We start from the raw sequence: 55413 nt of genomic DNA on the forward strand, positions 1-55413 counted from the left end.
GAGGTAGTCCAGCGGCGACGCCGCCGACGCGAAGTGCAGGACGAGGTCCACCGGCTCGGGGATGTGCACGAACTCGGTGAGGTCGCACTCCACGATCCGGAACCCGGGCCGCCCGATGAGGTGGGCGACGTTGCCGGGGTCGCCGGTGAGGAAGTTGTCCATGCAGACGACGGCGTCGCCGCGCTCCACCAGCCGTTCGCACAGGTGCGAGCCGAGGAACCCCGCGCCGCCGGTGACGACGACGCGGCGCCCCGGCTCCGGCGCGCTCACCGGACCGCCCGCTGCCCGGCGGCCCGCGACGCGGCGCGCTCCACCAGCCGCGTCGTGGAGTGCCCGGCCAGGTAGGGCAGCAGCACGGTCTCACCGCCGCGTTCGCGGACAACGGCGGTCTCGGGCAGGTCGGCGGCGGAGTAGTCGCCGCCCTTGACCCACAGGTCCGGCCGGAGCCGGGCGATGAGGTCCATCGGGGTCTCCTCCTCGAAGATCAGTACGGCGTCGACGCCGTCCAGCGCCGACAGCACGCGGGCGCGGTCGTCCTGCGCGACGACGGGACGGCCCGGCCCCTTCAGCGCCCGCACGGACGCGTCGGAGTTGAGGCAGACGACCAGGCAGTCGCCGAGCGCCCGCGCCTGCCGCAGCAGGTCGACGTGCCCGGCGTGCAGCAGGTCGAAGCAGCCGCCGGTGGCGACGATCCGGCCGCCGCGCTCGCGGACGCGGGCGACGACGTCCCAGGCGTCGGTGCCGGCGGGGTCGCCGGCGGGGACGGCGCCGGTCGCGACGTACGCCGACGCGCACCGCACCCCCTCCGCGACGGCCTCCGACAGCAGCCGCCCGTCCCGCAGCGCCACCGCGATCGCCACGGCGAGGCAGTCCCCGGCGCCGCACGGGTCGGTGCCGGGACCGGCGCCGGGCGGCGCGGGCACGAGCCGGGCGACGTCGTCACCGACCGACAGCACCGCGCCGCGGGCGCCGAGCGTCACCGCGACGCCGCCCGCCGCCCAGGCGGCGACGAGCGCGGAGCCGTCCTCGGCGGCGCGGTCCAGGTCGCCGCCCGGCCGGTCGTCGCCGCCGGGCAGCGCGGCGGCGAAGTCGCGGGCCTCGCCGTGGTTGGGCGTGGCGACGCGGACGCCGGGCACGGGCGGTTCACCCCTCGGGTGCGGGTCCCACACGACGGGGACCGATCCGGCGAGGCCGCCGACGAGCCGCCGCAGCTCCGGATGCCCGGTGGTGCCGCGCCCGTAGTCGGAGACGAGGACGGCGCCCGCGCCGCGCAGCGCGGCGGCGGCCTCGGCGGGCAGCGGGCCGTCCCCGGCGCGCGCGTCGCCGTAGTCGATCCGCACGATGGGCCGTCCGCCCGCCAGCACCCGCACCTTGCGGACGGTCTCCCCCTCGGCGGGCAGCGCGACGACGGCGACCTCGGGCGGCAGCGCCGCGCGCAGCCGGTCGGCGTGCTCGTCGCCGGTGAGCGGCGCGAGCAGCGTCACCGGGCCGCGCCGCAGCTCGGCCGCGAGGGTGGCGGCCAGCCCGGCGCCGCCCGCGCGGGCGCGCTCGGTGACGCCGTGCACGACGGGGACGGGCGCGTCGGGCGTGAGCCGGTCGGCGGTGCCGGCCAGGTCGACGTCGAGCAGCGCGTCACCGACGACGACGAGCGGGCGGTCGTTGCGGGCGGCGCTCACGACGCCACCGCCGGGGTCCGGGCGGCGCGGACGATCACCTCGTCCAGCGCCTCGCACAGCAGGTGGACGGCGGCCAGGTGCAGTTCCTGCACGGTGCAGGTCTGCGGCGCGTCCACGGTGACGGCCTCGTCGCACGCCGCCGCGAGCGGGTTGGGCGACGGGCCGGTCAGCGCCCACGTGGTGATGCCGATCTCGGCGGCGGCGCGGGCGGCGGCGAGGACGTTACCGCTGGAGCCGCTGGTGGACAGGCACATCAGCACGTCGCCGGGGCGGCCGTGCGCGCGCACCTGGCGGGCGAAGACCTCCTCGGCGCCGTAGTCGTTGACGATCGCGGTGACGGCGGAGGTGTCGGTGTGCAGCGACACGGCCGCGAACGGTCGCCGCTCGTCGCGGTAGCGGCCGACGAGTTCGGCGGTGAGGTGCTGGGCCTGCGCGGCGCTGCCGCCGTTGCCGCAGGCCAGCAGCCGTCCGCCGCCGGACAGGACGCGGGCGAGCCGCGCGCCCCAGCGCCGCACCGTCGGGGACTGGGCGTCCAGGCTCCGCAGGCCCGTCTCCAGGCGGCGCAGGTGGGTCTCGGTCAGCGTCTGCATGGTCCTCACCCCTTCTGGGCCAGCGCGTAGGCGGGACGGGCCGCGCGGGACGCGGCGAGTTCGGCGTAGGCGGCCTCGGTCCGCTCGGCGACGCGCGACCAGGCGTAGTGCTCGCGGGCGCGTTCGGCGCCGCGCCGGGCGAGGGCCTCGCGGCGGCGCCGGTCGTCCAGCAGGACCCGCAGCTTGGCGGCGAGCACGGCCGGTTCGCGCGGCGGGACGTGCAGGCCGGTGCGCCCGTCGCGGACGGTGTCCAGGTGCCCGCCGACGGCCGAGGCGACGACGGCGGTGCCGCACGCCATGGCCTCCAGCGGGACGATGCCGAACGGCTCGTACCAGGGCACGCTGACGACGATGTCGGCCGAGCGCATCAGCGCGGGGGCGTCGTCGTGCGGGACGCGGCCGAGGAACCGGACGCGGTCGTCGATGCCGAGCCGCGCCGCGAGGTCGCGCAGGCGGCGCGCCTCGGGGTCGTCGTCCAGCGCCTCGGCGGCCGGGCCGCCCGCGATGAGCAGTTCGGCGCCGGGCAGGTGCGCCAGCGCCTCGATGACGGTGTCGACGCCCTTGCGCGGCACGAGCCGCCCGATGCTGACGATCCGGTCGAGGCCGTCGCGGCTCCGGGCGGGGCCGTCCGGGGTGAAGCGCGCCACGTCCACGCCGCAGGGCACGACGCGGACGTCGCCGCGGGCGACGCCGAAGTCCCGCAGGTCGGCGGTCTCGGCGGTGGACGTGGCCAGGATCAGCGCCGCCTCGCGGGCGACGCGCGGTTCCAGGTGGGCGCGTTCGGCGGGGCTGGTGTCGGCCTCGGGCTGGTGGCGGCGCTTGAGGACGCCGAGCGCGTGGAAGGTCTGCGCGACGGGCAGGCCGAGCGGGCGGGCGGCGTCCAGCGCGGCCAGGCCGCTCATCCAGAAGTGGGCGTGCACGACGTCGGGCGGGTCGCGCTCCCAGCGGCGGCGCAGCCACCGCCCGAACTCCGGCATGTGCGGCAGCAGCTCGTCCTTGGGCACCGTGCGCGCCGGACCGGCGGGGACGTGCTCCACGACGACGCCGGGCCTGACCCACACCCGGGGCGGCGCCACGGCGTCGTCGCGGCGGGTGAAGACCCGGACGTCGTGCCCCCGGTCGGCGAGCGCGTCCGCGAGGGCGGCGACATGGACGTTCTGGCCGCCGGCGTCCGCGCCGCCGAGCGGGGCGAGCGGGCTGGCGTGCTCGGACACCATGTGAATGATCACATCGTCCTCCGTCCTGGTGTGGCCTGGGGCCCACCGGGCGCCAGACCGGCCCCACCTAGCCGCGCGGCCCGCGCTGAAACACGCTCAGCCGAGGGACTGCTTGCTCAGCGTGCGCAGCAGCGCGTCCACCAGCGGGTTCACCGTCGCGGAGCCGGACGCCTGCACGGCCGTGAACTGGCCCTGGGCGGACAGGCACCAATCGAGCTGGCGGGCGAGGCGTTCCTCGGCGAAGGGCCCGAGCAGGTCCTCGGCCGACAGCACGGCGGGCCACTTCCATGCCTTGGCCTGCGCGGTGACCTTGCCGCCGCCCGCGACGGGGTCGACGGCCAGGACGGGCACGCCGTTGCGCAGGCCGAGGACGAGCCCGTGCAGGCGCGTGCTGACGAGCACGTCGAGCCGCCGCACGATGGAGGAGAACTGGGCGGCGGTGGCGGGCAGCCGCCAGTCGCGGCCGTCCAGCCGGGTGTCCAGCGGGAGCCGGGCGCAGTCCAGGCCGCCGAGCCAGCCGGTGAGCCGGTCCGCGACCTGGTCGTGGCGGCGCCGGTCGCCGTACTCGCCCTGGCCGAGGGCGAGGACGACGCCCGCGACGGGCACGCCCGGCGGGTCGGGCACGGCGGCCAGGTCGCGTTGCGGCAGGTCGTGGCCGTCGCGGGCGAGGACTTCGTCGAATCCGGCGGCGGCCGGGTCGCCCGGGTCGAGGACCGAGACGCCGACGGCGATGCGGCGGGCGTCGGGGAAGCGCTTGTGCAGATCGGCGATCTGGGGGCCGTGCAGCGGGCCGCAGACGAAGATCAGGTGCGTGTAGCGGGCGGGGTCGGCGTCGTCGAGGGCGAGCCCGTCGGGGCGGAACACCGGGCTCCAGGCGACGTCGTAGGGGCAGCCGCCCGCGTCCAGCGCGTCCTGGACGGCCTGGAGGGCCAGCACGTCACCCGCCGTGGCCTCGCCGTGGAGAAAGCTGAACCAGCCGGTCATCAGGACTCGCATTCCGTCCCGCTACCCGATCTCGGCCCCGCCACGCGCGATGTTTCACCGATCCGTGTCCGGGGAGGTGGCGCGCCTGTTCCGTCGAGGGGAGCGAGTCAGGTGCGCGTACTCGGGATCAACGCCGTGTTCCACGACCCGGCCGCCGCGCTCGTGGTGGACGGGCAGGTGGTCGCGGCCGCCGAGGAGGAGCGGTTCAGCCGCCGCAAGCACGGCAAGCGGCCGGTGCCGTTCGCCGCGTGGGAGCAGCCCGTCCAGGCGGCGCGCTGGTGCCTGGAGGCGGGCGGGCTGAGCGCGGCCGACGTCGACGCGGTCGGGTTCTCCTACGACCCCGGCCTGGTGCTGCCGGTGGCCGACATGGGACTGGACGACCCCTACGACCACCTCCGCACGACCTACGCCGAGATGGCGCCCGGGTTCCTCGCGGACGCGCTGCCCGGCCTGGACGCGGAGAAGGTGCGGTTCGTCCCGCACCACGTGGCGCACGCCGCGTCGGCGGGGCTGGCGGCGCCGACGCGCAGCAGCGCCGTGCTGGTGTGTGACGGGCGCGGCGAGCGGCACTCGCACCTGGGCGGCCACTACCGCGACGGGGCGCTGGAGGTGCTGGCGAGCCAGCCGCTCCCCCACTCGCTCGGCCTGTTCTACGAGGACCTGACCGAGCACCTGGGCTTCCTGCGGTCGTCGGACGAGTACAAGGTCATGGCGCTGGCGTCCTACGGCAAGCCGCGCCATCTGGACCTGCTGCGGCGGACAGTCCGCACGACCGGCGAGGGCGGGTTCGTCACCGAGCCGCTGGACTGGTCGTCGCTGGCGCCGCCGCTGGGCGCGGGCGACCAGTGGACCGACGCGCACGCCGACCTGGCCGCAAGCGTGCAGCGGCGGCTGGAGGAGGTGCTGCTGGAGCTGGCGCGCGGCCTGCACGAGCGGACCGGCGAGCGGACGCTGACGATGGCGGGCGGCACCGCGCTCAACTGCGTCGCGAACTCGGTACTGGCCCGGGAGGGGCCGTTCGAGCAGGTGTGGGTGCAGCCCGCCGCCGGGGACGCGGGCACCGCGCTCGGCGCCGCGCTGCACCTGGCGCAGGCGGGCGGGGAGCCGTCCTGGTCGATGGGCGGCGCCGACCTCGGCCGCGGGTTCACCGACGCCGAGATCGAGGCGGCGCTGCGCACGGCGCGCGTCCCGTTCGAGCGGCCCGCCGACATCGCCGAGGCCGCCGCCGACGTGCTGGCCGGGGACGGCGTCGTCGCCTGGATGCAGGGCCGCGCCGAGTTCGGTCCGCGCGCGCTCGGGCACCGGTCGCTGCTCGCCCACCCGGGCCGCCGCGCCAACCTGGAGCGGCTGAACGACGTGAAGGGCCGCGAGCAGTTCCGGCCGGTCGCGCCGATGGTGCTGCTGGAACGCGCGGCGGAGATCTTCACGCGGGGCCCGGTGCCGAGCCCGTACATGCTGTTCGTGCACGACGTCGCCGCCGCCTGGCAGGACCGCGTCCCGGCCGTCGTGCACGTGGACGGGACGGCCCGCGTGCAGACCGTCGACCCCGCGCAGGACCCGCTGACGGCGCGGATGCTGGCCGCGTTCGAGAGCCGCACGGGCCTGCCGGTCGTCGTCAACACGAGCCTGAACACGGCGGGCCGCCCCATGGTGGACGACCTGCGCGACGCGCTGGAGTGCTTCGGCTCGACCCCGATCGACCTGCTGGCGGTCGGGCCGTTCGCGGTACGGCGGCCGTGACCGGGTACGCGGTCGTCATGCCGACGCTGGGGCGGCCGTGCCTCACCCGGGCGCTGGCGTCGCTGGCCGCCACGTCCGGGCCGCCGCCCGCGCGGATCGTGCTCGTGGACGACCGCCGCGACGGCGGCGCGCCGCTGCCCGTCCCGGCCGCGCTCGACGGCCGGGTCACGGTCGTCGTCGCGGGCGGGCTAGGCCCGGCGGGCGCGCGCAACCTCGGCTGGCGGTGCACGGCGACGCCGTGGGTGGTGTTCCTGGACGACGACGTCCTGGTGGGGGCGGCGTGGCGGGACGAGCTGGCCGCCGACCTGGCCGGGGCGCCCGCCGACGTCGCCGGCGTCCAGGGCCGGGTCGCGGTGCCGCTGCCGGGCGACCGGCGGCCGACCGACTGGGAGCGCAACACCGCCGGGCTCGCCCGCGCCCGCTGGATCACCGCCGACATGGCCTACCGGCGCGCCGCGCTGGTCGAGGCGGGCGGGTTCGACGAGCGGTTCCCGCGCGCGTTCCGCGAGGACGCCGACCTGGCGCTGCGCGTCCTGGCCGACGGCTGGCGGCTGACGCGGGGACGGCGGCGCACCGAGCATCCGGTGCGTCCGGCCGGGCCGTGGGTGAGCGTGCGGGTGCAGGCGGGCAACGCCGACGACGTGCTGATGCGCCGCCTGCATGGCCGCGACTGGTACGAGCGGGCCGGGGAGGTCAGGGGCCGCCGGGGGCGGCACCTGGCGATCGTCGGGGCCGGGGCCGCCGCGCTCGCGCTCGGCGCGGCCGGGCGGCGCCGCGCCGCCGCCGTCGCGGCCGGGCTCGCGGTCGCGGGCGTCGCGGAGTTCGCGGTCGCGCGCGTCCGGCCGGGGCCGCGCACGCCGCGCGAGATCGCGACGATGCTCGTCACGAGCGTCGCGATCCCGCCCGCCGCGACGTGGCACCGGCTGCGCGGGCTCGTCCGGCACCGGGCGGCGGCGCCGTGGCCGCCGCCGCCCCGGGCGGTGCTGTTCGACCGGGACGGCACGCTGGTGCGGGACGTCCCGTACAACTGCGACCCGGCGAAGGTGGAGCCGATGCCCGGTGCGCGCGAGGCGCTGGACGCGGCCCGCGCGCTCGGGCTGCGGACCGGCGTGGTCAGCAACCAGTCGGGCATCGCGCGCGGCCTGCTCACCCGTGCCCAGGCCGAGGCCGTGAACCGCCGCGTCGAGGAGCTGCTCGGCCCGTTCGACGTGTGGGAGATGTGCCCGCACGGCCCCGGCGACGGCTGCGCGTGCCGCAAGCCCGCGCCGGGCATGGTGCTGACGGCCGCGTCCCGGCTCGGCGCAGCCCCGCACGAGTGCGCTGTCCTCGGCGACATCGCCGCCGACGTGGCCGCCGCCCACGCCGCCGGAGCCCGCGCCGTCCTGATCCCGACCCCCGAGACCCTGCCGGGCGAGCGGTCCGGCACCCGCCGCGCCACCGACCTACGACACGCGATCCGCCTACTCCTGAACAGCACGTCCACCCCCATCTGGCCCATCGAATGAACGGGCGCACGAGCATCACCCCCCGGAGCGATCACCGGTGGAACGAACGTGGCACGCCCGCACTCCAGCCGACCCCGCTCCCGCCACCGGCGTGCGCCAATGAGGTACGGCAGACGAACGACCACACGGGCACCACCACCCGGCGCGGTAACCGGCACGACAGACGCGGGGTACCCGCCCCCCGGCCCGGCGTGCTCGCGGCGCTGGGATGCGACCGCGCGGGCATCGCCACCCGGCGCGGTGGTCAGGACGGCGGACGCAGGGTGCCCGCGCTCCGGCCCGGCGTGCTCGCGGCGCCGGGGTGCGGCGGCAGGGGGTGCGGATGAGCGGGCGGAGGGCGCTTGCGGTGCGGCTGGACAATGCCGGGGACGTGCTGTTGGCCGGGCCCGCGATCCGGGCGATGGCCGGGCACTGCGGGCCGGTGACGTTGCTCGCCGGGCCGTCCGGGGCGGGGGCGGGGCGGCTGCTGCCGGACGTCGCCGAGGTGATCACCTGGGACGCGCCGTGGGTCGGGTTCGCGCCGCCGCCGGTGGGCCGCGCGGACGTGCTGGCGCTCGTGGACCGGATCGCGGCGGGCGGGTTCACCGACGCCGTCGTGTTCACCTCGTTCCACCAGTCGCCGCTTCCGGCGGCGCTGCTGCTGCGGATGGCCGGGGTGGGGCGGATCTCCGGGTTCAGCGTCGACTATCCCGGGGCGCTGCTGGACGTCCGCGCCCGCCTGGACGCCGACGTCCCCGAGGCCGAACGGGCGCTGGCGCTGGCCGCCGAGGCCGGGTTCGCGCCGCGCCCCGGCGACGACGGGCGGCTCGCCGTCCGGCGGCCCCTGCCGGACGTCACCGCGCTCACCGGCGGCGAACCGTACGTGATCGTGCATCCCGGCGCGTCGGTGCCAGCGCGGCGGTGGCCGCCGGAGCGGTGCGCCGAGGCCGTCCGGGCACTCGGTGCGCGGGGGCGGCGCGCCGTCGTGACGGGCGGGCCGGACGAGCGGGAGCTGACCGCGCGCGTCGCGGGCACGGCCGCGCTCGACCTGGGCGGGCGGACGGCGTGGCCGGAGCTGGCGGCGGTGTTCGCGAACGCGTCGGCCGTCATCACCGGCAACACCGGGCCCGCGCACCTCGCCGCCGCCGTCGGCACGCCCGTGGTGTCGCTGTTTTCCCCCGTCGTCCCCGCCGAACGGTGGGCGCCCCACGGCGTCCCGCACGTGCTGCTCGGCGACCAGGGCGCCGCGTGCCGGGGCACCCGGGCGCGGGAGTGCCCGGTCCCGGGACATCCCTGCCTGTCGGACGTCAGCGGCGAGGCCGCGGCGGACGCGGTCGAGAAGCTGCTCGCGGAGGTCAGCTCGTGAACATCCTCATCTGGCACGTGCACGGCTCGTGGACGACGGCGTTCGTGCAGGGGCCGCACCGCTACCTGGTGCCGACGCTGCCGGGCCGCACCCCGGACGGGCTCGGCCGCGCCCGCACCTGGAACTGGCCCGACAGCGTCGAGGAGGTGGCGCCCGCCGACCTGCGCGACCGCGACATCGACCTCGTCATCGTGCAGCGCCCGCACGAACCGAAGCTCGTCCGCGACTGGGCGGGCCGCGACCTGCCGATGCTGTGCCTGGAGCACAACGCCCCGGACGGGGACGTTCCCGACACCCGGCATCCGATGGCCGACCGGCCGGACGTGACGATCGTGCACGTCACGCACTTCAACGACCTCATGTGGGACTGCGGGAGCACGCCGACGCGGGTCGTCGAGCACGGCGTCCTCGACCCCGGCCCGCTCTACACCGGCGAACTGCCGCACACCGCCGTCGTCACCAACGAGCCGCTGCGGCGCGGCCGGTACGTCGGCGCCGACCTGCTGCGCGGGTTCGCCGGGGCGGGGCCGATGGACGTGTTCGGCATGGGCGTCACCGGCGTCCCCGATCACGTGGGGTTGCCGGGCGTGCAGGCGTTCGAGGACCTGCCGCAGGACGAGATGCACGCCGAGCTGGCCCGCCGCCGCGTCTACCTGCACCCGGTGCGCTGGACGTCGCTGGGCCTGTCGCTGCTGGAGGCGATGCACCTGGGCATGCCGGTGGTGGCCCTCGGCACGACCGAGGTCGCGGAAGCCGTCCCGCCCGGCTGCGGCGTGGTCTCCACGAACGTCGAGGTGTTGCGCGAGGGCCTGGCCCGGCTGCTGAACGACCCGGACGAGGCCGCCGAGCTGGGCGCCGCCGCCCGCCGCGCCGCCGTCGCGCGCTTCTCGGCGGACCGGTTCCTCCGCGACTGGGAGGCCACCCTCGCCGAGGTGGCGCGGTGACGCGCCCGTCGGTGCTGCTGCTGCGGGCGCTCGGGCTCGGGGACTTCCTCACCGGCGTGCCCGCCTACCGCGCGGTCCGGGCCGCGTTCCCCGGGCACGAGATCGTGCTGGCCGCGCCGCCGGTGCTGACGCCGCTGGCGCGGCTGACCGGGGCCGTGGACGTCGTCGTGCCCACCGTGGAGCTGGGGCCGGTGGCGCTGCCCCGTCCCCCGGAGCTGGCCGTCGACCTGCACGGCGACGGCCCCGCCAGCCACCGGGTCGTCGAGGGGGTCGGGGCGGGGCGGGTGCTGGAGTTCGCGTCGGCGGCGGCGCCGGACGTCGCCGGGCCGTGGTGGGACGACGGCGAGCACGAGGTGACGCGGTGGTGCCGGCTGCTGGCGTGGGGCGGGATCGCGGCCGACCCGGCCGCGCTGCGCATCGACCCGCCGCGCGACCCGGGCGCCTCGCACGTCCTGGTCCATCCCGGGGCCGCCTACGGCAGCCGCCGCTGGCCGCCGGACCGGTTCGCGCGGGTCGCCCGCGCGCTGCGCGACCGGGGGCACCGGGTGCTCGTCAGCGGCGGTGGCGGCGAACGGGCGCTGGCCGCCGAGGTCGCCGAACGGGCCGGGCTGCCGTACACGTCGGTGCTCGCCGGGCGGACCGGGCTGATGGAGCTGGCCGGGTACGTCGCCGCCGCCGAGCTGGTCGTCTGCGGCGACACCGGCGTCTCGCATCTGGCGACGGCCTGCGGCACACCGTCGGTGACGCTGTTCGGGCCGGTCTCCCCCGCGCTGTGGGGGCCGCCCGCCGGGTCGGCGCGGCACCTGGTGCTGTGGAAGGGCGGGGACGCGGGCCGTCCCGGCGACGCGCACGGCGACGCCCCCGACCCGCGCCTGCTCGCCGTCACGCCGGACGAGGTGCTGGACCGCTGCGACCGGCTCGTCTCAGCCGACGTACCGGCGCGCGGCTGACGTCCGCTGCGGTTCCTCCAGGAGCCGCAGCCCCGCCGCGACGCGCTCGGGCACCGGGCGCCGCTCGCGCAGCACCCACGGCAGCCCGGCCAGGGCGGCGGCGACCGCGCCCGCGCTGGTGCGGTCGCGCGGCAGCGAGCGCAGCACGGCGGCGGTGCGGCGGGCCGCGTCGCGCCACGGGCGGCGCAGCCACGTCGTCCACAGCGTGTTGCGGATGCCGAGGCGGCGGCGCTCGGTCGGGTCGCGCAGCGCGGACGCCCGGTGGTGCACGACGACGTCCTCGGCCCAGCACAGCCACCACCCGTCCGCCGCCAGGTCGAGGCTCAGCAGTTCCTCCTCGCCGCCGAACCGCAGCCGCGCGGAGAAGCCGCCGACGTCGCGGAACGCCGCCGCCCGCAGCATCGAGGCCCCCGCCAGGATGCCCAGCAGCGCCGGTCCGGGCAGGCCGGGCGGGGCCGGGACGGGCGAGTGCCGCAGCTCGGGGGTGATCGGGTCTTCGGCGCCGCCGGGCTCGACGAGGATGCGTCCCGTCACCGACGCCACGTCGGGGTGCGCGTCCAGCAGGTCGGCGGCGCGCGCCAGCGCGCCGGAGTCCCACCAGGTGTCGTCGTCGCAGAACGCCACGTAGGGCGTCGTGACGCGTTCGACGGCCAGGTTGCGGCCGAGCGCGCCCAGGTTCTCGCGCGCGCGGATCAGCTCGACGGCCGGGAAGTCGCGCGCGACCGCGTCGGCCGATCCGTCCGCCGACCCGTTGTCGACCACGATGATCCGCGGACGCTCCGCGACGCCCGTCATCAGGCCGAGCACGCGCAGCAGCTCGTCCCGCCGGTCGCGCGTGATGACGACCAGCGTGACCCGCGAATCACCCCCACCACCGGAGCGCACCTCCCGCCCGGCCGCACCCGCCACGCACGCATCGCCCCCACCACGGGCGCGCACCTCCCGACCGGGCGGGGCGGCGTCGTCGTGTGGGGCGGTCATGCCGGGCCCGGGACGTGGGTCTCAAGGAGGCGGGCCGCGCGTTCGACCGGGCGGGGCAGGGGGCGGCGTTCGGCGAGCGCCGCCGGGAGCCTGCGGGCGGCGCCCGCCAGGGCCGGGAGGGCCGCGCGGTCGGTGCCCGCGCGGGCCGTCAGGCGGACGGTCTCGCGGACGGCGACGCGAGCGGGGCGGCGCAGCCACGCCGTCAGCAGCGTGTTGCGGAGTTCGGCGCGGCGCCGGGCCGAGCCGCCCGCGCGGCGCGGCGACGGGTCGTGGATCGCGACGACCTCCGGCACGTGGCACAGGTCCCACCCGGCGGCCGCCAGGTCGTAGGCGAGCAGGCGTTCCTCACCGACGAAGAACAGCACCTCGCTGAACCCGCCGACGTCCAGGAACGCGCCGCGCCGGACCACGGCCGCGCAGGCGAGGAAGCCGAGCACGGGCGGGCCGGGCAGCGCCGGTCCGGCGGGCAGCGGGGTCTTCGCCATCGCCGCGTTGATCGGGTCGGACGCGCGCCAGCGCCCGACGAGCGTCCGGGCCGCGAGCAGCCCCAGCCGCGGGTTGCGGTCGAGGACGTCGGCGGCGCGGGCGAGCGCGCCCGGCTCCCACCACGAGTCGTCGTCGCTGAACGCGACGTACGGGGTGCGGGCCGCGGCGGCGCCCACGTTGCGTGCGGGGGCGCCGAGGTTGCGGCCGAGCCGCAGCGCGAGGACGCCCGCGTCGGCCAGGCCGCGCACCGCCGCCGACGTCCCGTCGGTGGACCCGTTGTCCACCACGATGACCTCGGGGCGCTCGGGCAGCGCCCGGAGCCGCCGGACGGTCGCCAGCAACTCCGCGCGCCGGTTCCGGGTCGCGACGACGACGGTCACGCGCCCGGACGCGCCGTTCCCCGGCCGCACCCCCGCTAGCCGTTCGGCTCGGCGGCGCTGATGTCGGCCAGCGCGGAGTGCTCGTCGCGCTCCATCGCCAGATCGCCCAGCGACACGATGCCGACCGGCACGCCGTCCTGGACGACCGGCAGCCGCCGCACGGCGTTGTCCCGCATGAGCGCGACGGCGCCGTCCAGGTCGTCGCCGGGATCGACGGTGAACTCGGCGGGCGTCGCCACCGCCTCGGCGGTGACCGCGTCCGGGTCGCCGCCGTCGGCGAGGAAGCGGGTGACCAGGTCGCGGTCGGTGACGACGCCGACGAGCCGGTCGTCGTCGGTCACCAGGACCGCGCCGATGTCCTGGTCGCGCATCCGCCCGGCGATCTCGGTCACCGAGGCGTCGGCGGCGACGGCCACCGGCTCGCCCGACATCACGTCGCGCACGTACTGGACCATGCTCGTTCCTTCCCTCGGGAGCGGAGACCCGCGCCTACCCGGCGCGCCGGGCGCTCACGCGTGCTCGGGCACCCGGTTCTCCGCCGGTTCGCCCTCGGCGGCGGCGCGCAGGAACGCCAGGCTGTCGCGGATCAGCCGCGACACGTGCATCTGCGACAGGCCGACGATCTCCGCGATCTCCCGCTGGGTCTTGTTGCCGTAGAAGCGCAGCAGCAGGATGTGCCGCTCGCGCGGCGCGAGCCGCTTCAGCGCCGGTTTCACCGACTCGCGCGAGTCGATGAACTCGGGGCCGGGGTCGATCGTGGCGATGGTCTCGGCGACGGTCGGGCTCTCCGGGTCGTCGTCGATGCCCCGGTCGAGCGAGCACAGGTGGTACTCGTCGCCCGCCTGGATCGCCTCGATGACCTCCTCCTGCGTGACGCCGAGGTCGTCGGCGACGTTGGCGACCGTCGGCGACCGGCCGAGCTGCTGGCTGAGCCTGCTCATCGCCTCGTTGACCTGCGCCCACCGCTCCTGGACGCCGCGCGGCGGGCGCACGGCCCACCCCCGGTCGCGGAAGTGCCGTTTGATCTCACCGACGACGGTCGGCGTGGCGTAGGCGTAGAAGCGGGTGCCGCGCCCCGGCTCGAACCGGTCGACGGCGGAGATGAGGCCGACCATGCCGACCTGGAACAGGTCGTCGGCGGTCTCGCCGCGCCGCGCGAACCGGCGCGCGATCCGCTGGACCTCCGGGACGCAGGAGACGATGATCTCCTCCCGGACCCGGCCCCGGCGCGGATCGCCCGGCGCCAGCCCGGCCAGTTCGGCGAGTCTCTCCTCGATCCCCTGGACGTCCCCGCTCCGTCCCGGTGCGATCCCGGGAGCGGGCTTGCGGATGGTGCTATCACTCTGAGTCGTCATAGCCGAGCTTCCTGGGTCCGAAGTCCGCTGGGCACCCCTCCAGCATGTGCGGAGCGGAGTCGAGCGAACAACCACGGGAGTTTTCGTCTCGGTCAAGGGTGGGTCGAGGAATCTCCGGCTCACTTCACTCGGCCGGACGTTTGCTGTACGGCGGGCGTGGTACCCGATCGCGTCGCCCCGGCGTTTACCGGCGAGTACGCGTGGTAGGGGGCGGCCATGCTGCTGCTGAGGCCGCCGGGCGTGTACCGGCCGCAGGGGGACACCTCTCTGCTGTGCGAGGCGCTGACCGGGGCGGGAGTCCTGCGCGGGGCGAGCGTCCTCGACGTCGGCACCGGGACGGGAATGGTCGCGCTGACGGCCGCGCGGGGCGGCGCCCGGCGGGTGACGGCGGTGGACGTGTCGCGGCGGGCGCTGCTCGCCGTGCGCGTCAACGCGCTCGCGCGCGGCCTGCGGGTGCGGACCCGGCGCGGCGACCTGTTCTCCGCCGTGGCGGGCGAGCGGTTCGACGTGATCGTCTCCAACCCGCCGTACGTGGCGGGCGAGCCCGCGTGCGCGCACGGCGCCGCCCGCGCGTGGGACGCGGGCCTGGACGGCCGCCGCCACCTGGACCGCATCTGCGCGCAGGCGCCGGAGTACCTGCATCCCGGCGGGACGCTGCTGATGGTGCACTCCGCGCTGTGCGGCGTCCGGTCGACGCTGGGCGCGCTGCACGAGGCGGGGCTGCGCGCGAGCGTCGTCGCCCGCCGCCGCGAGCCGTTCGGCCCGGTGATGAACGCCCGCGCGGGACGGCTGGCCTCCCTCGGCCTGATCACCCGGGGCCAGTACGAGGAGGAACTGGTCGTCATCCGCGCCGACCGCGCCGCCGCCGGTACCGCCGCCGTCCGTCCCGGTCACCGCCATGCCGGCTGACCCCCGGCCCCGCCGCGTCTCGATGCCCGAGAAGGGCGGTCCCGTGCTCGTCGAGGGGCCGGTCGAGGTGGAACTCGACGACGGCACGCTCGTGCGGTCCGACCGCTTCCTCGTCGCGCTGTGCACCTGCCGCCGCAGCGCCGACTACCCGTTCTGCGACACCAGCCACCGGCGCCGCGTCCGTTCCTAGAGCGGCGCGCGCAGCGACGTGCGCGGCTCGTCGGCGGTCCAGCGGGCGAGCAGGTGGTCTTCGAGGCGCTGTTCGAGGAGCACGGTGGACTGGACGCCGAGAACGACGTCGGCGGCCAGGTGGGGGGCGTCCTCCAGGAGGCCGCCGAGGACGTCGCGCCGCATGACCTGCTCGTGCACGGCGTCGGCGGCGATGTGCTCGGTGTAGAAGAGGGTGGCGCGGTCACCGAGGCCGAGGCGGGTCAGCGCGCGCGTCATGCGCTGGGCGCTGGGCGGGGTGGTGATCTCGGCGGCGGTGAAGTGGCCCGCCATCATGGCGCGGCGGGCGCGGTGCAGGCCGAACAGCGACATCATGCCGGTGATGGCGAGCATCGGCGCCGGGACGACGTCCACGTACGCGCCGTAGGAGCAGTCCAGCCCGGCCTCCTCCATGAGGTCGGCGAACAGCCGCGAGTGCATCCGGTCGGCGTGGCCGCCGCCGTACTCGTCGAACTCCACGCCGACCAGGGCGGCCTTGGCCCGGCCGCGCAGGCGCGGGATCAGCAGGGCGTGCGGGTCGGCCTCCTTCAGGTGGTAGACCGAGCGGTGCGCCAGGTACTCGCGGAGCTGTCCCAGGGTGCCGTGGTCGCGCAGGAAGTGCGACGCGCCGCGCGCGTCCAGGTGCTCGACCAGCAGCGCGCCGACGGCCTCGTCCACGTCGTCGCCGCCGGGGACCGCGGCGCGCAGCCCGTCCAGGAAGACGCGCTCCAGCCGGGCGCGGAACGCCAGCAGCTCCGGGTTCCACTCCCAGTCGGCGGAGACGCCGCGCAGGCCGTGGTAGTGCAGCTCGTAGCAGAGGTACAGGGCGAGCTGGAGGTCGTCGCCGAACGGCTCGGCGCCCTCGGCGGGCAGCAGCGCGGGCGCGCCGCCGGTGAGCAGGGCGAGGACGGCCTCCGACAGCGGGCCGCGCGCCGACGGCAGCGGCGCGAGGCCGTCCCCGGTGACGGGCAGCGTGGGCGTGGTCATGGGTCCTCCAGGATGGGCGGTACGGCGGTGGTCTGCGCGGCGAGGGCGGCGATGATCGCGGGCGGGCCGCCGGACGCGGCGCGGCGCTGCCGCTCGGCGCCCGTGCCGCCGCCGCGCAGCGCGGCGATCAGCACGGTGACGGCGGCCAGCTCCCCCGCCTCCTCCAGCGCGGGCGCGACGCGTGCCAGCAGGGCGGCGAGCAGGCCCGCCGCCGGGACGCGCCGCTCCGCGACGGGATCGACGCCCGGTCCGGCCAGCCCGTACCGGGCGGCCGTCCACAGCGCGGCGGCGCACACGTCCGGGTCGACTCGGGGCGCCTCGCGGCCCCGGTCCAGGTCGTCCAGCGCGGTGCGGACGAGCGCCCGCGTCAGCGCGGCCTGGACGAGCGCGTCGGCGGCGGACGCGGCGGCGTCCGCGACCCGGACCTCGACGGTCGGCAGGCGCGGGGACGGGCGGGCGAGCCAGAACGTCATCGCGCGGTCGACCAGGACTCCGCAGTCGACGAGCCGGGCCAGGGCCCGGTCGTACTCGGCGGCCGACCCGAACCACGGCGGCACGCCCGACGTCGGGAAGCGGGCCTGCTCGACCATGCGCCAGCTCGCGTGCCCGGTGTCGCGGCCCCGGTCGAACGGCGAGTTCGCCGACGCCGCGAGCAGCGTCGGCAGCCAGGGCCGCAGGTGGTTGACGACGGCGACGGCCGTGTCGGGGCCGGGCACGCCGACGTGCACGTGGCAGCCGGACACCTGGTAGTCGTCGGCGATGCCCGCGTACCGGCGGGAGATCTCGGCGAAGCGGGCGTTCCCGGCGGGGACGCGTACGGGGCCGGGCAGCACGGCGGTGCCGGTTCCGACGGCGACGAGGCCGTGCGCGCGGGCGGCGCGGTCGAGCGCGGTGCGGGCGGCGGCGAGCTGGCGGGCCAGGTCCGGCAGGCGGGTGCAGACCCCGGTGACGGCCTCGACCTGGTTGTCGAGGAGTTCGCGGTGGTACGCGGCGCCGGACGTCTCCCAGGGGTGCGGGCCCGCCGCGCCCAAAACGTCGGAGGCGCGGGCCGTGCTGCGTCCGCTCGCCGGTTCGGCCAGCAGGAACTCCTCCTCGACGCCCACGGTGAGCGGGGCGCGCCGCGGCGCCGGGACGGTTCCGGCCACGCGGTCACTCGTCTCGATCATCGCTCCTCCCCCTGGTCCCGTCCGGGCCCCCTACCCCGTTTCGCCCCGTATGCGCCACGGGCAGGCGGGTCTTCCCCCGGCGCGGCATTCTCCGCACCTTCTCCGGCGATCGACCTGCACCTCTTCCCTTTTCCGTAGTCGAATGACTACTTTCTGTGGCGAAGCGTGGCCGCCCGGTCACGCTCGACCCTCGGGAGGAAGAGATGATGATCCGCAGGACGCTCGCCGTCGCGGCGGCGGCGCTCGGCGCCGGGCTGGCGACGAGCGCGCCCGCCACGGCGGCCGACGATCCGGTCGTGACGAGCACGTCCCCGGGCAAGCCCGCGCGGACCGACGGGCTGACCGGCACCCGCGTCACCAAGGACGACCGGGGCGCCGTGCAGGCGACCCGCGCCAAGGCCGCGCCGTCCGGCGCGGACGCCGCGGCCGTCCGCTGCTGGAACGGCCGCCGCAGCGGCCGCAACTTCTATGAGACGTGCCGGGGCACGGGCTACCGGCCCTTCGTGGACTGCTCGAACGGCATCCGCTACGTCTCGCGCGCGTCGTTCACCGGCACGTGGAACCACCGGCTGACCTGTCCCGTCCGGACGGTCGCGCGCTGGGGCGGCGCCTACGCCTGATCCGCCCCCACCCCGCTTCGAGCGGCCGACCCCCGGGGCCGGCCGCTCGTCCCCGCATGGTGCTGCGGACGGCTTCCGTCAACTCAGGTTGACACCCGGCGAGGTGTCAACCTACATTGACATCATGAACGACGGAGAGACGCTGGCCCGTGAGGCGGGCAGCCAGGACCCGGAGGTCGGCCTGCGGGCCGTCCGGGCCCTGCGCGAGCTGGCGGACCGGCTGGAGGCCCACCAGGTCGCCGCCGCCCGCGCGCGCGGCTGGTCCTGGCAGGACATCGCGACGCGCCTGGGCGTCAGCCGCCAGGCCGTCCACAAGAAGCACGGCGCGGGGCGCCGCATCCTCGGCAAGGAGCGATGATGTTCGAACGGTTCACCTCGGGCGCCCGCACGGTGGTCACCGGCGCGCAGGCGCACGCCCGCGACCTCGGCGCCGCACGCGTCGGCGCCGAGCACCTGCTGCTCGCGCTGGCGGACGGCACCGGCGACGCCGCCGCCGCGCTCGCGGCCGTGGGCGCCGACGCGGGCACGCTCCGCCGGGCCGCCCGCCGCGACGACGACCCCCTCGACCCCGACGCCCTGCGCGCCGTCGGCATCGACCTGGACGCCGTCCGCGCGGCGGCCGAGGCCACGTTCGGCACCGGCGCCCTGGAACCGCCCGCCCGCCGCTCCGGCGGCCACCTCCCGTTCACCGCCGAGGCCAAGAAGGCACTGGAACTCTCCCTCCGGCACGCCGTGCGCCTCAAGCAGAAGCGCATCGAGACCGGCCACATCCTCCTCGGCGTCCTGCACGACGACCACTCCCCCGCCACACGAGCCCTGACAGGTTCAGGCGTGGACATCACCGCCCTACGAGCCGACATGACCACCCGCCTAACCAACAAAGCGGCCTGACCCCACCCCGCAGCCGATCAGACCGGTCCGGCGTCAGCGGCGGGTCAGGATGCGGATGCAGGCGGCGCGGCGGGGGTCGGGTGGGAAGCGGCGGGCGCATTCGCGTTGGGCCCAGGACGCGTGGTGGGGGCGCTTCGTCTTCGTGGGGCGTTCCGGGCGGGGGGCCGCCTTCGGGCGCGGGGCCGGGCGGGCGGAGGGACGCGCGGGAAGGGGATGCCGCGTGCGGAGGCTGCGGTCGCGGGCGGGCGGCGGCGCGCGGTACTCGGCCGCCGCCGGAACCGACCGGGGATGCGGCGGCTCCGGCGCCGGGTCTCGCGGGGCGGTGACCGGCGGCGCCGGAGCGGCCGCGTCGCGGGCCTCGCCGCCGGACGGCCACGTCGCGGTCGTCCCCGCCGCGAGCACGAGCGCCGCCGCGCCCGCCGCGACGAGGCGCCTCCGGCGCGGACCGGCCCGCCGCCGGGGACGGGCCAGCCAGTCGGGATCGGGCGGGGGTACGTAAGGGGGCACGCACCCGATCGTGCACGCGGCCGGGCGGCCCGGTCCGGGGAACCGGCGAGTTACCCCGCGTTCCCCCGGGTGAGCATCGCCTTACCCGGCCCTCGACGGACGCTCCGCACACGTACGCTTACGTTGAGTGGCCGAGCCGTCCCCGGCGGCGCGGCCGAAGTCCCGCGGACCAGGAGGTCAGCCCGTGGCCCGAACCGCAGCCGTCCCGGACGAGATCGTCAGCGCGCTCGTCCTGGAACCCGAGTCCCCCGTCGCCGATCCCCCGCTCGCCGCACCGCCCCCGCCCGACGCCCCGCTCCTCCCGCCCGCCCCGGCGGACGCGTAGGAGCACGCGGATGACCCGCGCCGACCCCGCCCTGCGCGCGGCGGTGGAACGTGCGGCGGGCGACCTCGCCGTACGGGCCGCCCGCGCCCTGCGCGACCCGGGCGGCCCGTACGCGGTGGGCGATCCCGCCGAGGACGAGCCGATCACGCTGGCCGCCGTCCGCGTCCTCGGCCCCGACGCGCTCGCCCCCTTCCTGCTCGCCGGGGCGCGTCCGGCCGCCCGCGACGTCGATCTCGTCGAGCGCGGCCACGCGGACCCCCTCGCGGTCGCCGCGCCGGGGTCGCGGGACGCGCTCGTCCACGACCTGCGCGACGCCGCCGCCCGGCACGCCCTCACCCTGCTGCACGGGCCGCCGCGCGCCGTCCCGGCCCGGCTCCCGGTCACCGGCTCGGCGGCGCCGCTGGAGGACGCGCGGCGGCAGGGCCGCCGGCCGTGGGCGGCGCTGATGGTGCTGCTGGCGCCGCTGACGGCGTGCCCGGCCGCGTCGCCCGCGCACGACCAGGCCCGCCGCCACGCCACCGACCTCGGCCGCGCCGCCGTCCGGGCCGTGCTGCGCCGCGACCCGGCCACGGCGGCCCGCCTCGTCCGCTGGCTGGCGCTGCCGGACGTCTCCTGCCCCCAGCTCGACCTGGCGCCGCTCGTCCGCCACCTCGCCCTGACCACCGCGCCGACGGCGCGCGCCGCGCTGGACGTCGCCATCGCCGAGCGCCTCCTGCACGCGGCGGGGACGGCGCGGTGAGCGGCCCGGACGTCCGCGCCATGTGCGCCGCCGCCGTGGCCTGGCTCGACGTCGCCACCGCCCACCTGGAGTGCGACGGCCCGGCGCGCGGCACCGGCGCCTGGTACCGGACGGTCGGCGGGCTGGCCCCGGCGGGCGCGGTCCTGGCCCGGATCGCGCCCGACTTCGCCACGGCGCGGACGGCGGCGGGGCTCGTCGGGTTCGCCTGGCGGCAGTTCGGCGAGGGCGCGGTGCTGTACGAGCGGCTGCTGCGCGACGTGTCCCGCACCGATCCGGTGGAGACCTACGGGCACTTCCGCCGCGCGGGATACCGGCACGCCGACCTCGACGTCCTGCTCCCGCACGCGCGCGGCCTGCGCCAGGCCGCCGTGCCCGAGCTGGCGCCGAACCGGGTGCTCGCCGTCCGCAACGCCGAACGGCTCGCCCGGCTGCCCGTCCGCCCCGACGACGACGCCGTCCGCCGCACCTGGCTCGGGGGCCTGCCCGAGCCGTGGACGCTGACCCACGCGCAGGCGTACGCGGCGTTCCACACGGTCCTGCACCTGTGCGACTGGGGCCTGGCGCGCGGCGCGCTGCCGCTCGACATCGACACCTACCTGACCCGCTGGCTGCCCGCCTGGACCGACGTCTACACCGAGGCCGCCCAGTGGGACCTGGTCACCGCCCTGCTGCTCACCGACACCTGCCTGCGCGCTCCCGCGCGTCCGGCCGGGCCCTGGCACGCCCTCGCGGAGGCGCAGCACCCGAGCGGCATGCTCCCCGGCGCCGGCCGCCCGGCGAGGACCGCCGCCTTCCGCGATCTCTCCCCCACGGTCACCCTCGCGCTGGCCTCGGCCCTCGCCGCCCGCACCGGGCGGTGACGCCGCCGGGGTCAGAGGCGGTTGACGCCGAGGACCCGCAGGACGGCCTCGCCCTCCTGGTCGGAGCCCGCCAGGTCGACCTCGGCGTCGATGCCCCAGTCGCGGTCGCCCGCCGGGTCGTCGAAGACCTGCCGGACGCGCCACAGACCGTCCTCGGGGACCTCCTCGATCTGGAGGAGCTTCGGGCCGCGCGCGTCGGGGCCGGTGCGCAGTTCGTCGTGGTCGGTGAAGTAGGCGTCCATCGCGGCGCGCCAGCCGTCGGCGCCGAACTCGGGGTCGAGCCGGTCGAGTTCGGGGTAGTCCTCGCGGGCGGCCAGCTCGACGCGCCGGAACAGCGCGTTGCGGACCAGGACGCGGAACGCCCGCGCGTTCGCCGTGACCCGCGTGACGCGTTCCTCCACGACCGCGTCCGGCTCGGCGGCCGGGTTGGCGAGCTGTTCCCACTCGTCCAGCAGCGAGGAGTCGACCTGGCGGACCAGCTCGCCCAGCCACTCGATGAGGTCGATGAGGTCGTCGTTCTTGATCGACTCGGGGACGGTCTGCTGGAGCGCCTTGTACGCGCCCGACAGGTACCGCAGGACGAGCCCCTCGGTGCGGGCCAGCTCGTAGTAGCCGATGTAGTCGGTGAACGTCATCGCCCGCTCGTACATGTCGCGGACGATCGACTTGGGGCTGAGCCGGTGGTCACCGACCCACGGGTGCCCCGCCCGGTACACCTCGAACGCCGCCTCCAGCTCGTCCTCCAGCGGACGCGGGTAGGTGACGTCCATGAGGAGTTCCATGCGCTCCTCGTACTCGATGCCCTCGGACTTCATCTCCTGGACGGCGATGCCCCGCGCCTTGTTCTCCTGGGCGGCGAGGATCTGCCGGGGGTCGTCCAGGGTGGCCTCCAGCACCGACAGCACGTCGAGCGCGTAGCCGGGCGAGGACGGGTCGAGGATCTCGAACGCGGCCAGCGCGAACGTGGACAGCGGCTGGTTGAGCGCGAAATCTTCCTGGAGGTTCACGGTGATCCGCGCCCAGCGGCCCTGTTCGTCGGGTTCGGTCAGCGACTCGACGACGCCGCCCGCCAGCAGCGACCGGTAGATGGCGATGGCGCGGGAGATGTGCCGCCGCTGCGCCGGGCGTTCCTCGTGGTTGTCGGTGAGGAGCCGCCGCATGGCCTGGAACGCGTTGCCGGGCCGGGCGATGACCGACAGCAGCATCGCGTGGCTGACCTGGAACCGCGAGGTCAGCAGCTCGGGCGGCGCGGACTGGAGCTTGGCGAACGTCTCCTCGTCCCAGCCGACGAACCCCTCCGGCGGCTTCTTGCGCTGGACCTTGCGCCGCTTCTTGGGGTCGTCGCCGGCCTTGGCGAGCGCCTTCTCGTTCTCCACGACGTGCTCGGGGGCCTGCGCGACGACGAACCCGACGGTGTCGAACCCGGCGCGCCCGGCCCGCCCGGCGATCTGGTGGAACTCGCGGGCGCGCAGCCGCCGCACGCGGTACCCGTCGTACTTGGACAGCGCGGTGAACACGACGGTGCGGATCGGCACGTTGACGCCGACGCCGAGCGTGTCGGTGCCGCAGATCACCTTGAGCAGCCCGGCCTGCGCGAGCCGTTCGACGAGCCGCCGGTACTTGGGCAGCATCCCGGCGTGGTGGACGCCGATGCCGTGCCGCACGAACCGCGACAGGTTCCGGCCGAACCGGGTGGTGAAGCGGAACCCGCCGATCAGCTCGGCGATGCGGGCCTTCTCCTCCTTCGTGCAGACGTTGATGCTCATCAGCGACTGCGCCCGCTCGATCGCGGCGGCCTGCGTGAAGTGGACGAGGTAGATCGGGGCCTTGCGCTCGGCGAGCAGTTCCTCGATGGTCTCGTGCAGCGGGGTGAGCCGGTAGTCGTAGATCAGCGGGACGGGCCGCTCAGCGGACTCGACCAGCGCCGTCGGCCGCCCGGTGCGGCGGGTGAGGTCGTTCTGGAAGAAGGCGACGTCGCCCAGCGTGGCCGACATCAGCACGAACTGGGCCTGCGGCAGCTCCAGCAGCGGGACCTGCCAGGCCCAGCCGCGTTCGGGCTCGGCGTAGAAGTGGAACTCGTCCATGACGACGAGGCCGATGTCTGCGTCGGCGCCGTCGCGCAGGGCGATGTTGGCCAGCACCTCGGCGGTGCAGCAGATGATGGGGGCGTCGGCGTTGACGGACGCGTCGCCGGTCATCATGCCGACGTTCTCGCGGCCGAACATCTCGCACAGGTCGAAGAACTTCTCCGACACCAGCGCCTTGATGGGAGCGGTGTAGAAGCCGACGCGGTCCTGGCCGAGGGCGGCGAAGAGCGCACCGGCGGCCACCAGGCTCTTGCCCGATCCGGTCGGTGTGGCAAGGATCACATTCGCGCCGGAGACGGCCTCGATCAGCGCTTCCTCCTGCGCGGGGTACAGCGTGATCCCGCGCCCGGACACCCACGACTCGAACGCCTCGTACAGGGAGTCGGGGCCGAGGTCGTCACCGGAGGGAAGCTGATCGAGAAGGCTCACCCTCCCATCCTGCCGCGCCGCGTCCACTGCCCGGACCGCCACCCGCCCGCGTGCGGGCGCCGGTGGCGCGGCGCGCGCCACCGGCGGCCCGGCCGGACGCCGGTGCCGGGCGTCGGCTAGAGCTTCTCCAGCTTGGAGAACGGCGGGCCGATCCGGGCCTTCTGTTCGCCGAAGTCGACGACCAGCTCACCGGTCGGGCCGACGGCGATGACCTGGCCGAGGCCGTACTTGTCGTGGCTGACCCGGTCGCCCTCGACGAAGGTCTCCAGGGGCGGCGGTTCGGCCGGCGGGCTGAACGGGCTGGTGGGCAGATGACGTTTCGGGGTACTTCGTCGCGCTTTCATCACCTCTAGCATCCTCCTTCCCAGGCCGTCTGCCATCCAGATCGCAGGTAAAGATTCGGGGTGTCGCAGATTTTCGGTCGCCGGGGGTGGCGGTCCGTCGCGGAGCGTGTAGTCTGGACCCAGTTGCGGTTCCCATGAATGATCTGTGCGCCCGGGCTGTTTCGGGCGCTTTTTTCATTGTTCCGGCCCTCCGGGTGGCGACCGCGGCGCCAGGCTCGCACGGAGCGGGTCCGGCATACACATCAGGGAGAAATACCATCGCTACTGGCACCGTGAAGTGGTTCAACTCTGAAAAGGGTTTCGGCTTCATCGAGCAGGACGGCGGCGGCGCCGACGTCTTCGCCCACTACTCCGCCATCGCCACCTCGGGCTTCCGTGAGCTCCAGGAGGGCCAGAAGGTGAGCTTCGAGATCACCCAGGGCCAGAAGGGCCCGCAGGCCGCGAACATCGTTCCCGCCTGACCTGTGCTTCAGGGCCGATCCGCGCGGGCGGGCGTTCGCCGTCCGTCCGCGCGGGTCACCCGCCCGCAGCACTGTGATAGACTTGTGGTTGGTCGCGGTTCCCAACGATGTTCTCGATGTGCGCCTGAGCTGGCTCGGGCGCTTTTTCTGTTTCGAGGCGTCGCACGAACCCGCCACCGTGTCCGCACGGAGCGGATACGGGCAATTCAGTCAAGGAGATTCATCATCGCTACCGGCACCGTGAAGTGGTTCAACTCGGAAAAGGGCTTCGGCTTCATCGAGCAGGACGGCGGCGGCCCCGACGTCTTCGCCCACTACTCCGCCATCGCCACCTCGGGCTTCCGTGAGCTCCAGGAGGGCCAGAAGGTGACCTTCGACGTCACGCAGGGCCAGAAGGGCCTGCAGGCGGAGAACATCGTCCCCTCCTGACGCTCGCTCACGATCAGAGCAAGCAGCAAGCAGGACGTGACAGGTCAGGTCGTTCACCCGGCCTGACCGGCCGCGCGCGAGCGCGGCAGAGCAAGATCAGGGCCCGCCCGGATGCCGGACGGGCCCTTTTCGCTGCCCGCGAACGCCTCGGCGGGGTCTACCCGGTCACCTCGGAGCGGTCGCCCGACCACAGCGTGTGGTAGACGGCGTCGCCGGTGAGGTGGCGGTAGGTGTGGGCGCCGAAGAAGTCGCGCTGCGCCTGGATGAGCGCGGCCGGCAGCCGCTCGGCGCGCAGCGCGTCGTAGTAGGCCAGCGCCGAGGAGAAGCCCGGCGTCGGGATGCCCAGCGCCGCGGCCTTGCCGACGACGTGCCGCCAGGCGTCCTGGGCGTCGCCGAGCGCGGCGGCGAAGTGGTCGTCGGTGAGCAGCGTCGGGGTCGCCGGGTCGGCCTCGTAGGCGCGGCGGATGTCGTCCAGGAAGCGGGCGCGGATGATGCAGCCGCCGCGCCAGATCCGCGCCATCGCCGCGGAGTCGATGTCCCAGCCGTACTCGGCGGCGCCGGCCTGGATCTGGTGGAAGCCCTGCGCGTAGGCGACGATCTTCGACGCGTACAGCGCCTGCTCGACCGCGTCGGCGATCCCCGAGTCGGCGCCCGTGCGGTGCACCGGCCCCGGCAGCCCGCGCGCCGCCGCCCGCACGTCGGCCGCGCCCGACAGCGACCGGGCGAACACCGCCTCGCCGATGCCCGGCACCGGGACGCCCAGCTCCAGCGCCGTCTGCACGGTCCACCGGCCGGTGCCCTTCTGCTCGGCCTGGTCCAGGACGACGTCCACGAACGGCTCGCCCGACGCGGCGTCCACGTGCGCCAGCACCTCGGCGGTGATCTCGATCAGGTACGACTCCAGCCGCCCGGTGTTCCAGGTGCGGAACACCTCCGCGACGGCGACGGGTTCGAGCCCGGCGGCGTGCCGCAGCAGGTCGTAGGACTCCGCGATGAGCTGCATGTCGGCGTACTCGATGCCGTTGTGCACCATCTTCACGAAGTGCCCGGCGCCGTCCGCGCCGACGTGCGCGCAGCACGGCGAGCCGTCCACCTTGGCGGAGATGTCCTCCAGCAGGGGCCCGAGCGCCGCGTACGACTCGCGCGACCCGCCCGGCATGATGCTCGGTCCCTCCAGCGCGCCCTCCTCGCCGCCGGAGATGCCGGTCCCGACGAAGTGGACGCCCCGTTCCCGCAGTTCCGCCTCGCGGCGCCGGGTGTCGAGGAAGTGCGCGTTGCCGCCGTCCACGATCATGTCGCCGGGCTCCAGCAGCGGCGCGAACTCCTCGATGACGGCGTCGGTCGGCCGGCCCGCCTTCACCATGATGATCAGCTTGCGGGGGCGTTCCAGCGCGTCGACGAACTCCTGCGCCGTGCGCGCGGGCAGGAACGTGCCCTCGTCGCCGAACTCGGCGACGAGCGCGTCGGTCTTGGCCGTGGTCCGGTTGTGCACGGCGACGGCGTGCCCGTGCCGGGCGAGGTTGCGCGCCAGGTTGCGGCCCATCACCGCGAGCCCGGTGACGCCGATGGGTGCTCGGTCCATGTCGTTGCTCCTTCTGTCCTGGTCCGCCCGTTCCCTACCCTCCTACGGCCCGGCCTCGTCACCGCTACGCTCGCATGTCCCGGTACGGGTGGGGAAAGAGCCGGGCGACGACGCTGGAGAGACGGGGTTCGATGCTGGGGTTGCCGGAGACGATCGAGTGCTGCCTGTTCGACCTGGACGGGGTCATCACGCAGACCGCCGCGGTGCACGCCGCCGCGTGGAAGAAGATGTTCGACGCCTATCTGCGCGAACGCGACGGGGAGGGCTACGCGCCGTTCACCATGGACGACTACGCCGCCTACGTGGACGGCAAGCGCCGCGAGGACGGCACCCGCTCGTTCCTGGAGTCGCGCGGCATCGACCTGCCGCAGGGCTCGCCGGACGACGGTCCCGGCACCGCGTCGGTGTTCGGCCTCGGCAACCGCAAGAACGAGCTGGTCCTCAAGCTGATCGACGAGGACGGCGTCAAGGTCTTCGACGGTTCGGTGGACTACGTGCGCGCCGCCCGTGACGCGGGCCTGCGCACCGCCGTAGTGTCGTCCAGTGCCAACACCCGCCAGGTGCTGGAGGTCACGGGGCTGACCGATCTGTTCGACGCCCGCGTCGACGGCGTCATCGCCGCCGAGCGCGGCCTGCCGGGCAAGCCCGCCCCGGACACGTTCCTGGAGGGCGCCCGCGAGCTGGGCGTCGCCGCCGACCGCGCCGCCGTCTACGAGGACGCCATCTCCGGCGTGCAGGCCGGGCGGTCCGGGAACTTCGGCTACGTGATCGGCGTCAACCGCAACGACGACGCGCACGGCCGCCGGCTGGCGCAGTACGCCGACCGCGTCGTGCACGACCTGTCCGAACTCAGGGAGGGATGAGCGTGACTCCGCCGCCCGAGAGCGCGCTGGACGGCGACGGCCCGGTCTTCCTGGTCGAGCCGTGGACCGTCCGCGAGAACGAACTCCGGATCGACCGGCTTCCGCAGACCGAGTCGGTGTTCGCCCTGTCCAACGGCCATCTGGGCCTGCGCGGCAACCTGGACGAGGGCGAGCCGCACGGCATCCCCGGCACGTATCTGAACTCGTTCTTCGAGCAGCGTCCGCTGCCGCACGCCGAGGCCGCCTACGGCAACCCCGAGTCGAGCCAGACCGTCATCAACGTCACCAACGGCAAGCTGATCCGGCTGCTGGTCGACGACGAGCCGTTCGACGTCCGCTACGGCCGGTTGAAGCACCACGAGCGGGTGCTCGACATGCGGGCGGGCACGCTGACCCGCCAGGTCGAGTGGACGTCCCCGGCGGGCCGCACGGTCCGCATCACGTCGGTGCGGATGGTGTCGCTGCGGCAGCGGGCGATCGCCGCGATCCGCTACGAGGTCGAGGCGGTCGACGAGCCGGTCCGCATCGTGGTGCAGTCCGAGCTGGTCGCCAACGAGGAGCTGCCCGAGCAGGACGCCTCCGACCCGCGCGGCACCGCGTCGCTGCGTTCGCCGCTGCTGTGCGAGGAGCACATGGCCAACGGCAGCAAGGTGCTGCTGTTGCACCGCACCCGCGCCAGCAACCTGCGGATGGCGGCCGGGATGGCGCACACCATCACCGGGCCCGACCCGATGTCGGTGGAGAACGAGAGCAGCCAGGACGTCGGCCGCACCACGATCGCGACCCGGCTGGAGCCGGGCGAGAAGCTGTGCGTGATGAAGTTCCTCGCCTACGGCTGGTCGAGCCAGCGGTCGCGGCCCGCCGTGCACGACCAGGTCGTCGCGGCGCTGGCGGCCGCGCGGCAGACCGGCTGGGAGGGGCTGCTGGCCGAGCAGCGCGACTACCTGGACGAGTTCTGGCGCGGCGCGGACGTCGAGGTCGAGGGCGACGCGGAGCTCCAGCAGGCCGTCCGGTTCGCGCTGTTCCAGGTGTTGCAGGCGGGGGCGCGGGCCGAGCGCCGGATGATCCCGTCCAAGGGCCTGTCGGGGCCGGGCTATGACGGTCACACGTTCTGGGACGCCGAGACGTTCGTGCTCCCCGTGCTGACCTACACCCATCCCGACGCCGCCGCCGACGCGCTGGCCTGGCGGCACATGACGCTGCCGCTGGCGTGCGAGCGGGCGCGGCAGCTCGGGCTGGCCGGGGCGGCGTTCCCGTGGCGGACGATCCGGGGCCAGGAGTGCTCGGGCTACTGGCCGGCGGGCACGGCCGCGTTCCACCTCAACGCCGACATCGCCGACGCGGTGATCCGGTACGTGGACGCCACCGAGGACACCCGGTTCGAGCGGGAGATCGGGTTCGACCTGGTCATCCAGACGGCGCGGCTGTGGCGGGGGCTCGGGCACCACGACGTCGGCGGCGTGTACCGCATCGACGGCGTGACCGGCCCGGACGAGTACAGCGCCGTCGTCGACAACAACGTCTATACGAACCTGATGGCGCGGCGGAACCTCCAGGAGGCCGCGCGGCTGGCCATGGAGTACCCCGACCTGGCCGAGGGGCTCGGCGTCGACGCCGAGGAGGCCGCGTCCTGGCGGGACGCGGCGGCGGCGATGTTCATCCCCTACGACGAGCGCATCGGCGTCCATCCGCAGGCGGAGAACTTCACCAACCACGCCCCGTGGGACTTCGCGAACACCGCCGAGGCCGACTATCCGCTGCTGATGAACTTCCCGTACTTCGACCTGTACCGCCGCCAGGTGGTCAAGCAGGCCGACCTGGTGCTGGCGCTGCACCTGTGCGGGGACGCGTTCACGGCGGAGCAGAAGGCCCGCGATTTCGCCTACTACGAGGCGCTGACGGTGCGCGACTCGTCGCTGTCGGCGCAGACGCAGGCGGTGGTCGCCGCCGAGGTCGGCCTGCTCGACCTCGCGCACGACTATCTGGGCGAGACCTCGCTGGTCGACCTGCACGACCTGTACGGCAACACCCGCGACGGCCTGCACATCGCGGCGCTGGCGGGCGCGTGGAGCGGGCTGGTCGCGGGGTTCGGCGGGATGCGGGCGGGCACCGGCTCGCTGCGGTTCGCGCCCCGGCTGCCGGGCGGCATCAGCCGTCTGGTGTTCCGGCTCCGCTACCGGGGCAACCGGCTGCGGGTGACGGTCACGCACGACAGCGTCAAGTACGAGCTGCTGGAGGGTTCGGGGCTCAAGCTGCTGCACCACGGGGAGCCCGTCACGCTCGGCGACACGCCCGCCGAGCTGCCCGTTCCCGACCTGGCGCCGCCGCAGGAGCCGGTGCAGCCCGCCGGGCGGGCGCCGCTGGCGCGGCGCGTCGCGCAGCGCGGCGACACCCGGCAGGACTAGGCGGTCAGGTGGCGGCGGGCGCGGGACGGCAGTCACCGGTGTCGCCGCACGCGTCCTCGCCGCCCGCCGCGCGGCTGAGCAGGCGGCGGGGGCCCGCGCCCTCGTCGCCGCACTTGTCGTAGGGGTTGGCGAGGGCGCACTTGCTGATCGACAGGCAGCCGCAGCCGATGCAGTCGTCGAGGTCGTCGCGGAGCCGGACGAGCTGGTCGATGCGGTCGTTCAGGTCGGCGCGCCACGTCTCCGACAGCTTCGCCCAGTCGGCGGCGGTCGGGGTGCGGCCCTCGGGCAGGGTGTCCAGGGCGGCGCCGATCTGGCTGAGCGGGATGCCGACCCGCTGCGAGACCCGGATGAACGAGACCCGGCGCAGCGTGTCGCGGCTGAACCGGCGCTGGTTCCCGGCGGTGCGGCGGCTGCTGATGAGGCCCTTGGACTCGTAGAAGTGCAGCGCCGACACGGCGACCCCGCTACGTTCCGCGAGCTGCCCGACGGTCAGCTCCTGGACACGAAACTCCAGACGCGTCATGCCGAGCATCCTACGTAGGGGATCGCCGTGCGGAACCTAGCGGGACGCGGTGGCGCCGCCGCCGTACTCGCCGGGGCCGTACTCGCCGCGGCGGGCCTCCATCCGGTGCCCGGCGGAGCGGACGCGGAACGCCGCGCCGATGAGCAGGGCGCCGAACAGGATCGCGAACAGGCCGATCATCCAGATCAGCGCGACGGCACCGGATGCGGGCCACACGAACAGCAGCACGCCGAACAGCACCGAGACGGCGCCGGTGACGGCGTACAGCCACTCCCCCTCGATCTCGCGGCGCAGCGCGACCGCCGCGATGATCTCCATCACACCGGTGACGATCGCCCACGCCGCGATGAGCATGAGCAGCGCGAACCCGGTGATCGCGGGCCAGGCGAGGGCGGCGATGCCGAGCAGCACTCCGGCGATGCCGGACACCGCCAGCCAGCCCCGCGACTGCCCCGAGCCGCCGCGGATCGCGGCGTAGAGGCTGAACGCGCCGTCCACCAGCGCGTACGCGCCGAACAGCAGCACCAGCGCGAGCACGGTGATGCCCGGCCAGAACAGGGCGAGCACTCCGAACAGGACGGCGAAGGCGCCGCGCAGCGCCAGCACCCACCAGTTGCGCGTCATCATGTCGAGCATCGTTCCTCCTTGTTCCGGTTCACCAGGCGCCGTCCGGCGCCGTCTCCCGGTCGTCCGGGGACGGGGCGCCGTCCGGCGTCTCCACGTGCAGGGTCAGGTCGTCGCCGTCGCGGTCGGCGCGGACGGTGTCGCCCTCGGACAGGTCGCCGCCGAGCAGCATCCGCGACAGCCGGTTGTCGAGCATCCGCTTGATCGTGCGGCGCAGCGGGCGCGCGCCGAACTCGGGCTGGTGGCCGCGTTCGGCGAGCAGGTCGCGGGCGGCGTCGGTGACCTCCAGCGTGACGCCCTGCCCGGCCAGCCGGCGGCGGGTGCCGCCGAGGAGCAGGTCCACGATCCGGCGGAGCTGGGCGCGGTCCAGCCGGGTGAAGATGATCGTGTCGTCGATGCGGTTGAGCAGTTCGGGCCGCAGCGTGTGCCGGAGCAGGTCGGTGATGTCGGCGCGGAGCTGCTCGGAGTCCTCGCCGGCGTCCAGGATGAGCTGGGCGCCGACGTTGCTCGTCATGATCACGATCGTGTTGGTGAAGTCGACGGTGCGGCCCTGGCCGTCGGTGAGGCGCCCGTCGTCCAGGAGCTGGAGCAGCAGGTTCATCACGTCCGGGTGGGCCTTCTCGATCTCGTCGAGCAGCACGACGCCGTGCGGCCGCCGCCGGACGGCCTCGGTGAGCTGCCCGGCCTCCTCGTAGCCGACGTAGCCGGGTGGGGCGCCGATGAGGCGGCTGACGGTGTGCTTCTCCTGGAACTCGCTCATGTCGACGCGGATCATGTGGTCGGCGCCGCCGAACAGCACCTCGGCCAGCGCCCGCGCCAGTTCGGTCTTGCCGACGCCGGTCGGGCCGAGGAACAGGAACGAGCCCTGCGGCCGGTCGGGGTCGGCCAGCCCGGCGCGGGCGCGGCGGACGGCCTCGGCGACCGCGTCCACGGCCTCGTCCTGCCCGATGACGCGTTCGTGCAGGTGCTCCTCCATCCGCAGCAGCCGGTCGCGTTCCTCCTCGGTGAGCTGCGCGACGGGGATGCCCGTGCGGCGGGACACGACCTCGGCGATGTCGGTGGCGGTGACCTGCGGGACGTCGTCGCGGCCGTGCCGGGCCCGTTCGAGTTCGGGACGCAGCCGTTCGATCTCGGCGCGCAGTTCCTCGGCGCGGGCGAAGTTCTCGTCGGTGACGGCGGCGTCCTTGTCGCGGTGCAAGCCCTCCAGCCGGTCTTCCAGCTCGCGCGCGTCCTCGTCCGGCGACAGCGACCGCAGCCGGACGCGGGCGGCGGCGTGGTCCATGAGGTCGATGGCCTTGTCGGGCAGCCAGCGGTCGGAGATGTAGCGGTCGGACATGCGGGCGGCGGCGTCGAGGGCGTCGTCGGTGATGCGGACCTGGTGGTGGGCCTCGTACTTGTCGCGCAGGCCCGCCAGGATCTCGATCGTGTCCTCGACGGTCGGCTCGGGCACCAGGACGGGCTGGAAGCGGCGTTCCAGCGCGGCGTCCTTCTCGATGTTCCGGCGGTACTCGTCGATCGTGGTGGCGGCGGCGACGTGCAGTTCGCCGCGCGCCAGCGCCGGCTTGAGGATGTTGGCGGCGTCCATGCCGCCCTCGGAGGCGCCCGCGCCGACGAGCGTGTGGACCTCGTCGATGAAGATGACCAGTTCGCCGGAGTGGGCGCGGATCTCGTCCACGACCTTCTTGACGCGTTCCTCGAACTCGCCCCGGTACTTGGACCCGGCGACCATGCCGGTGAGGTCGAGGGCGACGACGCGCTTGTCCTTGAGGGTCTCGGGGACGGCGCCGTTGACGATCCGCTGCGCGATGCCCTCGATGATCGCGGTCTTGCCGACGCCGGGCTCTCCGATGAGGCACGGGTTGTTCTTGGTGCGGCGGGACAGCACCTCGATGGCCTGCTCGATGACGTCCTCGCGGCCGACGACGGGGTCGAGGGCGCCGTCGCGGGCCTCCTCGGTGAGGTCGCGGCCGTACTCGTCCAGGGTGGGCGTCGCGGACGGACCGCCGCGCACCGCGCCGGTCTGGTCGGGCCGGTCCAGCACCGCGTCCTGGATCTCGTTGGCGGAGACGCCCTGCGCGGCGAGCAGCCGCGCGGCGGTCGAGTCGGCGTTGGCGGCGACGGCGAGCAACAGGTGCTCGGGGCCGATGTAGCTGGACGACAGGGCGCGCGACACGCGCTGGGCGTCGAGCAGGGCGCGTTTGGCGGCGGGGCTGAGCGTGGTGGGGGTGTCGCCGGGGGTGCCGTCGCCGGTGAGGTCCGCGATCCGGGTGAGCAGGCCGTCGGGGTCGGCGCCGGCAGCCCGCAGCACGCCCCGGGACGGGTCGGTCTGCGCGGCGGCGCCGAGCAGGTCGATGACGTCCAGGTCGGCGGCGCCGCGCTGCCCGGCCCGCTGGAGCGCCTGTCCGAGCAGTTCGCGGCCGGACTCGCTGAGCAGCCGTCCGATGTCGACGCGCTGGGCGCCGCCGCGCGGGGGCCACGACTCGGGGGCGCCGAACATCCGCCCGGTGAGCTGGTCGAACCCCCGGAACGGGTCGTTGAACATCGAGCCGAACGGCGAACCGGCCACGGGCGCTCCCCTGCACTGAAGTGGCCCGATCCCCGCTGATCAAGCCCCGTACCCCAGTGCTAACCGGACTTGTCCGCCGACAACACCAAGAAGTGGTCCCGGTTATGCCATAACGCCTGCAACGCGGACGGCCCGCGACCGTGGGGTCGCGGGCCGTCCGGCGTGCCGTGCGGGGTCAGCCGCCGAGGCGGTTCACCAGCGCGTTGTACTCGTCCCACAGCTCCTTGGGCAGGTGGTCCCCGAAGGTGTTGAAGTGGTCGGGGACCAGCGCGGCCTCCTGCTTCCACACCTCGGTGTCCACCGTGAGCAGGGTGTCGAGGTCGGCCTCGTCCATCTCCAGCCCGTCGGTGTCGAGGGCGGCCCTGGTCGGCAGGTGGCCGATCGGGGACTTGACCGCGTCCGCCTGGCCGTTGAGGCGCTCGACGATCCACTTCAGGACGCGGCTGTTCTCACCGAAGCCGGGCCAGATGAACTTGCCCTCGGCGTTCTTGCGGAACCAGTTGACGTAGTAGATGCGGGGCAGCTTCTCCGCGTCCGTCGCCTGGCCGACCTTGATCCAGTGGGCGAAGTAGTCGCCCATGTTGTAGCCGCAGAACGGCAGCATCGCGAACGGGTCGCGGCGCAGCTCACCGACCGTGCCCTCGGCGGCGGCCGTCTTCTCCGAGGCGATGTTGGAGCCGAGGAAGACGCCCTGCTGCCAGTCGAACGACTCGGTCACCAGCGGCACGGCGGTCGCGCGGCGCCCGCCGAACAGGATCGCGGAGATCGGCACGCCGTTCGGGTCCTCCCACTCCGGCGCGATGATCGGGCACTGCCCGGCCGGGGTGGTGAAGCGGGCGTTGGGGTGCGCGGCCGGGGTGCCGGACTCCGGCGTCCAGGCGTTGCCCTTCCAGTCGGTGAGGTGCGCGGGCGGCTCCTCGGTCAGGCCCTCCCACCACACGTCGCCGTCGTCGGTGAGCGCGACGTTGGTGAAGATGCTGTTGCCCCAGAACGTCTGGACGGCGTTGGCATTGGTGTCCTCGCCGGTGCCGGGGGCGACGCCGAAGAACCCGGCCTCGGGGTTGATCGCGTAGAGGCGGCCGTCCTCACCGAAGCGCATCCAGGCGATGTCGTCGCCGATGGTCTCGACCTTCCAGCCCGGGATGGTCGGCTCCAGCATGGCCAGGTTCGTCTTGCCGCACGCCGAGGGGAACGCGGCGGCGACGTAGCGGGACTCGCCCTGCGGCGGGGTCAGCTTGAGGATGAGCATGTGCTCCGCGAGCCAGCCCTCGTCGCGCGCCATCGTGGAGGCGATGCGCAGCGCGTAGCACTTCTTGCCCAGCAGCGCGTTGCCGCCGTAGCCGGACCCGTAGGACCAGATCTCCCGGGTCTCGGGGAAGTGCGAGATGTACTTGGTGGAGTTGCACGGCCACGGCACGTCGGCCTGACCCGACTCCAGCGGCGCGCCGACCGAGTGCACGGCCTTGACGAACGAGCCGCGCTCCTCGATGAGGCGCAGCGCGCCCTCGCCCATCCGCGTCATGATCTTCATGGAGACCACGACGTACGGGGAGTCGGTGATCTCGACGCCGAGCTGGGAGATGTTGCCGCCCAGCGGGCCCATGCAGAACGGCACCACGTACATGGTGCGGCCCTTCATGGAGCCGGCGAAGATCTCACCGAAGGTCGCGCGCATCTCCGCCGGGGCGACCCAGTTGTTCGTCGGGCCCGCGTCCTCCTCCTTCTCGGAGCAGATGTAGGTGCGGTCCTCGACGCGCGCCACGTCGCTGGGGTCGGAGACGGCGTAGAAGCTGTTGGGCCGTTTGGCGTCGTTCAGGCGCTTGAAGGTGCCCTGCTCGACGAGGAGGCCGGTCAGGCGCTCCCATTCGGCGTCCGAGCCGTCACACCACTCGATCCGCGCGGGCTGGGTCAGCTCGGCGATCTCCCGTACCCAGCCCACGAGTTCGGCGTGGCTGGTCGGGGCCTGAGCGTTGGTCTCGGAGGCGGACGACGCAGCGACCTGGTTGGACACGGGCAACTCCTTCAGCTGTTCGCAGGATGTTTGCATCATGAACAAAAGCGAACGTCTTTGCCATTTGGTCTGGACCAATCGCGCCCGGTTTTGGGCGTTCGCGCACCCATTTGTGACCCTTCTCACCACAATATTGCCTGTTCAGCGGGGGTGGCACGGTCCTAGGGCCCGCCGATCAGGCCGGGTAGACCTGTGCGTGTTCCCCGATGACCGCCGCCCACACCTCTCCGCCCTCGGCCAGGCCGAGTTCCGCGACGGCGGCGGCCGTCACCTCGGCCGCGACGGCGTGCGCGAACGGTCCGGACGCACCGCCCAGCAGCACGCGGACGCGGTCGCCGCGGCTCTCGACGGCGTCGATCGTCGCCCGCCAGCGGGGGCCGGGCGGGCCGCCGGGCGCGGAGCGGTCCAACCGCACCGAGGATGGCGAAAAGGCAAGGAACACCTCACCTCGAAGTGAGGTCGCCATGCCCGGAAGCGGTCGGTCGCCGAGGGTGACGGCGCGGCCGTCCGCGCGGGCACGGTGCAGGTTGAGGCCGACGAGCCGGGCGACGTACGGCGTCCGGGGCCGCCGGGCGACCTCGGCCGGAGCGCCCTCCTGCACGCTGCGCCCGTCCTCGACCACCACGATCCGGTCGGCGAGGGCCAGCGCGTCCACCGGGTCGTGGGTGACCAGGACCGCCGCCCCGGCGAACCCGGCCAGGTGACGGCGCAGCGTCGCGCGGACCTCCAGGCGGGTGTGCGCGTCCAGCGCGGCCAGCGGCTCGTCGAGCAGCAGCAGCCCCGGCCGGACGGCCAGCGCCCGCGCCAGCGCGACCCGCTGCGCCTGCCCGCCCGACAGCGCGCGCGGGCGCGCCGCCGCGTACCCGGCCAGCCCGACGCGCTCCAGCCAGTCCGCCGCCTCCCGTCGCGCGGCGGCCCGCCGGACGCCCCGGCAGCGCGGCCCGAACGCGACGTTGTCCACCGCGCTGAGATGCGGGAACAGCAGGTAGTCCTGGAAGACCATGCCGATGCGGCGCCGGTCGGACGGCACGGCGCCCAGCTCCGCGCCGTCCACCCGGACGTGCCCGCCGCGCGTCGCGACGAGCCCGGCCAGCGCCCGCAGCGCGGTGGTCTTGCCCGCGCCGTTGGGCCCGAGCAGCGCGACGGTCTCGCCGGGCGCGGCGGTCAGCGCCAGGTCCAGGTGGAATCCGGGACGGTCCACCACCAGCCGGGCGTCCAGCCCGCTCATCCGGCGCCCACCCAGCGGTCGCGCAGCAGCACCAGCACGAGCACCGACACGGCGAGCAGGACGAGGCTCAGCACGATCGCCGCCTGCGGGTCGGTCTCCAGCGCGAGGTAGACGGCCAGCGGCATCGTCTGGGTGCGTCCGGGGAAGTTGCCCGCGAACGTGATCGTGGCGCCGAACTCCCCGAGCGCCCGCGCCCAGCACAGCACGGCGCCGGCCGCGACGCCGGGCGCGACCAGGGGCAGCGTGACGCGGCGGAACACCGTCCAGCGGTCGGCGCCGAGCGTGGCGGCGGCCTCCTCGTAGCGCGGGTCGGCGGCGCGCAGCGCGCCCTCGACGCTGATGACGAGGAACGGCATCGCGACGAACGTCGCGGCGAGCACGACCCCGGCGGTCGTGAACGGCAGCGTGATCCCGAACCAGAGGTCGAGCCAGCGTCCGGCCAGGCCCCGGCGGCCGAGGACGAGCAGCAGCGCGACGCCGCCGACGACGGGCGGCAGCACGAGCGGGACGGTGACGAGCGCCCGCACCAGCCGCGCGCCCGGGAACGGCACCCGGGCCAGCAGCCAGGCCAGCGGCACGCCCAGCAGCAGCGACAGCGCGGTGGCGAGTGTCGCGGTGGTCAGGGAGAGGCGCAGCGCCTCCAGCACGGCGGGTTCCAGCAGCCGGGTGCCGAGCGTGGACCAGGGCGCGCGGACGAGCAGGCCGAGCAGCGGCAGGACCAGGAACGCCAGGCCGGTCAGCGCGGGCGCCACCAGGACCCAGGGCGCCCGCCCGAGCGGACGGTCCGGGGTCCTGGCGGCGCGGCGTGCGGTGCGCGTCAAGGCTGCTCGAAGCCCGCCCTCGTCAGCGTCCCGCGCCCCTGTGCCGACAGGATCAGCTCCACGAACTCCTTGGCCAGCCCTGACTGCGGAGCCTTGGCCAGCGCGGCGATCGGGTAGTCGTTGATCGCCTTGGCCGCCTCGGGGAACGCGATCCCCTTGACCTGACCGCCGGACGCCTGCACGTCGGTGCGGTAGACGAGCCCGGCGTCGGCCTCGCCCAGCCGGACCTTGGTGAGGACGGCCTTGACGTCCTGCTCGCGGGAGACCGGCGTGACCTTGACGCCGCCCTCGGCCAGCGCGGTCTTCGCGGCGGCGCCGCACGGGACCTGCTCGGCGCACAGAACGACCTTGAGGCCGGAGCGGGCGAGGTCGTCCAGGTCGCCGACCTTGCCGGGGTCGTCCTTCGGCACCGCGATGACGAGCCGGTTCCGGGCGAACACGCGGGGCTCTCCGGCCGCTCCCCCGGCGTCGGTCACGGTCTTCATCGTGGCGGGGCTCGCGGCGGCGAACACGTCGGCGGGCGCGCCCTGGTCGATCTGCTGGGCGAGGGTGGAGCTGCCGCCGAAGTTGAACCGGACCTGGACGCCGTCGTGCGACGCCTCGAACGTCTTGCCCAGCGCGGTGAACGTCTCGGTGAGGGACGCGGCGGCGAACACGGTGAGCGTGCGGGCCGAGCCGCCGCGCGCGTCGTCGCCGGAGTCGCCGCACGCGGCGGCGGTGGAGAACAGCGCCAGCACCGCGACGACGGAACCGAGGATGCGTTTCAAAGGGGGTCTCCCGGGGGGTCAGGACGGGTCGGGGCGTTCGACGACGACGGTGGTGGACTTCACGACGGCCTCGGCGAGCACGCCGACCTCCAGCCCGAGGTCGTCGGCGGCCTCGCGGCTCATCAGCGACACGATGCGGAACGGTCCCGCCTGGAGGTCGACCTGGGCCATCACGCCGTCGCGCTGGACGCGCGTGACGATGCCGCGCATCCGGTTGCGGGCGGAGGAGAACCGCTCGGTCTCCGCGTCGGCCTGGTCGCGCAGGAAGGCGGCCAGGTCGGCGCCGGGGATGACGCGGTGGCCGTTGCCGTCGCGGTCGGCGGCGAGGCGGCCACCGTCGACCCACCGGCGCACGGTGTCGGCGCTCACGCCGAGCAGCCCGGCGGCCTCACTGATGCGAAAGCTCGTCACGCGTGGATCGTATCGTCTCGCACATACGAGGCAATGCACCGATTCGGCATCGCTTCTGCGAGCGACATCGCGGCCCCAAGACCGCAAGTGCGCTTCGTCGCCCATCGAAACCGAACCGGATTCGTGTCACGATGCGCGGAATGGCCTCTTCCCGGCTAGGAGGAAACGTGCCCCCGACGACTCTCGTGATCGACCGTCGCGGTTCGGCGAGCCTGCGGTCCCGCGTCATCGCCGGCGGCGTCCGCCGCGTCCTGCGCCCGCGGCTCGCCCGGTACGGCGCGGTGCCGTTCGACGAGGCCGCGCTGCGGCGGGTCGCGGCGTTCGACCGGTTCGCCGCCCGCGCCCGCCCGCCGCGCGGCGTCCGCACCGAGCCGGTGACCTTCGACGGGTTCGGCGCCGAGTGGGTGCACGGGCCGGGCGTGGGCCGGGCGCGCGAGCGGGTCGTCCTGTACCTGCACGGCGGGGCGTGGGTCTGCTGCGGGCTCAACACGCACCGCCGCATGATCGCCCGGTTCGGCGCGGCGGCGGGCGTCCCGGCCCTGTCGGTGGACTACCGGATGATCCCGGCGGTGCCGTTCGAGCGGGAGGTCGAGGACTGCGTCACCGCCTACCGGTGGCTGCTGGAGGACCGCGACCCCGCCGACATCGTGATCATGGGCGACTCGGCGGGCGGTCATCTGACGTTCGCCACCGCGCTGCGCGCCCGCGAGGAGGGGCTGCCGCAGCCCGCCGCGCTCGTCGCGGTGTCCCCCATGCTCGACATGGACCTCACCAGCAAGCTCGCCCACGCCAACACGCTGCTGGACCCGTCGGCCCCGGCGGCGCTGCTGGAACGGCTCGTCGAGGCGCACCTGTCCCACCTGGACCTGACCGACCCGGCCGTCTCCCCCATCCGCGCCGACCTGTCCGGGCTGCCGCCGACGCTGCTGACGGCCGGCTCCACCGAGCTGCTGTTCTGCGACTCGGAGGAGATGGCCCGGCGCCTCGCCGACGCCGGGGTGCCCGTCACCTTCCAGGTCTGGGACCGGCAGATCCACGTCTTCCAGATGTTCGGCCCGCTGCTGCCCGAGTCCCGCGCGGCGATCCACGAGATCGGCGTCTTCGTCCGCGCGGCGTTCGCCCGCGCCGCCGCCGGGTGCTAGGGGATCGCGGGCGCGCTGTAGGGGGCCGGGCGGCGGGTGAAGGACGGGGTCAGCTCCACGTCGTCGTAGTACCGGTGGAAGACCGGCGTCGCCGAGCCCGACAGCGGCGGGACGATCCACGACCAGTCCGCCGGGCAGGTGCGGCCCGCCGCCTCCTCGCGCTCCAGGTGGGTGAGGAACCGGCGGGACTCGGTGTGGTGGTCGGTGATGGCGACCCCGGCGGCGCGGAACGAGTGCAGGACGGCGACGTTCAGCTCGACCAGGGCGCGGTCGCGCCAGAGCGTCGCGTCGTCGGAGACGTCCAGGCCGAGACGTTCGGCGACGGGCATCAGCAGGTTGTAGCGGTGCGTGTCGCCCAGGTTCCGCGCGCCGATCTCGGTGCCCATGTACCAGCCGTTGAACGGCGCCGCCGGATACGTCACGCCGCCGATCTCCAGGTTCATGTCCGACACGGCCGGAACGGCGTACCAGCGCAGCCGCAGGTCGGCGAACCACGAGAAGTCGGGATGGACGAGCGGCACCTCCAGCACGGTGCCGGGCGGCAGGTCGAACCGGCGCGGCGCGCGGCCCGCCTGCTCGACGATCAGCGGCAGCACGTCGAACGGGGTGCCCGCGCCGCGCCAGCCGAGCGCGCTCGCCGCCTCGGTGAGCGCGCGGTTGGCGGGGTCGCCGGTGCCGTCCGGGTGACCGGCGTAGCGGATGAGCTGGTCGTTCCAGATGCGCGGGCCGGGCGCGCCCGGCGCGTCGGGCGCGAACACGGTGATCGTCGGCCGGATGCGCCCGCCGCGCGTGGCGCCGCGCAGGTGCGCCGCGCACTCGGCGGCGACGCTTGCCGCGTCGCGCACGTTGCGCAGGTCGCGGACGCGCAGGCTGCGCCAGTAGAGCCGCCCGATGCACCGGTGCGCGTTGCGCCAGGCGACGCGCGCGCCGTGGGCCAGCTCCTCGGGCGTGTGCCGGTAGGTGCCGGTGGCGGCGATCTCGGCGCGGACCCGGGCGAGCCGGGCGTCCAGCGGCCCGGCCCGGTCGTCCTCGGCGTGGAAGGCGCGCAGGAACTCCTCGGCGGCCTCCTCCACGGCCCGGTCGGCGCCGTCCGCCGGAACCGGCGCGGCGGGGGTGGAACGACCGAGCGCGATACGTCCGAATAGTGCCATTAGCCCACCTATGCCCGAAGTGTAGTGATGTGATCACTTAACGTCACAGCATGGCATGGAACTCCGCACGCATCCGGCGCTTTCCCAACATTCGGCACGCACGTCCGAACCCGGCCCCCGGCGGGCCGCATCTCGACATCGCGAAATCCCGCGAGAAACGCAGGCGGTCGCCGCCACGATCCGGCGATCGGCCGCCCCGTCACGCTCACCGGCCACCACCGACCGACGCAACACAGGCGCCCGCACCCGGCTCCACCCGCCGCGCGGAGATCATCCGGGCCGCCCCGAACGCGACGAGCCGGGGCTACCTCTGCGTCCCGGCCCCGCTCGGCTCGGTCACCGGCGTGGACCTGGACGCGCCGGGTTCCGGGCGTGCCGATCCGTTAGGACGGCTCGTCGAGCAGCGCGGCGAGCCGCTTGGGCGCCACGACCCGGTAGGCGTCGGTGACGATCTCGGCGATCTCGTCCCAGTCGACCGGGACGTCGAGGTAGACGCCGAGCCAGCCGCGATGCCCCACGTAGGGCGGCCGGTGGAAGCGGTCCGGAGACGACTCGACCAGCGCCTCCTGGGCACCGGGCGGCGCCGCGCACCAGAAACCGAGCCGATCGTCGTGGTGATGGTCGGCGTAGGTGACGAACAGCTTCTTGTCGCGGACGAACCAGGCGGGCTCACCGTGGCTCACCCGCTCGGTCGCCTCGGGCAGGCCCAGGCAGATCGCGCGCAGCCGGACCAGCGGATCTTCGCTCATCCCCCCACGGTAGAACGCGGCACCGACAGTCCCCGGAGCGCCGTCCGCGCAGGCGGCGGCGCCGGTCGGCTTGGACTGCGAACGCCGGGGTAAAGGGGGCACAAAATTCGGAACCATCACCCCGGGAGGGTGATCATGACGGGAACCATGCGCGCCCCGCGCAGCCGGGGCGCTCTGAGCGGCGTGCTGCTCGTGCTGTTCGGGCTGTGGGGCGGCCTGCTGCCCTTCGTCGGGCCGTACTTCGACTTCGGTTTCGCGCCGGACGCCACCTGGGTCTCCACGGACGCGCGGCTCCAGCTCAGCGTCGCGCCCGCCGTCGCGACCGTGCTCGGCGGGCTGATCCTGCTCGCCGCCGCCAACCGCGCCCTCGCGACGTTCGGCGCGGCGCTGGCCGCGCTCGCCGGTGTCTGGTTCGCCGTCGGGCACCAGGTCGGCGCGCTGTGGGACGCGGGCACCGTCGGCGAACCCCTCGGGACGGGCCAGGGCGTCCGGATCGCCGAGTCGCTGAGCGGCTTCACCGGGCTCGGCGTCGTCATCGTGTTCTACGCGGCGCTGGCGCTCGGCCGGTTCGCCGTCGTCGGCGTCCGCGAGGCCCGCCGCGCCGAGGAGGAGACCCGGCCGCACGTCGAGGAGTACGAGCGCGGGCCGTTCGTGCCCGGCGGTCCGGCGCCCCGGACGAACACCGAGGCGGGCAGCACGCAGCCGATCGCGGTGCCGTCCAAGGGCCGCTACGGACGCGAGGACGACGCGCCCGAGCCGCCGCCGCTGCCCCGCCGCCGTGACCGCGCCGCCGCGCCCGAGGACGGCGACGAGCGCGTCGCGGGCAGCCCTCCGCGCTGACCGCTCAACGGTTACGGGACCGCATGTTGCGCTCGCTCTTGCCGGTCTCGTAACCGTTCTTCTCGTGCACCTCGACGTCGTCGCGGTCGGTGAACATCGCCACGAACCCGATCAGCAGCCCGACCCCGCCGATCCACGGTTCACGCCACAGGAAGCTCAGCGCCACACACACGCCCGCCACCGTCAACAGGAGCAGAAGCTTCACGGACCGTACCCCCAGCGCGTCAGGGTCCTGCGGTAATGGAGAACTTACCTCCGCTGCATGGTGACACACCGGCCCCGCCCAGAGAAGAGACGCCCGCGCGCCCGGGTGCGGTGACCTCACCCCTCGCACGCCGGACGGGCGAGGGGTGAGACGGTTCGCGGCTACTTTCTCTTGCCTCGCTTCTCGCGGATTTTCATCGTGATGTCCAAGGGGGTTCCGGCGAAGCCGAACTCCTCGCGGAGGCGGCGTTCGATGAAGCGGCGGTAGCCCTCCTCCAGGAAGCCCGTCGTGAACAGGACGAAGCGCGGCGGGCGCACGCCCGCCTGCGTCGCGAACAGCACGCGCGGCTGCTTGCCGCCCCGGATCGGGTGCGGGTGGGAGTTCACCAGGTCGGCGAAGAACTGGTTCAGCTTCGACGTCGGCACGCGCGTGCCCCACCCGTCCAGCGCCGTCTCCAGCCCCGGCACCAGCTTCTCCATGTGCCGCCCCGTCTTGGCCGACACGTTGACGCGCGGCGCCCACCGCGCGTTGTGGAGCTGCCGGTCGATCTCGCGCTCCAGGTACTCGCGGCGCTCCTCGTCCAGCAGGTCCCACTTGTTGTACGCCAGGACGAGCGCGCGGCCCGAATCGATCACCATGGAGATGATGCGCAGGTCCTGCTCGGCCAGCGGCTCGGTCGCGTCGACCAGCACCACGCCGACCTCCGCGCGCTCCAGCGCCGACTGCGTGCGCAGCGTCGCGTAGAAGTCGGCGCCCTGGTTCTCCCGGTGGCGGCGGCGGATACCGGCGGTGTCGATGAACCGCCACACCTTGCCGCCGAGCGTGATCTCCTCGTCGATCGGGTCGCGGGTGGTGCCCGCCACCGAGTCGACAACGGCGCGGGTCTCCCCCGCGAGCTGGTTCAGCAGGCTCGACTTGCCGACGTTGGGACGCCCCAGCAGCGCCACCCGGCGCGGCCCGCCCACCTCGTCGAACGTCTCCCGGGGCGCCTCCTGCGGCAGCGCCGCCAGCACCGCGTCGAGCAGATCGCCGCTGCCGCGCCCGTGCAAGGCGCTCACCGGCCACGGCTCACCGATGCCGAGCCCCCACAGCGCCGCCGCGTCGGCCTCGGCACCGATGTCGTCCACCTTGTTGGCGACCAGCACCACCGGCTTGCCGGAACGCCGCAGGATCTCCACGACGGCCTCGTCCACGTCGGTGGCGCCGACCGTGGCGTCCACGACGAACATGACGACGTCCGCCAGATCCACCGCCAGCCGCGCCTGCTCGGCGATCGCCGCCGCGAGGCCCTGCGCGTCGGGCAGCCAGCCGCCGGTGTCCACGACGGTGAAGCGGCGCCCGCTCCACGTCGCGTCGTAGGCGACACGGTCGCGCGTGACACCCGGAACGTCCTCCACGACCGCCTCGCGGCGGCCGATGACGCGGTTCACCAGGGTCGACTTGCCGACGTTGGGGCGGCCGACCACGGCCACCACCGGCGCCGGCGGCGCGTCCGGACCGTACCCGTCGGCGTCGAACCCCTCGACGCCGACAGCGGTCTCGTACTCGTTCTCACTCACTGCACGTCTCCCACGGGTCGCGGCACGGGGCCGGACCGCTCATGTCTGTTCTTTGGCGAGGCGGACGACCGCCTCGATGACCTCGGCGAGGCTCAGCTCGGTCGAGTCGATCTCGGTGGCGTCCGCCGCCTTGGCCAGCGGGGACGCCTTGCGGGTGGAGTCGAGCCGGTCGCGGCGGGCCTGCTCGGACTGCGTCAGCGTCACCGTCGCGGACGGGTCGGCGGCCAGGTCGCGGGCACGGCGCTGGGCGCGCGCCTCCTCGCTGGCCGTCAGGTACACCTTGACGGGCGCGTCCGGCGCGACGACCGTGCCGATGTCGCGGCCCTCCACCACGATGCCGCCGCCCGCGATGGCCTCGCGCTGCAACGCCACCAGCCGCGCGCGCACCTCCGGCACGGCGCTGACCGCCGACACCGCGTTGGTGACCTCGCGGGTGCGGATCGGCGCGGACACGTCCCGGCCGTCCACGGTGATGGACGGCGCGTCCGGGTCGGTGCCGGACACGATGACCGGGTCGGCGGCGCGGGCCGCGACCGCCGCCGGGTCGTCCACGGGGACGCCCTGGTCGAGCATCCACCACGTGACGGCGCGGTACATGGCGCCGGTGTCGAGGTAGCGCAGCCCGAGCGCGCGGGCGACGCCCTTGGAGGCGCTGGACTTGCCCGACCCCGAGGGGCCGTCCATGGCGATGACGAGCGACACGATCGCTCCCTTTCGGTGTTCGGTGAGGGGGACGGCGCGCCCACGCGCGGCTCCCCCGCGCGGTCAGGCCCCGACCGCCCAGATTACCGGTCCGAAAGGACCCCGATCGCCGTTCAGCGCGGGACGGACCAGCCCCGCGACCGCAGCTCGTCGGCCAGCTTCCCCGCCGCCTCCGGCCGGACGGCGATCTCCAGCACGCCGAGCGGACGCCCGCGCGCGTGCTCGATCGTCACGTCCTCGATGTTGACGCCCGCGACCCCGGCCGCCTGGAAGATCATCGCCAGTTCGCCGGGCCGGTCAGGGATGACGACCGAGACCGTCGCGAACTCCTTCGCCCCGTCGCCGTACTTGCCGGGCAGCCGCGACCGGCCCGCGTTGCCGCGCAGCAGCAGGTCGGCGACGTGCGCCGCCGCGCCGTCGCTGCCGTCGCGCAGCAGCGACGCCGCCACCGCCAGGTCGGTCGCGACCGACTCCAGCACGGCGGCGACCGGCGCCGCGTTGGCCGACAGGATGCCGATCCACAGCCGGGGGTCGCTGGCCGCGATGCGGGTCACGTCGCGGACGCCCTGCCCGGCCAGGCCGAGCGCGGTGTCGTCGGCGCCGGTGAACCGGGCCGCGACCGCCGCCGACACCACGTGCGGGGCGTGCGACACCAGCGCGACCGCGCGGTCGTGCTCGTCGGCGGGCACCACGACGGTCTCGGCGCCGCACGCGCGGGCCAGCTCCGTCACCGCCGCGACGGCGCCGGGGGTCGCCGCGTCGGTCGGGCACAGCGCCCACGGACGGCCCAGGAACAGGTCGAACCGGGCCGCCGCCGGGCCGGACCGCTCGCTGCCCGCCAGCGGATGCCCCGCCACGAACACCGACAGGTCGCAGCCCAGCTCGGCCGCCTGCGCCAGCGGCAGCGCCTTGACGCTCGCCACGTCGGTGTAGACGCGGGCCAGGCCGCGCTTCTGCGCGTCCAGCAGCGTCACCGCGACCGCCGCCGGAGGCACCGCCAGCACCGCCACGTCGGCGGGGGCGGCCTGCGCCCCGGACGGCAGCGGGTCGCCCGCGCCCAGCTCCACCGCGAGCGCCAGCGCGCCCTCGTCGCGGTCGGTCAGCAGCACCTCGGCGCCGCGCTCGCGCAGCGCCAGCGCGATCGACGTCCCGATCAGCCCGGTGCCGACGATCACGACCCGTCCCGGGACCGCGCCGCCCTCCGCGCTCACTGCGCGATGTCCAGCCGCAGGGCGGCGGCGCCGCGCAGGTACACGTGCTGGATCTCCGCGCGCGGACGCTCCGTCGCGGCGTGCGCCAGCAGCCGGACGATCCGCGGCAGCGCGTGCGGCACCGCGATCTCCGCCGCGCACAGCAGCGGCACGTCGGTGAACCCGAGCTTGCGCGCCGCCAGCGCCGGGAACTCGGCGGTGAGGTCGGGTGTGGCCGTGAACAGCACACTGATCACGTCGTCCGTGCCGAGCCCGTTGCGGCTCATCACCGCCTCGACCAGCTCCGACGTCGCCGCCAGGATCTCGTCCCGGTCGTCGGAGCCGACCTGCGTCGCCCCGCGCACCGCCCGTACCGCCACAGTTCGTCTCCTCCTACAGATCCACGGCCCTGTACAGCGCACCGATCTCGTGGACCGACAGCGTGCGCACCCCGCCCGGCTTGAGCTGGCCGAGCTTGAGCGGGCCGAACTCTACGCGGGCGAGCTGCTGGACGGGGAACCCGACCTCCTTCAGCAGCCGCCGCACGATGTGCTTGCGACCCTCGTGCAGGGTGATCTCCACGAGGATGCGGCGGCCCGCCTGGTCGAAGATGCGGAACTTGTCGGCCTTGGCCGGGCCGTCGTCCAGCATGACGCCCTTGCGCAGCCGGCGGCCCAGATCACGCGGGATCGGGCCGTGGATCTCGGCCAGGTAGGTCTTCTCCACGCCGAAGCTCGGATGCGTCAGCCGGTGCGCCAGCTCGCCGTCGTTGGTCAGCAGGATCAGCCCCTCGGTGTCGGTGTCCAGACGGCCGACGTGGAACAGCCGGTCCTCCACCTCCACGAAGTCTGCCAGCGACTTGCGGCCCCGCTCATCCGCCATCGTGCTGACCACGCCGCGCGGCTTGTTCACCATGTAGTAGCGCGAGTCGCTGCGCGACTCCACCCGCTGCCCGTCCACGTGGATGACCGCGCGCTCGGGGTCGACGCGCTCACCGAACCGGAAGACCTTCTTCCCGTCCACCGTGACGCGGCCCTCGCCGATCAGCTCCTCGCAGTGCCGGCGGCTGCCGATCCCGGCGTCCGCCAGCACCTTCTGCAGGCGCACGCCCTCGTTGTCGCTCACGTTTCCTCAATCAGATCGTCTGGAAGGTCGTCGGGGAGATAGGGGGCGAGGTCGGGCAGTTCGTCCAGGTCGCGCAGGCCCAGCCGCTCCAGGAAGTACCCGGTGGTGCGGTACAGGTGGGCCTGGCTCTCCGGGTCCTGCCCGGCGTCCTCGATGAGACCGCGCAGCGTCAGCGTCCGGATGACGCCGTCGCTGTTGACGCCGCGGATCGCCGACACCCGCGCCCGGCTGACCGGCTGCCGGTAGGCGATGACCGCGAGCGTCTCCAGCGCGGCCTGCGTCAGCCGCGCCTGCTGGCCGTCGGTGACGAACCTCTCCACCACCGGGGCGCACACGTCCCGGGTGTAGAAGCGCCAGCCGCCGGCGACCTCCCTCAGATCGAACCCGCGGCCCTGTTCGGTGTATTCCGCCGACAGGGCCCGCAGCACCGCCTCGATCTCCGGGACGGGCCGCTCCAGCAATTGTGCCAGGGTCAGCGTGGAGACCGGTTCGTCCACGACGAGCAGGATCGCCTCGGCGGACGCGCGCAGGCCGGGGCCGTCGTCGTCGGGCGCGTCCTCGGGCAGCGTCGTACCGGTGTCCGGGGTGGTGTCGGTCATGCCTCGGTGTCCTTCACGGGCTCCTTGGAGCCCTCGTAGTCGTCCGCGACCCGGACGTCGCCCTCGTCGGTGCCAGTCCAGGTGATGTGCAGTTCGCCCAGCGGCTCGGCCTGCTCGAACGTGACCGCCAGCTCCCGGTACAGCTCCAGCAGGGCCAGGAACCGGGCGACGACCTCGTAGGTGCCCTCGGCGTCGGCGACCAGCACGCCGAACGTCGTCTGCCGCAGCTCGCGCAGCCGCGCCACGACCAGCGCCGCCTGCTCCTTCACGCTGGCCTTGGGCTGGTACATGTGCTCGACCGACACGGCGGGCGGCGCCTTGGGCGTCAGCGCCCGCGCCGCCAGCCGCGCGAACTCGGCGGGGCCGAGGCCGAGCAGCACCTCCGGCAGCAGGTTCGCGAACCGGGGCTCCATCGGCACCATGCGCGGATACCGGCGGGACGCCTCGGCGATGCGCGCCGCGACGACCTGCGCGACCTCCTTGAACGCCCGGTACTGGAGCAGCCGGGCGAACAGCAGGTCGCGGGCCTCCAGCAGCGCCAGGTCGTCCTCGTCGTCGACCTCGCCGGACGGCAGCAGCCGCGCGGCCTTCAGGTCGAGCAGGGTGGCGGCGACGAGCAGGAAGTGCGTCGTCTGGTCGAGGTCCCAGTCGGCGCCGTGCGCCCGGATGTGGGCGATGAAGTCGTCGGTGACCTTGTGCAGCGAGACCTCGGTGATGTCCATCTTGTGCTTGGAGATCAGCCCGAGCAGCAGGTCGAACGGCCCCTCGAAGTTGGTGAGCCGGACGTGGAAGCCCTGATGCTCACCCTCCTCCGCCTCGCCCGGCGCCGCCGCTGTATCCGTCACACGCAGCACCGTAACGGACCCGCGCCCCTGGTCAGGTCCGGAACACGGACACCCGGGGGCCCGCGGGTCAGTCGTCCAGGAGCTTCCAGCGGCCCAGGACCTCGCGGGCCAGGCTGCGGTAGGCGTTGGCGCCCATCGAGTTGGGGTCGAAGTAGGTGATCGGCTCGCCCGCGACGGTCGCGTCCGGGAAGCGGACCGTCCGGTTGATCACGGTGTGGAAGACCTTGTCGCCGAACGCCTCGACGATGCGGCCCAGCACCTCGCGGGTGTGCAGGGTGCGCGAGTCGTACATGGTGCCGAGGACGCCGTCGATGACCAGGTCGGGGTTGATGCGCCCCTGCACCTTGTCGATCGTCTCCATCAGCAGCGCGACGCCGCGCATCGCGAAGTACTCGCACTCCAGCGGGATGAGCACGCCCTCGCTGGCGGCCAGCGCGTTCACCGTCAGCAGGCCGAGCGACGGCTGGCAGTCGATGAGGATGTAGTCGTAGTGCGGGATCGCGGACTTCAGCGCCCCGGCCAGGATGTACTCCCGGCCGACCTCGTGCACGAGCTGCACTTCCGCGCCGGACAGGTCGATGTTGGACGGCAGCAGGTCCATCCCGTCGACGCCGGTCTCGATGACGACGTCCTCCCACTCGGTGTCGCGTTCGAGGAGGAGGTTGTGGATCGTGACGTCGAGCTGGCGCGGGTCGCCCTTGCCGAGCCCCACCGACAGCGCGCCCTGCGGGTCGAAGTCGACCAGCAGCACCCGGCGCCCGTACTCGGCGAGCGCCGCACCCAGGTTGATCGTGGTCGTGGTCTTGCCGACCCCGCCCTTCTGGTTGCAGACCGAGACGATCCGCGCGGGGCCGTGTTCCGCCAGTTCCTCCGGTTCGGGGAAGACGGGCACGGGCCGCTTCGTCGGGCCGAGGGCACGACGCGGGTCGGTCTCTATCGTGGCGGCGGAGAGAACCCCCTCCGGAGCCTGTGTGCTGGTCACCAGATCCCTCCCGGTGGCCCGAGAATGTGCCATCCGAAGTGGCCGACTCTATGGCCTGCCAACCTTCCCCTCAACCCGACGCGCGACGTTGGGCGCGATTTGTCGGCGGGACGATCACCCGCGGGCACGGGGATGAGAGGTCCCGTACACCTCGCGGAGCACCTGGACGGTGACCAGCGTGTAGACCTGCGTGGTGGTCACCGAGGCGTGCCCGAGGAGTTCCTGGACGACGCGGACGTCGGCGCCGCCGTCGAGCAGGTGGGTGGCGAAGGAGTGACGCAGCGTGTGCGGGGACACGTCGTCGAGCCCGGCGCGGCCGGCGGCGGCGCGCAGCGCCATCCAGGCGCCCTGGCGGGACAACCGCCCGCCGCGCGCGTTGAGGAACAGCGCCGCGCCGCCGCGCCCGGGACGGGCCAGCTCGGGGCGGGCGCGGACGAGGTAGGCGTCCAGGGCGCGCCGCGCGTACCCGCCGACGGGCACGATGCGCTGCTTGCCGCCCTTGCCGCGGATGCGGGCGAAGCCCTCGGCGGCGTCCAGGTCGTCCACGTCCAGCCCGACCGCCTCGGAGATCCGCACGCCCGCGCCGTACAGCAGCTCCAGCAGCGCCCGGTCGCGCAGTCCGCGCGCGACGTCGCCGGGGGTGCCGCCGGACTCGGCGGGGACGGCGTCCAGCAGCCGCTCCACCGCGTCCAGCGAGATCGCCTTGGGCAGCCGGCGCGGCGGCGCGGGCGGCCGGACGGCGGCGGCCGGGTCGGCGGCGGCCAGGCCCTCGCGCACCGCGAACCGGTGCAGGCCCCGCACGGCGACGACGGCGCGGCCCGCCGACCCGGCCGACAGCGGCGGATGGTCGGCGTCGCCCTCGCGCAGGCCGCGCAGGAACGCGCGGACGTCGCCTTCGTCCACGTCGGCCAGGTCGGTGCGGCCCCGCGCCGCCAGCGCCGCCGTGTACCGGCGCAGGTCGCGCCGGTAGGAGCTGAGCGTGTTGGCCGCCAGGCCCCGCTCGACGGCGAGATGCCCGAGATAGGTGCTGACGGCCCCGTCGAGCGGCGTGCCCTCACCGTGCACGTCGCCGTGCGCGTCGACCGCGGGCGTGGACAGGGCGGCCCCCTTGCGAGACGGGACAGGTCGAGCCCATCATGCCCGCTCCGGCCGCCCCCGCGAGCCGATCCGGGTCACTCCTCCGGCGCGTCCGCCGGGCGCAGCACCGGGACGGCCCCGCAGAGGTGCGCGTGCGCGGCCAGGATGCCCTGCACGGTGAGCGCGTTGTGCAGGCGCCCGGCCAGCACGGCGCGGACCGCGTCCTCCAGCGGCACCCACGCCGACGTCATGTCGGCCTCCTCGTGCCGCCGCACGAAGTCGATCTCGGCGTCGGGCACGCGCGTCAGATCGCGGGCGAGGAACACGCGGGACCGCTCTTCGGCCATGCCGGGCGTCGGGTAGACGTCCACCAGCGTGTCCCAGCGGGCCGCCCGGTACCCGGCCTCCTCCAGCAGCTCGCGCTCGGCCAGCGCCCGCAGCGGCTCCCCCTCGACGTCGCGCAGCCCGGCGGGGATCTCCCACAGCCGCGCGCCGACCGCGTGCCGGTACTGCCACAGCAGCAGCACGCGCCCGCGCTCGTCCAGGACCAGGACGCCCACCGACCCGCGGTGCTCGACGATGTCGCGGCGGACCGCCTCGGTGCCGCCCTCCCCGTCGGGCATCACGACGTGGTCGCGGCGCACGTTGAAGATCACGCCGTCGAACAGCCGCTCGGTGGACGCCACCTCCCACTGCTCGGCGGCGTCGCGCGGCTCGCGGTTCTCGGGCGCCGTCACGTCGTGCCGCCGCGCGCCGCGCTGTAGTCGATCGCGGCCGAGACCAGCCCGGTGAACAGCGGATGCGGGCGGGTGGGACGCGACCGGAACTCCGGGTGCGCCTGCGTGCCGACGAAGAACGGGTGCTGGTCGCGGGGCAGCTCCACGTACTCGACCAGGCGGCCGTCCGGCGACAGCCCGCTGAACCACAGCCCGGCCTCACCGAGCCGGTCGCGGTAGGTGTTGTTCACCTCGTAGCGGTGCCGGTGCCGCTCGGACGCCTTCGCCTCGCCGTACAGCTCGCGGACGATGGAGCCCTCGGCCAGGTCGGCCGGGTACAGGCCGAGCCGCATCGTGCCGCCCATGTCGCGCTCACCGGCGACGACGTCGACCTGGTCGGCCATGGTGGCGATGACGGGATGGTCGGTGACCGGCTCGAACTCGGTGCTGCCCGCGTCCGCGATGCCGGCCAGCGACCGGGCCGCCTCGATCACCATGCACTGGAGGCCGAGGCAGATACCGAGCAGCGGGACGTGGTTCTCGCGGGCGTACCGGATCGCGCCGAGCTTGCCCTCGATGCCCCGCACCCCGAAACCGCCCGGGACGAGCAGGCCGTCGACGCCGTCCAGCTCGCGCTTGGCGCCCTCGGGCGTCTCGCACTCGTCGGACTTGACCCAGCGGATGTGGACCTTGGCGTCGTTGCCGAAACCGCCGTGGCGCAGCGCCTCGGTGACCGACAGGTAGGCGTCGGGCAGGTCGATGTACTTGCCGACCAGCGCGATCGTGACCTCGCGCGACGGGCGGTGGACGTGCTGGAGCAGCTCGTCCCAGGCGCCCCAGTCGACGTCGCGGAACGGCAGCCCGAGCCGCTGCACGACGTAGGCGTCCAGGCCCTCGGAGTGCAGCACCTTGGGGATGTCGTAGATGCTGGCGGCGTCCACGGCGGACACCACGGCCTCGCGGTCCACGTCGCACATCATGCTGATCTTGTGCTTGAGCCCGTCGGAGATGGGCCGGTCCGAGCGGCACACGATCGCGTCGGGCTGGATGCCGATGGAGCGCAGCGCCGCCACCGAGTGCTGCGTCGGCTTGGTCTTCAGCTCGCCGGACGGGCCGATGTAGGGCAGCAGCGAGACGTGCAGGAAGAAGCAGTTCTCCCGGCCGATCTCGTGCCGGATCTGCCGCACCGACTCCAGGAACGGCTGCGACTCGATGTCGCCGACGGTGCCGCCGACCTCGGTGATGACCACGTCCACGCCGGGCTCGGCCATGCCGCGGATGCGGTCCTTGATCTCGTTGGTGATGTGCGGGATGACCTGCACGGTGTCGCCCAGGTACTCGCCGCGCCGCTCCTTGGCGATCACGTTGGAGTAGACCTGGCCGGTGGTGACGTTGGCCGACCCGTGCAGCTCGGTGTCGAGGAACCGCTCGTAGTGCCCGATGTCCAGGTCGGTCTCGGCGCCGTCGTCGGTGACGAAGACCTCGCCGTGCTGGAACGGGTTCATCGTGCCGGGGTCGACGTTGAGGTAGGGGTCGAGCTTCTGCATGGTGACGCGCAGGCCGCGCAGGGTGAGAAGCCGCCCGAGGCTGGACGCCGTCAGTCCCTTGCCGAGGCTGGAGGCGACACCGCCGGTGACGAAGAGATGCTTGGTAGTGCGAGAACTACCAGTGGCTGCCGAAGGCAAGAAGACACTCCCGTGGTCGTTGCTGGGCGGACGGTACCGCACTGCCCACGGGCCACCAGAATAACAGCCGGACCCCACCACCGCGTCCGCGACGTGCGCGTTCGGCCGCGCGGAGCCCGGATGGGCCGCCGCCCCGCGCGTGTCGCGCGGCGGCCGGCGGCGGAAACGACGGTCAGCCGCGCGGCACCGCGGTCGGCATGATCGTGCGGAGCTGGCGGGTCAGCTCGTCGATGAGCGAACGGGCCTGGTCGGCGGCCTGGCGGGCCGCGTCGCGCTCCTGGGACAGCTCCGCGATGGCGGCGCGCTGCTCGGTGACGGCCTGGGCGAGCTGGTCGACCCACTGGTCGCGCTCGGCGAGCTTCTCGGCGACGGCGTCGCGTTCGGCAGCGAGCTGCCGCAGCCCCGCGACGGCCTTCTCCTTCTCGCGGGTCTCCTTGTCGGCCCGGCCGCGCGCGATCGTCAGCTCGGACTCGGCGCGGGTCTGCGCCTGGACGGCGGCCTCGCGGGCGCGTTCGGAGGTGTCGCGGGCCTGCGTGACGCCCTCCAGGCCGCGTTCGGCCTTCTTGGCGGCCTCCAGCGACTGCGCGGCGGTGTCCAGCGCCTGCTGGCGCTCGGCCTCGGCCTCGGCGGCGCGGCGTTCCAGGTCGGCGGCGCGGCGGTCGGCGTCCTGCGCGCGGCGCTCGGCGTCGCCCGCGCGGGCGTCGGCGCCCTTGGCGCGCAGGTCGGACTCCTGGGCGCGGCGCTCGACGTCCTTGGCGCGGGCCTCGGCGGCCGACAGGCGCACCCGCGCGTCGTCCAGGTCCTTGGCGGTGCCGGCGACGGCGTGCTGGAGGTTCTGCGCGGTCATCTCGGCGTCCGCGAGCTTGGCGCGCAGCGCGGCGACGTCCGCGTGGGCCTTCTCCAGCGCCCGCGACAGCTCGGCGGTCTGTTCAGCGATGCGGTCGCGCTCGGCCTCGGCGGCGCGGCGGGCGGCGACGGCCTCCTCGACGGCGCGCAGCGCGTCGTCGCGGGCCTCGCTCATCGCGTCGCGCTGGGAGATGGCCTGACGGGCGGTGGCCTCGGTCTCGGCGACGCGGCGTTCGGCGGCCTCGACCTTGGCGGTGGCCTGTTCGAGCTGGGCGCGGGCCTGCTGGGCCTGGTTCCAGGCGGCGGCGGCGTCGCGCTGGGCGTTGTCCTTCTCGCCCTGGAGCGCGGCGATCTGGGCGACGGCCTCGGCCTGCACCTCACCGACGCGGCGCTCGACGTCGGCGAACTTGCGCTCGGAGTCGACGGCGCGGCGGTCGGCCTGCTCGGCCTGGCCCCGGGCGCGCTGCACCTCGCCCCACGCGGCGGCGGCGTCGCGCTGGGCGGACTCCTTCTCGGCCTGCACGGCGGCGACCTGCGCGGCCGTCTCGTTCTGCGCCTCGGTCATGCGGCGCTCGGCGTCCAGGGCGCGGCGGTCGGCCTGCTCGGCCTGGCCGCGCGCCCGCTGCACCTCGCCCCACGCGGCGGCGGCGTCGCGCTGCGCCGACTCCTTCTCGGCCTGCACGGACGCGAGCTGCGCGGCGGTCTCGCTCTGGGCCTCGCTGACCTTGCGCTCACCGGCGGCCAGCGCGTCACCGATGAGGTCGGCCATCTGGCGCAGCCGCTCGACCAGGTCCCAGGAGGGGACCTCCAGCGCCTCGGGCGCGGGGTCGGAGGCGGGGCGCGGCGCGGGCAGCGGCGGGCGCGCGCCCGGCGGCACCCCGGGCGGGGCGGGCATGGGTGCGGCCCCGCGCTCGGCGGGGGGTTCGGGGGGACGCCCCATCGGCCAGGGCGAAGAGGTGTCCGGCACACCCCGCGAGTTGCCCGATCCGTTCAGCTCGCTCACGACTCTCCTCGCCCGTTCGCTGCACGCCTCGCCTGGCGGCTCGTCGTTCGGCTCACGCAAGGCACTCTAGTGCCGACCAGCG

General features: G+C 74.6%; 57 protein-coding genes (1 of these 57 cut by a window edge). 19 read left to right on the plus strand and 38 right to left on the minus strand.

From position 1 onward, the window contains the following. The 5 genes from C229_RS0121150 to C229_RS0121170 all read right to left on the minus strand — a co-directional run. Positions 1-270 carry the 5' portion of a UDP-glucuronic acid decarboxylase family protein gene (locus C229_RS0121150; protein ID WP_018657105.1) on the minus strand. It extends 741 nt beyond the left edge of the window, so the window shows 270 of its 1011 coding nt (coding positions 1-270); its start codon is at positions 268-270; its stop codon lies off the left edge, out of view. Beyond that, entirely contained in the window at positions 267-1676 is a 1410-nt protein-coding gene (gene rfaE2 / locus C229_RS0121155) for a D-glycero-beta-D-manno-heptose 1-phosphate adenylyltransferase (protein ID WP_018657106.1), read from the minus strand. The genes C229_RS0121150 and rfaE2 overlap by 4 nt, the downstream gene beginning before the upstream one ends. Then, on the minus strand, positions 1673-2266 hold the full coding sequence (locus tag C229_RS0121160) for a D-sedoheptulose-7-phosphate isomerase (RefSeq protein ID WP_018657107.1): 594 nt from the start codon (positions 2264-2266) through the stop codon (positions 1673-1675). Before C229_RS0121160 ends, rfaE2 begins: the two co-directional genes overlap by 4 nt. Before the next feature lie 5 nt (positions 2267-2271). Beyond that, on the minus strand, positions 2272-3495 hold the full coding sequence (locus C229_RS0121165; RefSeq protein ID WP_018657108.1) for a glycosyltransferase: 1224 nt from the start codon (positions 3493-3495) through the stop codon (positions 2272-2274). Positions 3496-3579: 84 nt separating this feature from the next. After that, a complete protein-coding gene (locus C229_RS0121170) occupies positions 3580-4479 on the minus strand; it encodes a polysaccharide pyruvyl transferase family protein (RefSeq protein WP_033424638.1) in 900 nt (299 codons plus the stop codon). 99 nt (positions 4480-4578) lie between these two features. Here C229_RS0121170 and C229_RS0121175 point away from each other — a divergent pair, with 99 nt between their 5' ends. From C229_RS0121175 to C229_RS31350, 5 genes are all read left to right on the plus strand, one after another. Further along, on the plus strand, positions 4579-6207 hold the full coding sequence (locus C229_RS0121175; protein ID WP_018657110.1) for a carbamoyltransferase family protein: 1629 nt from the start codon (positions 4579-4581) through the stop codon (positions 6205-6207). 17 nt (positions 6208-6224) lie between these two features. After that, positions 6225-7712 carry an HAD-IIIA family hydrolase gene (locus C229_RS31345; RefSeq protein WP_051109049.1) on the plus strand — a complete coding sequence of 496 codons (1488 nt, stop codon included), beginning with the start codon at positions 6225-6227 and terminating at the stop codon, positions 7710-7712. A 322-nt stretch (positions 7713-8034) separates the two neighbouring features. Then, the gene (locus tag C229_RS35515) at positions 8035-9057 is read left to right on the plus strand and encodes a glycosyltransferase family 9 protein (protein ID WP_026314014.1); all 1023 of its coding nucleotides are present in this window, start codon (positions 8035-8037) and stop codon (positions 9055-9057) included. Beyond that, complete coding sequence (locus tag C229_RS35520; RefSeq protein ID WP_018657113.1) at positions 9054-10001, plus strand: glycosyltransferase; 948 nt, start codon at positions 9054-9056, stop codon at positions 9999-10001. The genes C229_RS35515 and C229_RS35520 overlap by 4 nt, the downstream gene beginning before the upstream one ends. After that, on the plus strand, positions 9998-10951 hold the full coding sequence (locus tag C229_RS31350) for a glycosyltransferase family 9 protein (protein WP_018657114.1): 954 nt from the start codon (positions 9998-10000) through the stop codon (positions 10949-10951). Before C229_RS35520 ends, C229_RS31350 begins: the two co-directional genes overlap by 4 nt. Here C229_RS31350 and C229_RS0121200 read toward each other — a convergent pair. From C229_RS0121200 to C229_RS0121215, 4 genes are all read right to left on the minus strand, one after another. Beyond that, on the minus strand, positions 10925-11860 hold the full coding sequence (locus C229_RS0121200) for a glycosyltransferase family 2 protein (protein WP_018657115.1): 936 nt from the start codon (positions 11858-11860) through the stop codon (positions 10925-10927). The genes C229_RS31350 and C229_RS0121200 overlap by 27 nt on opposite strands. A 68-nt stretch (positions 11861-11928) precedes the next feature. Continuing rightward, the gene (locus C229_RS0121205; protein WP_240487360.1) at positions 11929-12798 is read right to left on the minus strand and encodes a glycosyltransferase family 2 protein; all 870 of its coding nucleotides are present in this window, start codon (positions 12796-12798) and stop codon (positions 11929-11931) included. Positions 12799-12833: 35 nt separating this feature from the next. Continuing rightward, positions 12834-13253: a CBS domain-containing protein gene (locus C229_RS0121210; RefSeq protein ID WP_018657117.1), complete on the minus strand. Its 420-nt coding sequence runs from the start codon at positions 13251-13253 to the stop codon at positions 12834-12836. Between the two features lie 54 nt (positions 13254-13307). Next, entirely contained in the window at positions 13308-14153 is an 846-nt protein-coding gene (locus C229_RS0121215) for a SigB/SigF/SigG family RNA polymerase sigma factor (protein WP_018657118.1), read from the minus strand. A gap of 216 nt (positions 14154-14369) precedes the next feature. Here C229_RS0121215 and C229_RS0121220 point away from each other — a divergent pair, with 216 nt between their 5' ends. Together C229_RS0121220 and C229_RS0121225 are read left to right on the plus strand one after the other, a co-directional pair. Beyond that, positions 14370-15062 (plus strand): HemK2/MTQ2 family protein methyltransferase, encoded by a 693-nt coding sequence (locus C229_RS0121220; protein WP_018657119.1) that lies wholly within the window; start codon positions 14370-14372, stop codon positions 15060-15062. Then, entirely contained in the window at positions 15052-15252 is a 201-nt protein-coding gene (locus C229_RS0121225) for a CDGSH iron-sulfur domain-containing protein (protein ID WP_018657120.1), read from the plus strand. Before C229_RS0121220 ends, C229_RS0121225 begins: the two co-directional genes overlap by 11 nt. Here the strand turns inward: C229_RS0121225 and C229_RS0121230 are convergent. Both C229_RS0121230 and C229_RS0121235 read right to left on the minus strand, forming a co-directional pair. Next, on the minus strand, positions 15249-16256 hold the full coding sequence (locus C229_RS0121230) for an iron-containing redox enzyme family protein (RefSeq protein WP_018657121.1): 1008 nt from the start codon (positions 16254-16256) through the stop codon (positions 15249-15251). The two genes, C229_RS0121225 and C229_RS0121230, sit on opposite strands and share 4 nt — an antisense overlap. Continuing rightward, positions 16253-17422 carry a carboxylate-amine ligase gene (locus C229_RS0121235; protein WP_018657122.1) on the minus strand — a complete coding sequence of 390 codons (1170 nt, stop codon included), beginning with the start codon at positions 17420-17422 and terminating at the stop codon, positions 16253-16255. Before C229_RS0121235 ends, C229_RS0121230 begins: the two co-directional genes overlap by 4 nt. Positions 17423-17628: 206 nt before the next feature. On the opposite strand from C229_RS0121235, the gene C229_RS33080 reads away from it, so the two are divergent. From C229_RS33080 to C229_RS0121250, 3 genes are all read left to right on the plus strand, one after another. After that, a complete protein-coding gene (locus C229_RS33080; RefSeq protein ID WP_155884967.1) occupies positions 17629-18042 on the plus strand; it encodes a hypothetical protein in 414 nt (137 codons plus the stop codon). A 124-nt stretch (positions 18043-18166) separates the two neighbouring features. Further along, positions 18167-18400, plus strand: coding sequence for a helix-turn-helix domain-containing protein (locus tag C229_RS0121245; RefSeq protein ID WP_018657124.1), 234 nt, complete (start codon positions 18167-18169; stop codon positions 18398-18400). Beyond that, positions 18397-18933, plus strand: a complete 537-nt coding sequence (locus C229_RS0121250) for a Clp protease N-terminal domain-containing protein (protein ID WP_240487361.1) — start codon at positions 18397-18399, stop codon at positions 18931-18933. Before C229_RS0121245 ends, C229_RS0121250 begins: the two co-directional genes overlap by 4 nt. A gap of 33 nt (positions 18934-18966) precedes the next feature. Here C229_RS0121250 and C229_RS0121255 read toward each other — a convergent pair whose 3' ends face one another. Continuing rightward, on the minus strand, positions 18967-19440 hold the full coding sequence (locus tag C229_RS0121255; protein ID WP_155884968.1) for a hypothetical protein: 474 nt from the start codon (positions 19438-19440) through the stop codon (positions 18967-18969). Between the two features lie 184 nt (positions 19441-19624). On the opposite strand from C229_RS0121255, the gene C229_RS34430 reads away from it, so the two are divergent. From C229_RS34430 to C229_RS31365, 3 genes are read left to right on the plus strand one after another with little or no spacing between them, the layout of a single operon-like run. Beyond that, a complete protein-coding gene (locus tag C229_RS34430; protein ID WP_018657126.1) occupies positions 19625-19765 on the plus strand; it encodes a hypothetical protein in 141 nt (46 codons plus the stop codon). Positions 19766-19775: 10 nt separating this feature from the next. Then, entirely contained in the window at positions 19776-20504 is a 729-nt protein-coding gene (locus C229_RS33085) for a hypothetical protein (protein ID WP_018657127.1), read from the plus strand. Continuing rightward, a complete protein-coding gene (locus tag C229_RS31365; protein ID WP_018657128.1) occupies positions 20501-21364 on the plus strand; it encodes a DUF6895 family protein in 864 nt (287 codons plus the stop codon). Before C229_RS33085 ends, C229_RS31365 begins: the two co-directional genes overlap by 4 nt. 11 nt (positions 21365-21375) lie before the next feature. On the opposite strand, the gene C229_RS0121275 is transcribed toward C229_RS31365, so the two are convergent. Together C229_RS0121275 and C229_RS0121280 are read right to left on the minus strand one after the other, a co-directional pair. Then, positions 21376-23880, minus strand: a complete 2505-nt coding sequence (locus C229_RS0121275) for a DEAD/DEAH box helicase (RefSeq protein ID WP_018657129.1) — start codon at positions 23878-23880, stop codon at positions 21376-21378. 116 nt (positions 23881-23996) lie between these two features. After that, on the minus strand, positions 23997-24224 hold the full coding sequence (locus C229_RS0121280) for a hypothetical protein (RefSeq protein WP_018657130.1): 228 nt from the start codon (positions 24222-24224) through the stop codon (positions 23997-23999). Positions 24225-24481: 257 nt separating this feature from the next. Here C229_RS0121280 and C229_RS0121285 point away from each other — a divergent pair, with 257 nt between their 5' ends. Then, a complete protein-coding gene (locus C229_RS0121285; RefSeq protein WP_026314018.1) occupies positions 24482-24685 on the plus strand; it encodes a cold-shock protein in 204 nt (67 codons plus the stop codon). 225 nt (positions 24686-24910) lie between these two features. Further along, positions 24911-25114 carry a cold-shock protein gene (locus C229_RS0121290; RefSeq protein WP_026314019.1) on the plus strand — a complete coding sequence of 68 codons (204 nt, stop codon included), beginning with the start codon at positions 24911-24913 and terminating at the stop codon, positions 25112-25114. 157 nt (positions 25115-25271) lie between these two features. On the opposite strand, the gene gndA is transcribed toward C229_RS0121290, so the two are convergent. Continuing rightward, the gene (gene gndA, locus C229_RS0121295; protein ID WP_018657133.1) at positions 25272-26696 is read right to left on the minus strand and encodes an NADP-dependent phosphogluconate dehydrogenase; all 1425 of its coding nucleotides are present in this window, start codon (positions 26694-26696) and stop codon (positions 25272-25274) included. Between the two features lie 74 nt (positions 26697-26770). Here gndA and C229_RS0121300 point away from each other — a divergent pair, with 74 nt between their 5' ends. Further along, entirely contained in the window at positions 26771-27559 is a 789-nt protein-coding gene (locus C229_RS0121300; RefSeq protein ID WP_240487362.1) for an HAD family hydrolase, read from the plus strand. Beyond that, positions 27556-29964, plus strand: coding sequence for a glycoside hydrolase family 65 protein (locus tag C229_RS0121305; protein WP_018657135.1), 2409 nt, complete (start codon positions 27556-27558; stop codon positions 29962-29964). Before C229_RS0121300 ends, C229_RS0121305 begins: the two co-directional genes overlap by 4 nt. Before the next feature lie 4 nt (positions 29965-29968). Here the strand turns inward: C229_RS0121305 and soxR are convergent, their stop codons facing one another. From soxR to C229_RS0121345, 8 genes are all read right to left on the minus strand, one after another. Further along, positions 29969-30487, minus strand: coding sequence for a redox-sensitive transcriptional activator SoxR (gene soxR, locus C229_RS0121310; RefSeq protein WP_051109050.1), 519 nt, complete (start codon positions 30485-30487; stop codon positions 29969-29971). Between the two features lie 36 nt (positions 30488-30523). Further along, entirely contained in the window at positions 30524-31123 is a 600-nt protein-coding gene (locus C229_RS0121315) for an HdeD family acid-resistance protein (RefSeq protein WP_018657137.1), read from the minus strand. Between the two features lie 19 nt (positions 31124-31142). After that, on the minus strand, positions 31143-33653 hold the full coding sequence (locus C229_RS0121320; RefSeq protein ID WP_051109051.1) for an ATP-dependent Clp protease ATP-binding subunit: 2511 nt from the start codon (positions 33651-33653) through the stop codon (positions 31143-31145). A gap of 199 nt (positions 33654-33852) precedes the next feature. After that, the gene (locus C229_RS0121325; RefSeq protein WP_018657139.1) at positions 33853-35688 is read right to left on the minus strand and encodes a phosphoenolpyruvate carboxykinase (GTP); all 1836 of its coding nucleotides are present in this window, start codon (positions 35686-35688) and stop codon (positions 33853-33855) included. Between the two features lie 175 nt (positions 35689-35863). Continuing rightward, positions 35864-36916 (minus strand): ABC transporter ATP-binding protein, encoded by a 1053-nt coding sequence (locus tag C229_RS0121330; RefSeq protein WP_018657140.1) that lies wholly within the window; start codon positions 36914-36916, stop codon positions 35864-35866. Next, positions 36913-37737 carry a molybdate ABC transporter permease subunit gene (gene modB, locus C229_RS0121335; protein WP_018657141.1) on the minus strand — a complete coding sequence of 275 codons (825 nt, stop codon included), beginning with the start codon at positions 37735-37737 and terminating at the stop codon, positions 36913-36915. The genes C229_RS0121330 and modB overlap by 4 nt, the downstream gene beginning before the upstream one ends. Beyond that, positions 37734-38504, minus strand: a complete 771-nt coding sequence (gene modA, locus C229_RS0121340; protein WP_018657142.1) for a molybdate ABC transporter substrate-binding protein — start codon at positions 38502-38504, stop codon at positions 37734-37736. Before modA ends, modB begins: the two co-directional genes overlap by 4 nt. An 18-nt stretch (positions 38505-38522) precedes the next feature. Next, positions 38523-38915, minus strand: coding sequence for a TOBE domain-containing protein (locus tag C229_RS0121345; protein ID WP_018657143.1), 393 nt, complete (start codon positions 38913-38915; stop codon positions 38523-38525). 167 nt (positions 38916-39082) lie between these two features. Between C229_RS0121345 and C229_RS0121350 the strand changes: the two genes are divergently transcribed. Continuing rightward, positions 39083-40057: an alpha/beta hydrolase gene (locus C229_RS0121350; protein ID WP_240487363.1), complete on the plus strand. Its 975-nt coding sequence runs from the start codon at positions 39083-39085 to the stop codon at positions 40055-40057. On the opposite strand, the gene C229_RS0121355 is transcribed toward C229_RS0121350, so the two are convergent. Continuing rightward, positions 40054-41208, minus strand: a complete 1155-nt coding sequence (locus tag C229_RS0121355) for a nitric oxide synthase oxygenase (protein ID WP_081639979.1) — start codon at positions 41206-41208, stop codon at positions 40054-40056. The two genes, C229_RS0121350 and C229_RS0121355, sit on opposite strands and share 4 nt — an antisense overlap. A gap of 383 nt (positions 41209-41591) precedes the next feature. Beyond that, positions 41592-41957 carry an MmcQ/YjbR family DNA-binding protein gene (locus C229_RS0121360; RefSeq protein WP_018657146.1) on the minus strand — a complete coding sequence of 122 codons (366 nt, stop codon included), beginning with the start codon at positions 41955-41957 and terminating at the stop codon, positions 41592-41594. Between the two features lie 135 nt (positions 41958-42092). Here C229_RS0121360 and C229_RS31370 point away from each other — a divergent pair, with 135 nt between their 5' ends. Then, positions 42093-42797 carry a hypothetical protein gene (locus tag C229_RS31370; protein ID WP_018657147.1) on the plus strand — a complete coding sequence of 235 codons (705 nt, stop codon included), beginning with the start codon at positions 42093-42095 and terminating at the stop codon, positions 42795-42797. A gap of 4 nt (positions 42798-42801) precedes the next feature. Here the strand turns inward: C229_RS31370 and C229_RS0121370 are convergent, their stop codons facing one another. From C229_RS0121370 to C229_RS0121430, 13 genes are all read right to left on the minus strand, one after another. Beyond that, a complete protein-coding gene (locus tag C229_RS0121370; RefSeq protein ID WP_018657148.1) occupies positions 42802-43002 on the minus strand; it encodes a hypothetical protein in 201 nt (66 codons plus the stop codon). A gap of 161 nt (positions 43003-43163) precedes the next feature. Beyond that, positions 43164-44561 (minus strand): ribosome biogenesis GTPase Der, encoded by a 1398-nt coding sequence (gene der / locus C229_RS0121375; RefSeq protein ID WP_018657149.1) that lies wholly within the window; start codon positions 44559-44561, stop codon positions 43164-43166. Positions 44562-44600: 39 nt separating this feature from the next. Continuing rightward, a complete protein-coding gene (gene cmk, locus C229_RS0121380; protein WP_018657150.1) occupies positions 44601-45263 on the minus strand; it encodes a (d)CMP kinase in 663 nt (220 codons plus the stop codon). A 113-nt stretch (positions 45264-45376) separates the two neighbouring features. Then, entirely contained in the window at positions 45377-46474 is a 1098-nt protein-coding gene (locus C229_RS0121385) for a prephenate dehydrogenase (RefSeq protein ID WP_018657151.1), read from the minus strand. After that, the gene (aroH, locus tag C229_RS35525; protein WP_026314020.1) at positions 46471-46833 is read right to left on the minus strand and encodes a chorismate mutase; all 363 of its coding nucleotides are present in this window, start codon (positions 46831-46833) and stop codon (positions 46471-46473) included. The genes C229_RS0121385 and aroH overlap by 4 nt, the downstream gene beginning before the upstream one ends. Before the next feature lie 13 nt (positions 46834-46846). Next, positions 46847-47578 carry a pseudouridine synthase gene (locus C229_RS0121395; protein WP_018657153.1) on the minus strand — a complete coding sequence of 244 codons (732 nt, stop codon included), beginning with the start codon at positions 47576-47578 and terminating at the stop codon, positions 46847-46849. Next, positions 47575-48177, minus strand: coding sequence for an SMC-Scp complex subunit ScpB (gene scpB, locus C229_RS0121400; protein WP_018657154.1), 603 nt, complete (start codon positions 48175-48177; stop codon positions 47575-47577). The genes C229_RS0121395 and scpB overlap by 4 nt, the downstream gene beginning before the upstream one ends. Further along, positions 48174-49022 (minus strand): segregation and condensation protein A, encoded by an 849-nt coding sequence (locus C229_RS0121405; protein ID WP_018657155.1) that lies wholly within the window; start codon positions 49020-49022, stop codon positions 48174-48176. Before C229_RS0121405 ends, scpB begins: the two co-directional genes overlap by 4 nt. A gap of 67 nt (positions 49023-49089) precedes the next feature. Continuing rightward, positions 49090-49959, minus strand: a complete 870-nt coding sequence (locus C229_RS0121410) for a ParA family protein (protein ID WP_155884980.1) — start codon at positions 49957-49959, stop codon at positions 49090-49092. A gap of 159 nt (positions 49960-50118) precedes the next feature. Beyond that, entirely contained in the window at positions 50119-51069 is a 951-nt protein-coding gene (locus tag C229_RS0121415; protein WP_018657157.1) for a site-specific tyrosine recombinase XerD, read from the minus strand. Positions 51070-51176: 107 nt separating this feature from the next. Further along, positions 51177-51818, minus strand: coding sequence for an NUDIX domain-containing protein (locus C229_RS0121420; RefSeq protein WP_018657158.1), 642 nt, complete (start codon positions 51816-51818; stop codon positions 51177-51179). Beyond that, complete coding sequence (locus C229_RS0121425) at positions 51815-53482, minus strand: CTP synthase (RefSeq protein WP_026314023.1); 1668 nt, start codon at positions 53480-53482, stop codon at positions 51815-51817. Before C229_RS0121425 ends, C229_RS0121420 begins: the two co-directional genes overlap by 4 nt. Positions 53483-53654: 172 nt before the next feature. Next, positions 53655-55331, minus strand: coding sequence for a coiled-coil domain-containing protein (locus tag C229_RS0121430; RefSeq protein ID WP_155884969.1), 1677 nt, complete (start codon positions 55329-55331; stop codon positions 53655-53657). Positions 55332-55413 lie beyond the last annotated feature (82 nt).

It is taken from the genome of Actinomadura flavalba DSM 45200 (assembly GCF_000374305.1).
Taxonomy (GTDB): domain Bacteria; phylum Actinomycetota; class Actinomycetes; order Streptosporangiales; family Streptosporangiaceae; genus Spirillospora; species Spirillospora flavalba.

What these genes read in the sequence shown, in the direction of transcription:
- gndA (WP_018657133.1), bottom strand. Translation starts at nt 26,696, where the DNA reads ATGGACCGAGCACCCATCGGCGTCACCGGGCTCGCGGTGATGGGCCGC.
- C229_RS31370 (WP_018657147.1), top strand. Translation starts at nt 42,093, where the DNA reads ATGACGGGAACCATGCGCGCCCCGCGCAGCCGGGGCGCTCTGAGCGGC.
- C229_RS0121315 (WP_018657137.1), bottom strand. Translation starts at nt 31,123, where the DNA reads ATGCTCGACATGATGACGCGCAACTGGTGGGTGCTGGCGCTGCGCGGC.
- C229_RS0121230 (WP_018657121.1), bottom strand. Translation starts at nt 16,256, where the DNA reads ATGACCACGCCCACGCTGCCCGTCACCGGGGACGGCCTCGCGCCGCTG.
- C229_RS0121355 (WP_081639979.1), bottom strand. Translation starts at nt 41,208, where the DNA reads ATGGCACTATTCGGACGTATCGCGCTCGGTCGTTCCACCCCCGCCGCG.
- C229_RS0121210 (WP_018657117.1), bottom strand. Translation starts at nt 13,253, where the DNA reads ATGGTCCAGTACGTGCGCGACGTGATGTCGGGCGAGCCGGTGGCCGTC.
- soxR (WP_051109050.1), bottom strand. Translation starts at nt 30,487, where the DNA reads ATGACGCGTCTGGAGTTTCGTGTCCAGGAGCTGACCGTCGGGCAGCTC.
- C229_RS0121225 (WP_018657120.1), top strand. Translation starts at nt 15,052, where the DNA reads ATGCCGGCTGACCCCCGGCCCCGCCGCGTCTCGATGCCCGAGAAGGGC.
- C229_RS35515 (WP_026314014.1), top strand. Translation starts at nt 8,035, where the DNA reads ATGAGCGGGCGGAGGGCGCTTGCGGTGCGGCTGGACAATGCCGGGGAC.
- C229_RS0121245 (WP_018657124.1), top strand. Translation starts at nt 18,167, where the DNA reads ATGAACGACGGAGAGACGCTGGCCCGTGAGGCGGGCAGCCAGGACCCG.
- C229_RS0121360 (WP_018657146.1), bottom strand. Translation starts at nt 41,957, where the DNA reads ATGAGCGAAGATCCGCTGGTCCGGCTGCGCGCGATCTGCCTGGGCCTG.
- C229_RS0121330 (WP_018657140.1), bottom strand. Translation starts at nt 36,916, where the DNA reads ATGAGCGGGCTGGACGCCCGGCTGGTGGTGGACCGTCCCGGATTCCAC.
- C229_RS0121235 (WP_018657122.1), bottom strand. Translation starts at nt 17,422, where the DNA reads ATGATCGAGACGAGTGACCGCGTGGCCGGAACCGTCCCGGCGCCGCGG.
- C229_RS31345 (WP_051109049.1), top strand. Translation starts at nt 6,225, where the DNA reads ATGCCGACGCTGGGGCGGCCGTGCCTCACCCGGGCGCTGGCGTCGCTG.
- C229_RS0121305 (WP_018657135.1), top strand. Translation starts at nt 27,556, where the DNA reads ATGAGCGTGACTCCGCCGCCCGAGAGCGCGCTGGACGGCGACGGCCCG.
- scpB (WP_018657154.1), bottom strand. Translation starts at nt 48,177, where the DNA reads ATGACCGACACCACCCCGGACACCGGTACGACGCTGCCCGAGGACGCG.
- C229_RS0121160 (WP_018657107.1), bottom strand. Translation starts at nt 2,266, where the DNA reads ATGCAGACGCTGACCGAGACCCACCTGCGCCGCCTGGAGACGGGCCTG.
- C229_RS33080 (WP_155884967.1), top strand. Translation starts at nt 17,629, where the DNA reads ATGATCCGCAGGACGCTCGCCGTCGCGGCGGCGGCGCTCGGCGCCGGG.
- C229_RS0121215 (WP_018657118.1), bottom strand. Translation starts at nt 14,153, where the DNA reads ATGACGACTCAGAGTGATAGCACCATCCGCAAGCCCGCTCCCGGGATC.
- C229_RS0121300 (WP_240487362.1), top strand. Translation starts at nt 26,771, where the DNA reads ATGTCCCGGTACGGGTGGGGAAAGAGCCGGGCGACGACGCTGGAGAGA.
- C229_RS0121250 (WP_240487361.1), top strand. Translation starts at nt 18,397, where the DNA reads ATGATGTTCGAACGGTTCACCTCGGGCGCCCGCACGGTGGTCACCGGC.
- C229_RS0121280 (WP_018657130.1), bottom strand. Translation starts at nt 24,224, where the DNA reads ATGAAAGCGCGACGAAGTACCCCGAAACGTCATCTGCCCACCAGCCCG.
- C229_RS0121220 (WP_018657119.1), top strand. Translation starts at nt 14,370, where the DNA reads ATGCTGCTGCTGAGGCCGCCGGGCGTGTACCGGCCGCAGGGGGACACC.
- C229_RS33085 (WP_018657127.1), top strand. Translation starts at nt 19,776, where the DNA reads ATGACCCGCGCCGACCCCGCCCTGCGCGCGGCGGTGGAACGTGCGGCG.
- C229_RS0121170 (WP_033424638.1), bottom strand. Translation starts at nt 4,479, where the DNA reads ATGCGAGTCCTGATGACCGGCTGGTTCAGCTTTCTCCACGGCGAGGCC.
- C229_RS0121320 (WP_051109051.1), bottom strand. Translation starts at nt 33,653, where the DNA reads ATGTTCAACGACCCGTTCCGGGGGTTCGACCAGCTCACCGGGCGGATG.